The organism is Nitrosomonas sp. Nm51, from assembly GCF_900111165.1.
Classification (GTDB): domain Bacteria; phylum Pseudomonadota; class Gammaproteobacteria; order Burkholderiales; family Nitrosomonadaceae; genus Nitrosomonas.
The window spans coordinates 173,014-215,840 of sequence record NZ_FOGH01000001.1 but is presented as its reverse complement, the minus strand read 5'-3'; the positions used below and the strand labels follow the sequence as shown (position 1 = coordinate 215,840).

42 protein-coding genes, 1 pseudogene and 2 riboswitches (1 of these 45 running past the window's edge) are annotated in these 42,827 nt (G+C 48.9%); of the genes and pseudogenes, 10 read left to right on the top strand and 33 right to left on the bottom strand.

Going from position 1 to position 42,827, the window contains the following annotated elements; genetic code table 11:
- A partial coding sequence (locus tag BMY60_RS01020) for a transposase (RefSeq protein ID WP_177166527.1) occupies window positions 1-462 on the top strand: 462 nt, incomplete at its 5' end.
- A 295-nt stretch (window positions 463-757) separates the two neighbouring features.
- On the opposite strand, the gene BMY60_RS01015 is transcribed toward BMY60_RS01020, so the two are convergent.
- The gene (locus tag BMY60_RS01015) at window positions 758-1,057 is read right to left on the bottom strand and encodes a transposase (RefSeq protein ID WP_090330497.1); all 300 of its coding nucleotides are present in this window, start codon (window positions 1,055-1,057) and stop codon (window positions 758-760) included.
- A 127-nt stretch (window positions 1,058-1,184) separates the two neighbouring features.
- Entirely contained in the window at window positions 1,185-2,270 is a 1,086-nt protein-coding gene (locus BMY60_RS01010; protein ID WP_090330495.1) for an ABC transporter ATP-binding protein, read from the bottom strand.
- Window positions 2,271-2,708: 438 nt separating this feature from the next.
- Between BMY60_RS01010 and BMY60_RS01000 the strand changes: the two genes are divergently transcribed.
- The 3 genes from BMY60_RS01000 (at window position 2,709) to BMY60_RS00990 (ending at window position 4,536) form a co-directional block, all read left to right on the top strand.
- Window positions 2,709-3,410, top strand: a complete 702-nt coding sequence (locus tag BMY60_RS01000) for a spondin domain-containing protein (RefSeq protein ID WP_143057317.1) — start codon at window positions 2,709-2,711, stop codon at window positions 3,408-3,410.
- 411 nt (window positions 3,411-3,821) lie between these two features.
- Window positions 3,822-4,121, top strand: coding sequence for a sll1863 family stress response protein (locus BMY60_RS00995; protein WP_256250606.1), 300 nt, complete (start codon window positions 3,822-3,824; stop codon window positions 4,119-4,121).
- Between the two features lie 247 nt (window positions 4,122-4,368).
- Window positions 4,369-4,536, top strand: a complete 168-nt coding sequence (locus BMY60_RS00990; protein ID WP_090330490.1) for a DUF1328 domain-containing protein — start codon at window positions 4,369-4,371, stop codon at window positions 4,534-4,536.
- 71 nt (window positions 4,537-4,607) lie between these two features.
- Here BMY60_RS00990 and BMY60_RS00985 read toward each other — a convergent pair whose 3' ends face one another.
- The 11 genes from BMY60_RS00985 to gcvT form a co-directional block, all read right to left on the bottom strand.
- A complete protein-coding gene (locus tag BMY60_RS00985) occupies window positions 4,608-5,705 on the bottom strand; it encodes an endonuclease/exonuclease/phosphatase family protein (RefSeq protein WP_090330489.1) in 1,098 nt (365 codons plus the stop codon).
- An 18-nt stretch (window positions 5,706-5,723) separates the two neighbouring features.
- The gene (locus BMY60_RS00980; RefSeq protein WP_090330487.1) at window positions 5,724-7,112 is read right to left on the bottom strand and encodes a mechanosensitive ion channel family protein; all 1,389 of its coding nucleotides are present in this window, start codon (window positions 7,110-7,112) and stop codon (window positions 5,724-5,726) included.
- Window positions 7,113-7,151: 39 nt separating this feature from the next.
- Window positions 7,152-8,483: a DUF2254 domain-containing protein gene (locus BMY60_RS00975; protein ID WP_090330486.1), complete on the bottom strand. Its 1,332-nt coding sequence runs from the start codon at window positions 8,481-8,483 to the stop codon at window positions 7,152-7,154.
- A 219-nt stretch (window positions 8,484-8,702) separates the two neighbouring features.
- The gene (locus tag BMY60_RS00970) at window positions 8,703-9,107 is read right to left on the bottom strand and encodes a hypothetical protein (RefSeq protein ID WP_090330484.1); all 405 of its coding nucleotides are present in this window, start codon (window positions 9,105-9,107) and stop codon (window positions 8,703-8,705) included.
- 127 nt (window positions 9,108-9,234) lie between these two features.
- Complete coding sequence (locus BMY60_RS00965) at window positions 9,235-10,083, bottom strand: endonuclease/exonuclease/phosphatase family protein (RefSeq protein WP_090330483.1); 849 nt, start codon at window positions 10,081-10,083, stop codon at window positions 9,235-9,237.
- A 56-nt stretch (window positions 10,084-10,139) separates the two neighbouring features.
- Window positions 10,140-11,075 carry a carbohydrate kinase family protein gene (locus BMY60_RS00960; RefSeq protein ID WP_090330481.1) on the bottom strand — a complete coding sequence of 312 codons (936 nt, stop codon included), beginning with the start codon at window positions 11,073-11,075 and terminating at the stop codon, window positions 10,140-10,142.
- A 217-nt stretch (window positions 11,076-11,292) separates the two neighbouring features.
- Entirely contained in the window at window positions 11,293-12,744 is a 1,452-nt protein-coding gene (gene gcvPB, locus BMY60_RS00955) for an aminomethyl-transferring glycine dehydrogenase subunit GcvPB (RefSeq protein ID WP_090330480.1), read from the bottom strand.
- 21 nt (window positions 12,745-12,765) lie between these two features.
- Window positions 12,766-13,260, bottom strand: a complete 495-nt coding sequence (gene tpx / locus BMY60_RS00950; RefSeq protein WP_177166526.1) for a thiol peroxidase — start codon at window positions 13,258-13,260, stop codon at window positions 12,766-12,768.
- Between the two features lie 83 nt (window positions 13,261-13,343).
- A complete protein-coding gene (gene gcvPA / locus BMY60_RS00945; RefSeq protein ID WP_090330477.1) occupies window positions 13,344-14,696 on the bottom strand; it encodes an aminomethyl-transferring glycine dehydrogenase subunit GcvPA in 1,353 nt (450 codons plus the stop codon).
- 67 nt (window positions 14,697-14,763) lie between these two features.
- On the bottom strand, window positions 14,764-15,153 hold the full coding sequence (gene gcvH / locus BMY60_RS00940) for a glycine cleavage system protein GcvH (RefSeq protein WP_090330475.1): 390 nt from the start codon (window positions 15,151-15,153) through the stop codon (window positions 14,764-14,766).
- Between the two features lie 40 nt (window positions 15,154-15,193).
- Window positions 15,194-16,285, bottom strand: coding sequence for a glycine cleavage system aminomethyltransferase GcvT (gcvT, locus tag BMY60_RS00935; RefSeq protein ID WP_090330474.1), 1,092 nt, complete (start codon window positions 16,283-16,285; stop codon window positions 15,194-15,196).
- A gap of 56 nt (window positions 16,286-16,341) precedes the next feature.
- Window positions 16,342-16,441, bottom strand: a riboswitch (glycine riboswitch).
- A 22-nt stretch (window positions 16,442-16,463) separates the two neighbouring features.
- Window positions 16,464-16,558, bottom strand: a riboswitch (glycine riboswitch).
- A 281-nt stretch (window positions 16,559-16,839) separates the two neighbouring features.
- Here gcvT and BMY60_RS00930 point away from each other — a divergent pair.
- The 3 genes from BMY60_RS00930 (at window position 16,840) to BMY60_RS00915 (ending at window position 21,468) form a co-directional block, all read left to right on the top strand.
- Window positions 16,840-17,538 carry an SDR family oxidoreductase gene (locus tag BMY60_RS00930; protein ID WP_090330472.1) on the top strand — a complete coding sequence of 233 codons (699 nt, stop codon included), beginning with the start codon at window positions 16,840-16,842 and terminating at the stop codon, window positions 17,536-17,538.
- Window positions 17,539-17,637: 99 nt separating this feature from the next.
- On the top strand, window positions 17,638-18,429 hold the full coding sequence (locus BMY60_RS00925) for an aldolase (protein WP_090330471.1): 792 nt from the start codon (window positions 17,638-17,640) through the stop codon (window positions 18,427-18,429).
- A 738-nt stretch (window positions 18,430-19,167) separates the two neighbouring features.
- Window positions 19,168-21,468, top strand: a complete 2,301-nt coding sequence (locus BMY60_RS00915; RefSeq protein WP_090330468.1) for a bifunctional diguanylate cyclase/phosphodiesterase — start codon at window positions 19,168-19,170, stop codon at window positions 21,466-21,468.
- Window positions 21,469-21,540: 72 nt separating this feature from the next.
- On the opposite strand, the gene BMY60_RS00910 is transcribed toward BMY60_RS00915, so the two are convergent.
- The 9 genes and pseudogenes from BMY60_RS00910 to BMY60_RS00870 all read right to left on the bottom strand — a co-directional run bounded on the left by BMY60_RS00910 (window position 21,541) and on the right by BMY60_RS00870 (window position 30,167).
- The gene (locus BMY60_RS00910; RefSeq protein WP_256250605.1) at window positions 21,541-22,323 is read right to left on the bottom strand and encodes a DUF5995 family protein; all 783 of its coding nucleotides are present in this window, start codon (window positions 22,321-22,323) and stop codon (window positions 21,541-21,543) included.
- Window positions 22,324-22,367: 44 nt separating this feature from the next.
- Window positions 22,368-23,744 carry a phenylacetate--CoA ligase family protein gene (locus tag BMY60_RS00905; RefSeq protein WP_090330466.1) on the bottom strand — a complete coding sequence of 459 codons (1,377 nt, stop codon included), beginning with the start codon at window positions 23,742-23,744 and terminating at the stop codon, window positions 22,368-22,370.
- Window positions 23,745-23,754: 10 nt separating this feature from the next.
- A complete protein-coding gene (locus tag BMY60_RS00900; RefSeq protein ID WP_256250604.1) occupies window positions 23,755-24,894 on the bottom strand; it encodes a glycosyltransferase family 4 protein in 1,140 nt (379 codons plus the stop codon).
- Between the two features lie 66 nt (window positions 24,895-24,960).
- Complete coding sequence (locus tag BMY60_RS00895) at window positions 24,961-25,830, bottom strand: DUF3025 domain-containing protein (protein ID WP_090330463.1); 870 nt, start codon at window positions 25,828-25,830, stop codon at window positions 24,961-24,963.
- Window positions 25,831-25,835: 5 nt separating this feature from the next.
- A complete protein-coding gene (locus BMY60_RS00890) occupies window positions 25,836-27,137 on the bottom strand; it encodes an MFS transporter (RefSeq protein ID WP_090330461.1) in 1,302 nt (433 codons plus the stop codon).
- A gap of 314 nt (window positions 27,138-27,451) precedes the next feature.
- The gene (locus BMY60_RS00880) at window positions 27,452-27,835 is read right to left on the bottom strand and encodes a pilin (protein WP_143057316.1); all 384 of its coding nucleotides are present in this window, start codon (window positions 27,833-27,835) and stop codon (window positions 27,452-27,454) included.
- 3 nt (window positions 27,836-27,838) lie between these two features.
- Window positions 27,839-27,904 (bottom strand): annotated as a pseudogene (locus BMY60_RS16525) (zinc-ribbon domain-containing protein); the annotation flags it as partial.
- 214 nt (window positions 27,905-28,118) lie between these two features.
- Complete coding sequence (locus BMY60_RS00875; RefSeq protein ID WP_090330456.1) at window positions 28,119-29,519, bottom strand: zinc metalloprotease; 1,401 nt, start codon at window positions 29,517-29,519, stop codon at window positions 28,119-28,121.
- Window positions 29,520-29,558: 39 nt separating this feature from the next.
- The gene (locus tag BMY60_RS00870; protein ID WP_090330454.1) at window positions 29,559-30,167 is read right to left on the bottom strand and encodes a hypothetical protein; all 609 of its coding nucleotides are present in this window, start codon (window positions 30,165-30,167) and stop codon (window positions 29,559-29,561) included.
- Window positions 30,168-30,383: 216 nt separating this feature from the next.
- Between BMY60_RS00870 and BMY60_RS00865 the strand changes: the two genes are divergently transcribed.
- Entirely contained in the window at window positions 30,384-30,959 is a 576-nt protein-coding gene (locus BMY60_RS00865) for a hemerythrin domain-containing protein (protein WP_177166524.1), read from the top strand.
- A 512-nt stretch (window positions 30,960-31,471) separates the two neighbouring features.
- On the opposite strand, the gene BMY60_RS00860 is transcribed toward BMY60_RS00865, so the two are convergent.
- Window positions 31,472-31,864, bottom strand: a complete 393-nt coding sequence (locus BMY60_RS00860; RefSeq protein WP_090330451.1) for a hypothetical protein — start codon at window positions 31,862-31,864, stop codon at window positions 31,472-31,474.
- Window positions 31,865-32,277: 413 nt separating this feature from the next.
- Between BMY60_RS00860 and BMY60_RS00855 the strand changes: the two genes are divergently transcribed.
- Window positions 32,278-33,021, top strand: a complete 744-nt coding sequence (locus BMY60_RS00855) for an EI24 domain-containing protein (protein ID WP_090330450.1) — start codon at window positions 32,278-32,280, stop codon at window positions 33,019-33,021.
- 18 nt (window positions 33,022-33,039) lie between these two features.
- Here the strand turns inward: BMY60_RS00855 and BMY60_RS00850 are convergent, their stop codons facing one another.
- On the bottom strand, window positions 33,040-33,561 hold the full coding sequence (locus BMY60_RS00850; protein ID WP_090330448.1) for a GlcG/HbpS family heme-binding protein: 522 nt from the start codon (window positions 33,559-33,561) through the stop codon (window positions 33,040-33,042).
- 173 nt (window positions 33,562-33,734) lie between these two features.
- Between BMY60_RS00850 and zapD the strand changes: the two genes are divergently transcribed.
- Window positions 33,735-34,490: a cell division protein ZapD gene (gene zapD / locus BMY60_RS00845; RefSeq protein WP_090330525.1), complete on the top strand. Its 756-nt coding sequence runs from the start codon at window positions 33,735-33,737 to the stop codon at window positions 34,488-34,490.
- Window positions 34,491-34,522: 32 nt separating this feature from the next.
- On the opposite strand, the gene BMY60_RS00840 is transcribed toward zapD, so the two are convergent.
- From BMY60_RS00840 to BMY60_RS00800, 9 genes are all read right to left on the bottom strand, one after another.
- Window positions 34,523-35,149 carry a hypothetical protein gene (locus BMY60_RS00840; protein WP_090330447.1) on the bottom strand — a complete coding sequence of 209 codons (627 nt, stop codon included), beginning with the start codon at window positions 35,147-35,149 and terminating at the stop codon, window positions 34,523-34,525.
- A 139-nt stretch (window positions 35,150-35,288) separates the two neighbouring features.
- The gene (locus BMY60_RS00835; RefSeq protein WP_090330445.1) at window positions 35,289-36,851 is read right to left on the bottom strand and encodes a GTPase family protein; all 1,563 of its coding nucleotides are present in this window, start codon (window positions 36,849-36,851) and stop codon (window positions 35,289-35,291) included.
- A complete protein-coding gene (locus tag BMY60_RS00830; protein ID WP_090330444.1) occupies window positions 36,852-38,078 on the bottom strand; it encodes a YcjF family protein in 1,227 nt (408 codons plus the stop codon).
- Window positions 38,075-38,626: a DNA-deoxyinosine glycosylase gene (locus tag BMY60_RS00825; RefSeq protein ID WP_090330442.1), complete on the bottom strand. Its 552-nt coding sequence runs from the start codon at window positions 38,624-38,626 to the stop codon at window positions 38,075-38,077. The genes BMY60_RS00830 and BMY60_RS00825 overlap by 4 nt, the downstream gene beginning before the upstream one ends.
- A gap of 33 nt (window positions 38,627-38,659) precedes the next feature.
- The gene (locus tag BMY60_RS00820; protein WP_090330440.1) at window positions 38,660-39,397 is read right to left on the bottom strand and encodes a 2,3-bisphosphoglycerate-dependent phosphoglycerate mutase; all 738 of its coding nucleotides are present in this window, start codon (window positions 39,395-39,397) and stop codon (window positions 38,660-38,662) included.
- On the bottom strand, window positions 39,394-40,509 hold the full coding sequence (locus BMY60_RS00815; protein WP_090330439.1) for a fatty acid desaturase family protein: 1,116 nt from the start codon (window positions 40,507-40,509) through the stop codon (window positions 39,394-39,396). Before BMY60_RS00815 ends, BMY60_RS00820 begins: the two co-directional genes overlap by 4 nt.
- Window positions 40,506-40,949, bottom strand: coding sequence for an HIT family protein (locus tag BMY60_RS00810; RefSeq protein ID WP_090330437.1), 444 nt, complete (start codon window positions 40,947-40,949; stop codon window positions 40,506-40,508). The genes BMY60_RS00815 and BMY60_RS00810 overlap by 4 nt, the downstream gene beginning before the upstream one ends.
- 15 nt (window positions 40,950-40,964) lie before the next feature.
- Complete coding sequence (locus tag BMY60_RS00805; protein ID WP_256250603.1) at window positions 40,965-41,699, bottom strand: phosphocholine cytidylyltransferase family protein; 735 nt, start codon at window positions 41,697-41,699, stop codon at window positions 40,965-40,967.
- 307 nt (window positions 41,700-42,006) lie between these two features.
- Window positions 42,007-42,827, bottom strand: partial view of a cysteine desulfurase family protein gene (locus BMY60_RS00800; RefSeq protein ID WP_090330435.1) — the 3' portion only. Its footprint extends 337 nt past the window's final position; the window shows 821 of its 1,158 coding nt (coding positions 338-1,158); its start codon lies beyond the right edge, outside the window; its stop codon occupies window positions 42,007-42,009.

The window sequence follows — 42,827 nt, the reverse complement described above, 5'->3', positions numbered from 1 at the left end:
TACGATCACATCTGCATGTTGAAAACACTCAAATGTGCCGTGCGTGTCGTCTGGGCCTACCGAAAATCACAATGGGTTGCATTCTTTACCACTGACCTTGATCTCACCGTCGAACAGACCATCGAATACTATGGCGCTCGCTGGAAAATCGAGGCCGGTTTCAAAGAGATCAAGCAGGAAATTGGAAGCATAAAAAGCCAAACCCGAACGCCACATGCCGTCACCAATCATCTCAACTTCTGCATGATGGCCACCACTATCACCTGGATATACGCAGATCGCCTTGATAAAACACCGCACCGTTGTTACGCTGCCAACAATCGCAGCCACTTCGCTTTCTCCGATGTCAGAAAACTGATTACCAGGGACGCACTTGACAAAGATTTTGTTACCTTTTGCCCGAAACCAGGCAAACCCGGACAAAATTCTCTCATCAAAGCATTATTGCGGATGGTCGCATAGGGAAAAAAGGGAAACTTCAGAAAGGAAGTTGAGAGAATGAATATAGAAGAACTGTATCACTTAGCTTCTTGGTTAAAGAAAGAAGCTACGACAGCAAGGGACAAATACGAAGCAGTGCGGGCCAAATTGCAGCACAATGCCCAACAGCAACAAAAACAACCGCTCGAAGGAGAACTGAATGCACTGATAGAATTTTTAGATAATATCCCATTGCACGTTTTATCTAATGAGCAAACAAGATTGCTGGAGTCCTTCGGTGTTGCTAACTACTTTGGCTCTGATGGAGTTTCTTTTGTTAACGCTCGCATTTGCTTTGATAATGCCGGCATCCCTCAGGTATCGCCACCTTCTTGCAACGACCCGGATCGCTCGCCCAATGTTCCGGCAAATACAAGCGCACATCAACCAAACTGGCCATGCTGTTTTGGCACAAACTGGCAAATACACCGACCTGACAATTGTCCACCTTGCCCAGCCGTCCGTTCCATTGCCGGGAAACACCCGCGGATGATTCTCCTTTCTTGGCAAAACCACTCTCGTCAATAATCAGGATGGCCTCAGTTCCACCTAACAGCGCATCCGTTTCAACGCGCATGATGAAAATGACGATAAATGCGCGCTAAGCGCTTCTGGAAGCCCCTGAAGGGCATATTTGAGAGACTGTTTGGTATTTTCACGACATGGTCGTGATTAATAGTTATTAAACAAAGTGTTATTATGTATCAGCTTGATACAATTTTGGGATCATTTGAATCTGACAAGGTAGAATTAAACGCCACAATATGTTTAGCAATGAATTTTATACCGATTTTTTCACCTACACTGTGGTTGTGATGACTGGGTACCAGCGACAACACCTTGCTGCCGCTTTCGAGCTGCAGCGCGTATAAAATTTCGGCACCGCGAAAAGCCTTATGGATCACGACGGCCTGCAGTGAACTCGCTTCCGAATACACTATATCATCAGGGCGGACTAGAACATCGACTTTGCTGCCTGCCGGATAGTTATGCGGCGTTTCACCCTTGAGTACACCCAGTTCAACTTCTATCTGCCGTGCATCGATTACATTGCCCGAAAGAAAGGCACCCTGCCCGATAAAATCAGCGACCTGCCGGCTGACCGGACGGTGATATAAATTATAGGCGCTATCCCACTGCCGTATATCGCCGTCGAACATTACACCGATTTTATCGGCGATTGCAAATGCTTCAGACTGATCATGCGTCACTAAAATTGCGGTGATGCTTTGATTTTTTAGTATTTCGCGCACTTCCAGACTCAAATGTTCCCGCAGGTTAACATCCAGATTGGAAAAAGGCTCGTCAAGTAATAGCAATGCCGGACGTGGCGCCAAAGCACGCGCAAGTGCGACACGCTGTTGCTGACCACCCGAAAGTTCGTGCGGATATTTTCCCGCGACATTTCCCAGCTGCACGATATGCAGCCATTTTTCAATGCGCTGCTTGCGTTCGGTGCGGGATAACTGGTGCAGGCCAAAGCCGATATTTGCCGCAACATCAAGATGCGGGAACAATGCATAGTCCTGGAACACCATACCAATTTGTCTTTTTTCCGGCGGCATACATGTGCTTGCACTGCTGACGCATCGGCCGTTGATCAAAATTTCACCGTCCGAAATCGATTCGAACCCGGCAATGCAGCGCAGCGCGGTGGTTTTACCGCAACCACTGGGACCTAACAGACAACCAATTTCACCTTTGTATAAATTCAGTGACAGTTGGTTAAGAACACGGTGTTCAGCATAGTATTGCTGAATATGGTTAAGCTGCAGTAATGCGGAACTCATTGTGACATGGCATACATTCTGTACGGTAAAAACCTTAATGTTGATGACTCCCTGAAGGCATTGATTATCTGCAATTTTGCTCTCATCTCATTCTGGTTATCCGTAACAGGGCATCCACTGACGGTGGTCAGTCTGTTTTTCATCTTTCATGCGGTTTTCTCCCTTGTAAATTCAGTATCGTGTTGTTCAGGCCAGCACTGGCCATGCTGCCTTGCACGCCGGTTTCAAGTAAATGCCGACATGCTAACCGGTTACGCGCTTATGTACAATTCAGATATAGTGAAATGCAGACACTACATTACTTCACAGGCAACATATATAGATTCTATTTTGCAAATTTTTCATATGGTTGTGGATATCTAAACCAACATTATTATTAAACCGGGTATATAATCAAATCGCGGTTGTTGTTATCTTTTAACCACTGAACGGAGGTGTATGATGTCAGCAATTCATCGAATGATTGCTATACTGGCAATCACATTTGCATGTCAAATCGTTGTGGCCGCAGACTATCGTGTCGAAATAACGAACCTGACGCATAAAATCGATTTTACGCCGCGAATCGTCATAGCGCATGTTCCCGTATCTTTTTTTGCTGCAGGTGACAACTTAAACGATACCGCTGGCGGCTTACTGGACGGGCAGATAAACAGTGCTCTGACAGAAATAGCCGAAGCAGGCAATCTTGATCCAATGATAACTGTTCTCAATCAAGAATCCGTACAAAATTTCGTTTCGTACGTTGTCGGGGCCGATTTACTGGCTGTTGGAAAAAAGCAAACGGTTGAACTTTTGAATGTTGATGAACGATTAAGTCATATATCGTTATTTGCGATGTTGTTACCAACAAACGACGGTTTTATTGCGTTAAACAATGCGGCATTGCCGCAGACGACGGCAAACACTATGCGCTACTACCTGAATGCGTACGATGCCGGCACCGAAACAAATACAGAATCCTGTGCGGACATTCCGGGCCCGTTATGCAGCGGTACAGCGCAATCCCCGGATGATACGGGTGAGGGTTTTGTTCATATTCACAGAGGAGTACGGGGACTGCACCCTGAAGAAATTAATCCGGCAGAATATGACTGGAAAAATCCGGTCGCTGTCGTAACGATTAGCAGAATTCAGTAATTCGATCGGTCTTGAGGCTATGCGCCGTTACGGTGCATCATACAATGCAGTCTCAGACTTACATTCATATGACAATCCGGTGCAGTGCCTTGCTGCATAACACCACAGTCACGCTGTACCTGGCAATAGCATATGGATAGAGTGTTGTTCCCAAGGAACTTGTGGTGATTATTTGCGGTGGTTTTGTACCGGATTTAAAAATGCAGGCATATCCCCCGGGCCACACCGCTTGTAATCAAGGTCAATCGTACGGTTAATAATCCAGGGTTCGGCTTGTTCGCGTTTTACCGCTCAAAACAGCCAAACCTGCAATTTTCGGTGAAACTTTATCAAATGTTAATGCACAAACCGTATAAAAAATATAGGCTTTGAGTGGCGGAAACACCTTACATCAATAATCTTTTACACAACATGGAGAAAGAAATGACCGATAAAGAAGCGTATTTACAGAAACTACAGGCTAAGCTTGATGAATGGGAAGCAAATATAAACGCATTGAAGGCAAAAGCTTCAGGCGCAAATGCTGACGCGCAAATCCAGATGAATAAGCAAATCCGGGAACTGGAGTCAGATAAAAGCGAAATGAAACAGAAATATGAAGAATTGAAAGCGGCCAGCGACGAAGCCTGGAAGGACATAAGCAGCGGCATGGAAGCGGCATGGGACCGCGTTTCGGCTTCTTTCAGAAATGCCGCCGACCGGTTCAAGTAAGCATCACATCAAGCGGCTGAATTTAAACCGGTATCTGCTTTACTTGTGGGCGCTTCCAGGGGGTTAACGAGGAGCAAGTTACTGCTGTTACCCCTGATGGCGCCAGGCAGACATGAGGAGCAAGATTTGGTTTTCCAAAAGAGCGGCAAATAGCATTGTCGTCGATGACGATTGATTCATAAGATTTTTTCGGTTAAAACCATACATGCCGGACCGAAGCGCTGCACATTTTCAAAGGAGGTATCATATGTTAAATCTAGCAGTTACATTTCTGATTATCGCCATCATTGCCGGCGTCCTGGGCTTCGGCGGAATTGCCGGTGCTGCAGTGGAAATGGCAAAAATAGCTTTCTTTGTCGGACTGGTACTCGCACTCGTGTTCTGGTTACTGGGCAGAAAAGGTCCCCGGGCTTGAAAGCATGCTTCCTGCAACCTGAAAAACCGGCAAACATACGCATCACTGCAGACATTGCCCGCATCGACTGGTTATATCGGATGCGCGTGTTGTTCGGGTTGCGGAACATCACTCTTGTTGACACGCTGATTCATCGCTTTCTTTCTCGCCCGGGCTTCGTCATCCTCATCTGCATCCAGTCCATTCTGCTCATCGTCACGATCATGTTCGAATACGAGCTCGGTATATAACGCAAAGTGGTCCGATCCAAAGCTGCGCAGTCTGCCCATGCTATTGAGCGTAAAATGCCGGCTGTGAAACAGGTGATCCAACGGCCATCGCAGATACCAGTAATCCGCGTGAAATGTGTTAAACATGCCACGGCCAACTCGTGGATCAAGCAATCCGCTGATTTTCCTGAACAGCCGTGTTGTTCTCGACCAGGCCACGTCATTCAGGTCGCCGGTCACAATAACCGGCAAATCAGCATCGGTCACACTTCTTGCTACAATAACCAGTTCCGCGTCACGCTCTGAGGATTCATCATTTTCCGTTGGACTGGGTGGCGCCGGATGCAGAAAATGGATACGCACCCTGTGCCCGGATGGCAACATTATCAACGCATGCATTGAGGGTTTGTCAGGTTCAACCAAATATTCGATCTGACGATTCACCATTGGAAGTCTTGAGTAAACGTGCATACCGTAGCGGTTGTCCAGCGGGCATTTGATTGTATAGGGATAATCAGTTTCCAGACAGTCCAGCTGCGCCTGCCACCAGCTATTCGATTCCAATGTCACTAATATATCCGGCGCATATTCACGAACCAATTCAATGAATCCGGCCGCGTTTCTGTTCGACATCAGCACATTGGCAGTTATGATTTTGATGCTGTTTTGCGGATCCGGGGCCTGTGCTGTTTTGACTTCCACAGGGAAAAGAAACGAATAGGGTGTGATCCACCAGGCTTGATAGATAAGACACAACAATAGTACCGAAACAAGTCCCCATGTCAGCGGCAGCGACAAATCCAGCAACAGCAATTCCAGAACAAGCGTAACCAGAATAATCAGGAATAGCTGCAGCCGGGGAAAATCAAGATCACGAATCCACCAGGCCTCATGCCGCGAAACCGGCAATACGGTCAGCAACGTTAAAATGACAGTAATAATCAGAAAAGCCGGTTGCATTAATTGAAAATTACCCTGTCATTCCTGAGCCGCATTCTTATTGAGCAGATTTTCAGCGTCGCCACGCTCATGTTCGTCCTTGACTATCCTTTCGATTGTATCGTCGTTACTGATATCGACCGCTGCATCCGCGATTACTGCAGGTTGCTGGCTGGCGGATGAGTAAGGCGTTTGCTGTGCACCGCCTTCTTTCTGCACAACATCAATATTTGTTTCATTGCCAGTCACTTTGATTTGATAAATAGGCTCCGGCATCACAATATTTTCTTGGTCGAAAGCCAGTTTTATCTGACGGATGGCTTCACTGCGTACTTTCAGAAAGCTGTATTTTTCCTGATTGGTCCAGCCATAAACCCGCAAAACGATATTGGAATCACCCAGTTTCTCAATGGTGACCATCGGTTGTGGCTCTTCCAGTACACCTTCAATGGAATTCAGCGTCTGCAAGGCGAGCGCTTGGACCTTCAGCAAATCTTGATGCGTATCAATACCCATGTCAAATTCAAAACGCCGCTCCATACTGCGTGTATAGTTGATAATAACGGCTTTAAACACACTCGAATTGGGGATACGAATGTGATTACCATCAGGAGAAATCAATATGGTCGCGCGCGCAGTAAGACGCACAACATTGCCCTCAATTCCGTCGATAGTGACAAGATCATTGACTTCGAATGGATTGCGCAGGCTTAGTAAAATGCTGGCAATATAATTTTCAACGGTATCCCTGACGGCAAAACCGACGGCAAGTCCAATAATACCGGCGGCGCCAAGTATTGAACCCAACAAGGCGGTAAGATCAAGCAGCGATAATGCAAGAACCAATCCGAGCAATATGAAAATCAGATGCGTAATTTGCCCAAACAAGTTCGCAATAAAGTAATTGGGTGCGATTTTGCGGTAAAGGCTCTGACGTCGTGAAATCCAGCGGCCAAAAAGCCAAAATAGTGCAAAGACGATAATCGCCAGCAGGAAAACAGGAAAACTTGTCAGTATTTCTTTTGCGACATTTTCTAGTTTCAGCCAAGTGTTTCCCAGGCGTTCTTTCAAATCATGCGTGATCGCCAATTCATTCTTTATTTCAACAACGCCTTTGACCTGCAGGGAAAGTTGTATTGCTTTGTTTTCTGCTGAAGCTGAACTAACATTACCTCGCAGCGTAACAATGCCATTGCTGACCGAAATTGTGATACTTTTTAACGCATCAATTTCAGAAAAAATTTTTTGCAGACGTTTCTGGATTTTTTTGTCGTCTTGCTCGGAAGCATTGACTTCGATTACCTTTTGGGTGGCAGCTTCCTGTGTTGGTTCGGTTTCGCCTGCGATCAAATCTGTAAGTTGATCGGCGCATAGCGGGCTTGTGACAAGCGTTATGCTCAGTATAAATGCCGCGAAAGTTGTGTACATACTTCGATTTTTATTTATGATTCAGGTATTGGTGTCCTGTCAGTCAGCAAATCCGGCTGTTGCTTGCTTGTAAATTGCCTGGCATTTTTCAAATCGTTTGCCAATCTCTCGAGCATCCGTGGGATTTCGAAAACTTTCTTTCGATGATTCCATAATCAATTTTGCATGACCAAATAAAGCATCAGAATACTGGGATTTCCTGGAAACCTGCAGGATTCTTGAGATCGTCTCGAGCAGATGAATCATGACCATTTCATTGTTAGTGACATTCTGCCTTAATGGATGAAACATGGTATCCACTGCATCGGCAAAACCGAACCCGCGTCTTTTTATGCGTATCACGCCATTTGAATCTTCCAGATATTCCAGGGGAAAACTCTTGTTTGCCATACGACCCAGTGATGAACTGAGCCAGTCAATACAGGCAACCGCTGTCAGGGAATCGTTAACACCGGGTGACAGGGCACGCAGCGCAATTTGCAGTAATTGCATAATCGCAAATTCTATATCACTAAATGGCGTTCTTTTCCGGCCAAGCGATATACACAGTCTCAGTTTGTCATTACATGCTTCATCAATTTTTCCATCATGATATATCCGCAAGATTGGAGAATTCTGGATAATAAAATCGCCTGGCCGCAGCAGTAATTCAATATGCAGACGCTCACTTTCCGCGATGGTACTGAGCCTGTCCACATCGACAAACTCCACATAACCACTTCCCGAAGCCAGCATGGTGTGCGACGGCATTGCATGAACAGCGATATCCCACCTTTGTTTTGAAGAATCTACAGTACACAGCTCATCCAAATCAAATAATGATTCTTCGATTGCCTGGTTCAGTTCTTCCCCGATCATGGAAATAATCTGATCCGCCTGGATGGTGGTTGAAATGTAATGTATGAAATAAATCAGGCCGATAATTGACAGTACCGTCAGCAGCAGATTAACGGCAACAGAAATTATGGGTATCTGCTGAGAAGATGCCGCATGCGTATCAATAAATGAAAGCAGCGCGAGACCATATAAAAAACTTCCGATAAGTATTCCCAGTACTATTTTGGTTTTGGTATCACGCAAAAAGTTATACAGGATTTTTGATCCGAACTGGTTTGCTGCCAGCGTCAGCGCAACAATCGAAATTGAAAAAACGACACCGGTAACCGAGATAATGGCGCTGGCCGTGACCGCAAGCAGCTGCCGAATGCCTGAAGCGCCAATCTGCAGCATATTCATCCATGACCAGTTATGTGTGTCTACATACCGGTCAAGACTCAAAAACCCGATAGCCGCGATAACGAGACCCGTTGCTATGATTGCCGGCACAAACCAGATTGTTGTGAGCAGTTTTTCCCAAAATAATCTGAGCATCGTCGTTATTTGTTTATCCGGACCTGTGTTATTCGGGGCTTGTCGGTTAAACCGGACCAGCAACTGGAGGTGGATTCATCAAATGCCGTCAAACCATCACCGCCAAATTAAAAAACCCTCGTCTGTCTCAGACAAGGGTTGCTTGGTTTGGTGAGCTATTGTTTTACTTAACTGCATACGCGCCTGAATGCATGTAACAGAATAAAAATAGATCCAAGACTAAAATATCTTGGTTAAATTCAAAGCGGTGCCAGCAGGAATATCACAATTATCATTGTCATTTGACGGGTCATCATCGCTGTCGCTGCAGGATATGAAAACGGCCGTCCCTGTTGAATTATCACCATTGAACGTTATATCGATCACCAGATTGACGGTACCAAAAATGGAACTCAGCCGAACAATGTTACCATTACGCGTTCCGCGAATCGCCTCCCAGGTTGAATCAAACGGAGAAGGCTCCAGGACAACCGCGATGATCACGCCATTATTTTCATGGACAGAAGCATAACCTGTCAGAACGCCATTAAAATTAAAGGCATAAATTCCATCAAAAGGCCCGGCAGCGTGTGCTGTGCTGGTGGTACAAAAAAGCAGAGCGAGTGCCGTCATAACTCGTTTCATTATGCTCCCTCCTTCTTTAACAGAGTCATTACGGGATCGTACCATATTTATTCTGTTACATGGCCACATTAGACGAATCGATGCGGAAACATGATGAATTTCCTTTTCAGAGCAGTTGAAAAACAGCTCAGGCCAATTCTATCCAGACTGGCTGGTGGTCGGACGCCTGCGTTTCAGCATCCGTATGACACGACTTAAGATGACTCTTTAATCCATCGGTGATAAAAATGTAGTCGAAACATTCAGGCCGGTCAACAAAATTCACGGGATGAATGCCGACAGTCGGCGCATGCGGCAGCCCGGGATATAATAATGTGCGCGTATCGTGAAATGCTGGTATACCGCTTTCAAACGAAGCGAGCAATTGCAGGCGCTCGTTTGATGACGCCGTAAAATTCATATCCCCGCATAAAATCGCTTCAACAGGCCGTGGACAACCATCAAAGGGGCCGTTCTGCTCAGCGGATTTAGGCATACGTTTTGTTGAGGCATACGCTTCGACATGCAGGCAGCGGATTGCCTCGATCTGAATTTCACGTTGATGACGCGAATAGTATTCAAGATGTGTAGCCAGCACACGGACTGGTCCAAAAGCCGTAGTAACGACAGTTTCTATCAGTGTCCGCTGCATGCTGGGTGTTTCAGGTTCGGCTGCCCAGGGTAGTAAATGCCGCCAGATCTGGCCCACCGGCAAGCGGGAAAAAATTGCATTGCCAAACAGGCTGCGATTGCCATGCCCATCCGGAATATCGGTTGCCGGACTATAGATCGCAGTATAGCCCTGCAGACCGGCTGACAGTATCTCGAACTGATTTTCGCCCTCGCTGCCTGGTAATCCTGAAAAATTGACAGCAACTTCCTGCAGACAAATGATATCAAGCTGATCCAGTCGACGAATTGTTTTCAGGATACGCTGCAGATCGACCCTGCCATCTATTCCGCGACCCCACTGAATATTCCAGCTTAGCAGCTTCATATCCGTCTTGTATATGTGTTATGCAACCTAAAACTGATAGACCTTCATCCCGACAGTTAAAAAACCCGGCTCGAAAAGTTTTCGTAATAATATTGATCAATTTCGTCACGCGTGAAATGATGATTCTGCCCGCCACGCTGTGCAATTTTCAGCGCACCCAGGAGTGACCCGAGCCGCCCGGTTATCTGCCAGTCCATGTCATTGGCAATACCGTAAAGCAATCCGGCGCGATATGCGTCGCCACAGCCTGTGGGGTCAACAATTTCAACGGGCTTGACGCAAGGAATTCGAATTTGCCCGCCATCGGCATAGATAATTGAACCTTCGGCGCCGAGTGTCACGATCAGCGCTTTGACTCGTTCTGCCATTGCCTCTACTGTAAGCCCGGTACGCTCCTGCAACAGTTGACCTTCGTAGTCGTTGACTGCAATATAGTCGGCTTTATTGATAAAATCAGTGAGCTCGTCGCCATTATACATGGGCAGCCCCTGGCCCGGATCAAAGATAAACGGAATACCCGCCGCATGAAATTCCTGTGCATGCAATAACATGCCGTCGCGCCCGTCCGGTGCAATAATGCCGAGTTTGATTTGTGGCGCATCATTGACTGAATTCAAATGAGAGAAATTCATCGCGCCTGGATGAAATGCAGTAATCTGATTGTCGTCCAGATCGGTGGTAATAAATGCCTGCGCAGTAAAGGTATCCTTGACATGTAAAATACACGACTGATCAAGACTCAGTGCTTCAAAGCGTTCCATATAGGGTTGAATGTCGTCACCTACTGCGGCCATCATAACGGGCTCTGCGCCCAGCATTTTCAAATTATAGGCAATATTACCGGCGCACCCTCCGAATTCCCGGCGCATCTCCGGTACCAGAAAGGCGACATTCAAGACATGGACTTTTTCAGGCAGGATATGGTTCTTGAACCGATCGGGAAAAACCATAATATTGTCGTAGGCGACAGAACCGCAGATCAGTGTTCGCATAGCATTGAATTTATAGAGTAATTAGAAAGATATTCGATTGTGAGCATCAAAGAAAACCAGTTTAACGGCTGTCCGTCACTGTTGTGGCGGTTGTTGATGATACTTTTTTGCCTATTGAACAACAAAAGGAAAAGGAGATCATCAACAAACTGTTATTTTATTGCCAGCATTCGACGATAAATTAGAACGCAGAAAATTAAATTCAAAAAATACCGGCTTAAGCGTCCGGTCTCCAGCATAAATCGAGCTCGCGCGCCGCTTTAACATCGTCAAGCTTGCGAAGCGGCATGGTATGGGGCGCATTTTTAACCATATCCGGCTGTTCCTGAATTTCGGTGAGAATTTCTTTCATCGCGGTTACAAACGCATCCAGGGTCTGTTTGGACTCGGTTTCTGCCGGCTCGATCAACAGGCATTCAGGAACGAGAATCGGAAAATATGTTGTTGGCGCATGAAAACCTTTATCCAACAATCGCTTGGCAAGATTCATCGCTGTAAGGCCCGTTTTTTCCTTGGCGTCTTTTAAAGTAACGATAAACTCATGGCTGGCACGCCGTGTCGGATAGGCAATCTCAAAACCGGCTTTTTTTAGCTCGGCCATCAAATAATTGGCATTCAACGTGGCAAATTCGGCGACCCGATGCATACCGTCTCTGCCCAGCAGGCGCACATAAATATATGCACGCAGCAGTACACCGGCATTACCCATGTGCGCGGAAAGACGGCCGATGGATTGCGGCATTTCCTTTTCGGCAACCCAACGGTATGCCCCATTCTCAAATACCACAAAGGGGACCGGCAGAAATGGCAACAAACGTTTGGCCACACCAACCGGCGCTGAACCGGGTCCACCACCGCCATGCGGTGTGGAAAAAGTCTTATGCAGATTAATATGAATAACATCAAACCCCATATCACCGGGCTTGACTTTACCCAGCACTGCATTCAGATTTGCGCCGTCGTAATACAATAACCCCCCAGCCTCATGGACAACACGGCTCATTTCAGTAACATTTTCTTCAAAAACGCCCAAGGTGGAAGGATTGGTCAGCATCAACCCTGCAGTTTGCGGACCAACCGCCGCTTTTAGGGCATTGAGATCAACATTGCCCTCCTTGTCAGTAGCGATTTCCACAACTTTAAATCCGCACATAACAGCTGTTGCCGGATTGGTCCCATGCGCCGCATCGGGCACAATAATCTCTGTACGTTCATAATCACCGCGCGATTCATGATAGGCGCGGATCATCATGACACCGATTAATTCACCCTGGGCACCGGCCATTGGCGCCAGACTCATACCGGCCATGCCGGTTACGTCTTTCAGGATTTCCTGCAAATCATACATACAGGCAAGAAAGCCCTGACCCGTATCTTCCGGAGCAAGCGGGTGCCTGCCTAAAAATTGCGGCAGCATGGCCAGTGCATTGCACGCACGCGGATTATATTTCATGGTGCATGAGCCGAGCGGATAAAATTCAGTGTCAATCGAGAAATTTTTTTGTGACAATCGCGTGTAGTGACGGACTGTATCCATTTCGGATACTTCTGGCAGTAAAGGTTGTTTTTTGCGCCGAAACTGCTCGGGAATACCGTCTGCATCTGCAGTTGTTGTCGGCGCTTGCGAATAGTTTCGACGGCCGGGGCGTGCTTGTTCAAATATCAGCATCGTTAGATATCGCGTGTAAAGTTATTTCAATGCAGCCAGCGCAGCATCATAATTGGGTTCATCAGCAATTTCCGAAACGAGCTCGGCATGAACAACCGTATTCGATTCATCGAGAACGACAACAGCGCGCGCGGTAATACCCGCAAACGGTCCCTCTGCGATAGCCACACCATAGTCTGTCATGAAGTTTGCGCCGCGCATGGTCGATAGCGTAACCACTTTATCCAAATTCTCAGTATCGCAAAAACGACTCATGGCAAAAGGCAAATCAGCTGCGATTATAAGCACAACCGTATTATCCATATTGCTGGCTTGTTCGTTGAATTTTCGCGTAGAAAGCGCGCAGACAGGTGTATCCAGACTTGGAACTATGTTCAGCACCTTTTTCTTGCCAGCGAAATGATCCAGCGTGACATCTTCCAGATCCCGGTTAACCAGTGAAAAAGCCGGTGCTTTCTGGCCGACTTTTGGAAAAGCGCCTTCAACGCGAATTGGATTACCTAAGTGTGTGACCATAATCTTTCCCTCATTTTTAATGGTTTATGGATATGACTGTACTAGACGCCTAACCCAGGCGCGATGTGCGCCTGTCTATCTGATTATTGAAGCGCCTGTTCAAATTGCGTGACGTAATTCTGGATATCTCCGGCAGTTTTCGTCTCGGTTGCACAGACCAGCAGGGTATTGTCCATCTCAGGATAAAACGCCTGCAGATTCAAACCGGCCAGAATGCCTTTATCTTTCATCTCAGCCAGAACATCATCAACCGGCTTTGACAGTTTCAACGCAGCTTCATGGAAAAACGGACTACTGAATACGCTCTTGACACCGGAGATTTTTTCAAGTTTCTGAACCAGATTTACCGTGTTGACATGTGAATGCTGAGCGACACGGCGCAAACCGTCCGGTCCGAGCAAAGACATGTAAATGGTCGCTGCGGTAACCATTAGCCCCTGATTGGTGCAAATATTCGAGGTTGCCTTGGATCTGCGAATATGCTGCTCACGGGCCTGCAGCGTCAATACAAAACCCTGTTTGCCATCCAGATCGTTGGTGCGGCCGATGACTCTGCCGGGAAGCTGGCGAATCAGGCTGTTCTTGCATGCCATGAAACCAAAATAAGGACCGCCGCTGGACAGGGGTATGCCTAACGGCTGTCCTTCGCCAACAGCAATATCCGCACCGTCACTGCCCCATTCTCCTGGCGGCGTTAACAAGGCCAGAGATACCGGATTGACAACGCCGATAGCCAATGCCTTTTTACTATGCGCCCAGTCGGTAAGTTCGTCAACCTGCTCCAGCACACCAAAAAAATTCGGCTGAGGTATCACAAGCGCGGCAAACTCTTCGTTGTCAAATTTTTTCAGCGATTCCGGTAAAATACGCCCGGCTTCTGTGCAGAATGGTAACTCGACAATGTCAATTTTCTGGTTACCGACAATGGCGCGCACCACTTTCTTATAGACCGGATGCACTGTTTGCGGCATCAGAATGCGCCGGGACGATCTATGCGACCGTACAGCCATTAACACGGCTTCAGCCAGTGCGGTAGCGCCGTCATACAGACTGGCATTGGAAACATCCATGCCGGTCAACGAAGCCATCATCGTCTGGTACTCATACAATAACTGCAGGGTTCCCTGGCTGGCTTCAGCCTGATAAGGCGTATATGAGGAATAAAATTCACCACGGGTCGTAATTTGCCAGACAGCGGCAGGTATATGATGTTCATAGGCGCCCGCACCGATAAAATTCTGATAAAAACCGTCCTGATTGGCGCGTTCCATCATCAAGCGTGTGATTTCCATTTCGCTCAATCCGGGCGGAACATTGTTTAACCCGCCACTTTTCAGGTTATCCGGGATTTCATCAAAAAGCGTCTCAATTGAATCTGCGCCAATGCTTGTCAGCATTTCAGCAATATCTTCTTGTGTATGTGGAATAAACGGCATGGTGAATTATGAATCAATCTCTAAATAAAATATGAATGAAAGAGCAAGCAGTACTACAGGCCCCGGATTAATGCTCTTCGTTGTCCAGTAAAGCTTGATAGCCGGCTGCATCAAATAAACCCTCCAGTTCTGCCGGATTGCTGGGCTTCAATTTAAAAAGCCAGGAACCAAAGGCATCCTGATTGATATTTTCGGGATTGTCGGCCAGCGCTGAATTAACTTCAGTGACCTCGCCCGAAACCGGGGAATAAACATCCGCCGCCGCTTTAACGGATTCAGCCACAGCGCATTCCTGTTTTTGCGTGAATGTATCGCCGACTTGCGGCAGTTCGACAAAGACCATGTCTCCCAGCAACTCCTGCGCATGATCGGTGATGCCGACGCTGACATTCCCGTCCGCCTCAGTTTTCACCCATTCATGTGACTTGGTGTATTTCAGATCTGTTGGAATACTCATATATTTACTCCGGATTTGATATTGATTGATGACCCCAGATTTAAGTCAGAACTTTCCCGTTCCGTACAAATGGGTATTTTACCACTTTGGCACGCAATTTCTTATCTCTGACCAGCACGTGTACTTCCTCATCCGGAACTATTTCGATAGCAATACGGGCCAGGGCGATAGACTGATTAATGGTTGGCGAGAATCCACCGCTGGTAATTTCTCCTTCAAACTCCCTGCCGTCATGTTGCGCAACAACTTTTTGATGACTTCTGAGAACACCACGGTCCAGCAATAGCAATCCGACCAGATGCTGCGTGACTGTTGAATCGAGCAACGCCTGCTTGCCGATAAAATCCCGCTCGCTTTTTAAATCGACCGTCCATCCGAGTCCCGATTCCAATGGCGATGTCGTTTCATCCATATCCTGTCCATACAGATTCATCCCGGCTTCCAGACGCAGGGTATCACGCGCACCCAGTCCTGCAGGCGCCACGCCTTCACCATGCAGTGCTTTCCAGAATGCCGGTGACTCTTCGGCAGGTAACATAATCTCAAAACCGTCTTCTCCGGTATAGCCGGTTCGCGCGATAAAGAAATGATTCAATGTAACGGATTGAAACAGCTTCAATTCTTCCGTTGCAGCTTTTGCACCCGGAATCACTTGCCAGACCTTGGCGCGTGCATTGGGTCCCTGCACAGCGACCATGGCCAGGTCGCGCCGTGGTGAAATTTCCAGACCGGGGGCAGCAGCATCCCGCTGTTTAAATATCCAGTCTACATCTTTATCGGCCGTGCCGGCATTGACAACGATCCGGAACCAGGTTTCAGATAAGAAGTAAACAATAAGATCATCAATGACACCGCCCTCCGGTGTCAACATACAGGTGTACAGCGCTTTTCCGGGAATAGACAGCTTATCAACATTATTGGCGACCAGTTGCCGCAGGAAACCGCGCGCGTTTGCGCCTTTTATGTCAATGGGCAACATGTGCGAGACATCGAACATGCCTGCATCCTGACGGACTTTGTGATGCTCATCAAGCTGTGATCCATAATGCAGCGGCATATCCCAGCCGCCAAAGTCCACCATTTTGGCATTCATTTCGCGATGCGTCTGATTCAGGGGTGTTTTTCTCAGCACGGACTACTCTCCCGGTATTAAAAATAAGTCATCATACAGACATGATGCACTTAGAAATTCACCCCTCTGTCCTTTTACCTGAGAGATTTGCAGATCAATACCGCGTGCCCCTTCGGTGGTCAGTCTCAATACCTGACACTCTCCAGATTGCCTGTTTCAAGCGGTTCCCAGGGAGAAACTATGTCTGACCATGCCTGAGCGATTCCGGGGAGTTACGCCTTCGGCGGCGCTCGGATCATTCAATTGCCGAGCGCGCTCTCCTGCTTGAACATATGTTTTGGCTGAGCCCGCACTATACCTCAGCAGAGACTGGTTAGACAAGACTTGACAGCTTTTTCATGTTTTTCAGTTCTGTAGCAGATTATATGTTTTGAATTTAATTCATTGATTGATAGAATAAAAAAAATCACTCGCTCTCTGTTAAAGGCGTATATGGATATACTTGAGCCATAAATAGATTCAAATAGGTTCATTGAAAAGGCATTTTTAAAAATCAAACAATATAATAACAATCTTGTATGCTTCACCAATAATTGACAGGAATCACAAATCAAATGAAAACAGTTTTAATTACCGGAGCAAACCGGGGTATCGGTCTGGAGTTTGTACGCCAGTATGCGCATGACGGCTGGCGGGTTCATGCATGCGCGCGCAATCTGTCGACTTCAAACGCGTTGAACCGGTTGGCTGCACAGTATCCTGATGCAATTCAGCTCCATGCGCTCGACTTAGATAACCACCCGCAAATTGAACAACTGTCGCAAGCAATGTCGACAGAAAAAATCGATTTACTGATCAATAACGCGGGCGTCTATCCGGTTGCCCGCGGCGCCAGCTTTCATCAAATTGACTATGATGCATGGGCTTATGCGTTCCGAATCAATACCATGGCGCCTTTAAAGATGGCGGATGCATTTTATGCGCAAGTCGCAAAAAGCGAATTGAAAAAAATCGTGACGGTAACCAGTAAAATGGGGAGCGTTTCCGATAACCGCGGCGGCGGCAGTTATGTGTATCGTTCGAGTAAATCGGCTGTTAATATTGTCATGAAAAGCTTGGCGATCGATCTGGAACCCAAAGGTGTTATCGTTGGATTACTGCATCCCGGCTGGGTCAGGACGGACATGGGTGGCCCGAACGCATTAATTTCAACTGAAAAAAGTGTATCGGGAATGCGTCACGTTATCGAAGAATTGACGCATACAGATTCCGGAAAGTTTTTTTCCTATGATGGTCAAATCATTCCGTGGTGAGATTCTTGGCGGCTTAACTGGCCGCAGATAGCTTTCTAACAACCTGATAACAAATACTATCAGGCAATATTTTATCGATACCAAAGCAACCGGAGACACATGAGCACGGATACCTTTAACCTTGACAAGAACGAATTAATCAAACAATCCTTCGGGCAAATGGATACGCATTTGCAAGGCACGCAATACAGTCCGGCACAGAAACTGGCGTTAGCTTGCCGCATTCTGTTCGATAATGGTCATGACTCCGGCCTCGCCGGCCAGATTACTGCGCGCAGTGAAAAGCCGGGCACTTATCTGACACAACGTTTGGGGCTGGGTTTTGATGAAATCTGCGCCGGCAATCTGCTGCTTGTGAACGAAGATCTGGACGTACTGCAGGGCGACGGTATGGCCAACCCTGCAAATCGTTTTCATTCATGGTTATACCGTGCACGACCGGACGTGCAATGCATCATCCATACGCACGCTGTCCATACCGCCGCGCTGAGCATGCTTGAAATTCCGCTGGAAATCTCTCATATGGATAACTGTGTACTTTATGATGACGTGGCTTTTTTACCGAAATGGCCGGGCGTTCCCGTCGGCAATGAGGAAGGCGAATTGATTGCCAAAGCGATCGGTACAAAACGTGCCATTCTACTTGCGCATCATGGCTTGCTTGTTGCCTGCACCAGCATTGAAGAATCATGTCTGCTGGCAATAGCGTTCGAGCGTGCCGCAAAAATGCAATTACTCGCCAGTGCTGCCGGAACAATTAAGTCTATTGAACCGGCGCTGGGACGCGAAGCGCATGACTGGATACTTCGCGCACAACGCAGTGCTGTGGGTTTCGCCTATTACGCCAGGCGCACGCTCAAGAAAACAAGTCATAGAAATTGTCTTGAATAACGTCTGATCAGAATTGCTGCCACACGTCTGGTGAGATGCGGCAGAGTCTACAAAAATGGCAACGGTCCGCCGCGCACCGCCGCATGAAGAATGATGTCACCGGCTAATAGCCGCCCTCACCCGATTATGCAACAGGCCTCAAAATAACAAAATTACAAAGACTGGCGTATTGATGTAACAGACGCCAAAAATCGGTGGATAGCACTACAAAGCATTTTGCAATAGCAATAAAGCATCGAAAAACCGTTTATTTCCCGGTTTTGAAAACAGGAAATCAAGCTTACCTTATCAGCTTTGTAATCAATCGCGCACAGAAACTGATTTAACAGACTGTTAAAAAAACAGAAAATGTTTCTTGGCAGACAATGCAAGGTAAAAGAACAGATAAAAAGACTGTATTTATACATGAATGCGCACATTACGAACCTGCTTTTGACACTGCAATGCAACACAGATTTTTTAAATTTACTTTTTAACAGGAAAACACTCAACCTGTTAATATGGTTTTCACATAAAGCACGCTTTGAATGTTTATAATGGTAATTTATAAGCATTGTATTCATTTCATTTTGTTATGCATTTCCACAAGCGGACTCGACGCGAAAGAAACGCGTTGCTAAATATACACACAATCGACGCAGTATACTGAGTTAACCCTTTGCAGACCCTTTGCTGATTGAATCAGATTTCGACTATATTGATTGTCAACAGTCCAGCAATATAAATAGTGCGTAATACATGAACAATACCAATCCATCACATTCTCAGCTTCTTCAAGAAAATCAGCAGCTACGTGCAGAGCTTGCTATTGTCAAGCAATTATCTGAAATGCGCACAACCGAGCTACTTAGAAGTGAAGAGCGATTTTCTCTAGCGATGCGCGGCACCAGTGATGGACTGTGGGACTGGAATCTTGAAACGAATAACGTTTATTACTCACTTCGCTGGAAAAACATGTTGGGTTATGGCGAACATGAGCTTGAAGACAATTTAAATACCCTGACTAATCTGATTCATCCCGATGACAGGGGTATGCTATGGGAAAAGGTTCAGGACTACCTGACTGGCAGTGTCGGTTCATTTGAGGTTGAAATGCGCATGCTGCATAAAAATGGGCATGCGATTTTCGTTCTATCCCGTGCATTTCTAGTTACACGCGAGACAGACGGCAAACCTGTCCGTCTGGTAGGAACGCACATTGATATAACAGAACGGAAAAAAGCGGAAGCATTTGATAATAAAAATACCAAAATTCTTGAAATGATTGCAATCGGCCACCCGGCACCGGACATTTATGATGCAATTGCGTTAATGTACGAAGAACGTCACCCGGGAATGCGATGCTCAATGCTGGAATTGGATGACAATAAACTTTTGCATGGTGGCGCGCCAAGCCTGCCAAAGGAATACTGCGACGCAGTTAGCGGCCTGGAAAACGGGCCTAGTGTCGGTTCGTGCGGTACATCCACGTATACCGGAGAACGTGTGCTTGTAGAGAATATTGAAACGGACCCCAAATGGGAAAAAATCAAACATGTGGCGCTCCCTCATGGCATGCGTTGCTGTTGGTCGGAGCCTATAAAAAATTCCTCTGGAAAGGTGCTGGGAGCGTTTGGCATGTATTACAACCACCCCGCTCTCCCAGACAAAGATGAACTGAACGATCTCAAGTCTGCGGCCAGACTTGCCGGAATTGTCATGGAACGGGATCAGGCTCAGAAACGTATACGTACTTTAGCCTATACTGATGAACTGACCGGGCTTGCCAACCGCGCATCGTTCTACCAGCACGTCGAAGAATTCACCAAAGCAGCTAACCGGCACAACCGTCGTTTCGGATTGCTGTTCATCGATCTGGACGGCTTCAAAGGTATCAACGACAGTCTTGGACATAATACCGGTGACATACTGCTCAAGACGCTGGCGACACGCATGAAAAACACCTGTCGCGATGTCGATTTGGTTGCACGCTTGAGTGGCGATGAATTCTGCATTCTGGTTGAAGAAATTGAAGATGATTATGCTGCCAAAGTTGCACGGCGCTGCCTTGATGCGATATCTCAAACCATCGAGCTTGCCGCCAGAAAAATCACGCCTTCATGCAGCATTGGCATCGCGCACTATCCCGATGACGGGAAAAACTTGTCAACCTTATTAAAAGCGGCAGATACCTCGCTTTATACGGCAAAGGAAAATGGGAAAAACCAGTACGCTTTTTATAAACCAGAGCTTACTTACAAAGCCGAGTATCGTTTTCAGATTGAACAAAATCTAAGGGAAGCTATCGAAAAAAAGCAGCTATCACTCGCTTATCAGCCTCAAATCAATGTAAATTCCGGGGAAATTACTGGAATTGAGGCATTGGCACGTTGGCATCATCCGCAACTTGGACAGGTGCCGCCCGCTGATTTCATCGCTACGGCCGAAAAAATCGGCATGATTCAGCCACTGACTGAATGGATACTAAAAACAGCTTGCAGCCAATTAATTACCTGGAAGATAGCGGGTTATCGTACACTTCGTATGGCGGTAAATATTTCTTCAAGCCTGTTTCTCGATAAGGATTTTGTGTCACTGGTCAAACGAGTAATCGACGAAACAGGCATCATGCCGGATGAACTGGAACTAGAAGTGACCGAAAGCATTGCACAGACTGATTCACGGAATCTGTCAATTTTCCAGAAACTCAAGGATATGGGCGTGTTCCTGGCAATTGACGGCTTCGGAACCGGTCATTCGTCGTTTGCTTCACTTAGACACCTCAATGCAGACCGCCTTAAAATCGGCAAATACTTTGTCGACGACATGCTTGACGATAACAAAACACTAACCTTGGTCAGTTCCATGATTGAAATGGGACACAAACTTGGTTATGGAATTATTGCAGAGGGTATTGAAACAACAAACCAACTAAACATGCTAAAAAAACTGGGCTGCGAAACAGTACAGGGTTATCTGTTCAGCAAATCCGTCCATGCAGATACAATCTCAACGCTATTGAGCGGCAATTGCTGGCGCAGCCGGAAAGGCTCCAGATGAACGCTCAAGAAGCTGCACAACCTTCCTCTCATTAAAACATATGTTATGAAATCCGCGGAACCGGCCTGGTAACTATTCCAGTATCTCAATCCGTTCTCGAATTGTTCCTTGCTCTCCCAGCCGGATAATTCTCAGCGCTGTCGAAAGTGTGAATCCCGGATGCATAATAACATCGGAAAATGCGGCGAAGATGGCGTCTTTTTCTTGGATCATCGCTTGACGCTGCACACTGGACTGCGGTGAAAGTTGTTCGGCAAAAGACCAGGCCGCATCGCGCGCTTTCTCCATACTGAAATTAATAATGCCGGTTTCAACATTACCGAGAAAACGATTCATGATACCAAAAACCGGCCAGATTTCAGCAAGCTCTTTGCGCACACTGCCGACGAGTCCTGCAAGCACTTGATTGATCTTATCAAAATCGCCCCTTAGGCTCTGTAGTTCTTCGGGCGGTACGGTTTCTGTGGCAGCGATACCAAGATCGAGATTGATATGCGCGTTCATGCCCATCAGCAGATGCTGCAAAACGATGGGCCACCAGCGCTCTGTTGCATCAAATGCGCGCACCCAGGATTGAGTCGGCGCCTGTCCGGTGTGATATTGATAGCAGGCGTGAATGTACCGATTGGCGAAAATAACATCAAACCGCCCCATACGCTGACCGTCATCAAAAAAACCCGCTTCAATACCCTTTTTAACTTGTATCGTCACTTTGCGGTACAACGCAGCAAAATAGCCTGTGCGTGAATTATTCTGCCCGGACCATACCACAATCGCGGTCAGTTGATTGATTACCTCATCAATTGATTGCGCAGGCGTTGCAATTGAAGCGGGAAAATCCTGATCTGACATCATTTTTCTTCTCCTCCTGTTGTCAAGGACGCCATCTTGAGAAAATATTACCGGCCGGCAATTTTGCTTACAACATAACGAAATTTACCCGATTTTTCTGCGGGAATTTGTGTTACCTGTTCGATCAAAATATTTACCGCCTGCCCGAGTCTTGTTTTAAAAGCATGCTCGATACGCAGCAGCAGCGCCTTATCCAACGCTTCCCTGCACACGAGGAAGATATGTGTCTGATCCAGACTTTCCTGCACGATTTTAAACGCTTCAATCTGCGGCAGATCGCGCAGAATGTATATCAACGCAAGTCCGTGCATGACAGTACCATCCTGCGCCACGACGAAATCAGTACTACGGCCCTGCACCTCACGGATCAATGGCAACCCGCGTCCACAGGTGCAGGTCTGATCATGCAAAATGGCTATATCGCCGGTACGGTAACGGATAAACGGAAAATCATGCGTGGCCATATGCGTTACCACAATTTCCCCGGATTTGCCCGGCGGCAAGGCCTTACCCTGCGCATCAATAATTTCGACGATGATATCCTCCGCGCTGATATGCATACCGCCATCCGGGCATTCATGCGCGATAAAACCGGCGTCACGGCCGCCATAGCCATTGGCGACAGGACAATTAAATGTTTCACTGATCTGCTTGCGCTGGTCGTCATACAATCGTTCAGAAGTCACAAACGCGGCCTGTATGCCAAGATCATCCATACGCATGTCATGCATTTTTGCATGGCGCGCGATATGCGATAACGCAGAGGGATAACCAAACAGCATTTTGGGGCGCATCGCGCGTATCTCGGCTAAAAAGCCGTCAATTCTTTGTTCGGACATTTCAAATGCCGGCAACAGTTTGGTACGTAAAATCCAATCGCGCAGATTGCGCAGGCGATCCTGTGCGCCAAGTTCTATCGGCGAGCCCCAGATCACAATTTCGGGATCGCCGATATCCACGCCCCACCAGCGCGTCGCGCGCCACTTCGCCGCAATATCGTGACTGGTACGGTCTTTACCGATGTAAAACACCAGTGGTTCACCACTGGAACCGCCGGTATTATAGCGTGCCAGACTGCCGGCAATATCCGACTTCAGCGCATCGGTATTGTCTCTGATCACAGACTTGGTCAAAAACGGCAGGCGTGCAAGATCGGATATTGACTGCAAATCGGCGGGATTGAACGCAATCTCTGCGAACAAACGCCGGTAATAGACGACATGGCGCTGTACCTGTATTAAGAAATTCCGCAGTTTCTTCAGCTGCAATTCCTGCAAGCGTTCCCTGTCCCACCACTGCGCTACTTCAAGTTGCCTGCGCAAAGCAACACTTGTATGTTTTTTAAGCTTTTCATGCAATGGAAAGAAACAACCCGATACCCAGGCTGTATAAAGACTTTCTGATCCCGCCGGTATTTTCCTCATTGTCGCTCCATCAGTGCTGCCCGTGAACCAGCGCCTGTTGATAAACGGTAAACAGATGTCGTTTAACCGAATTCCAGGTATAACGCTCCAGTGACGCCAAACCGCATGACCTTAAACTGTCTGCCAGCTGCGGACTTCGTAAAAGCTTCAGCATGGCGTTAGCCATTGCGTCAGGGTCTTTTTTCGGTACCAGCAATGCTGTTTTGTTATGTTCGACAAGGTAAGGAATCCCGCCCGCGTCGGTACTGACGACTGGCACTCCGCTAGCCAGCGCTTCCAGTATCGAGATCGGCATATTATCAATGAGGCTTGCATTGATCATCATGTCCGCACTTTGATAAAGCGCCGCAATCGCATCGTTGTCAATACGCCCTGTGAACCGGATCGAATCTTGCAATCCCAGTTCGGTGACGAAATGTTCCAGCATCGTTTTCTCCGGCCCCGCGCCGGCAACAGTCAATCGCGCGCGCGGAACTGATTGCTTGACGATTTGAAAAGCGCGTATCGCAGTCGCGTTATCATAAATCGCTTCCAGATTGCGCGTAACCACAATATGCGGCGCATCTGTCCAATCCGTTCCATCCCCATCCGTCTGCGGCCTGACGCTGAACCGGCTCAAATCGATAATATTGGGCACGATCCCGGCAGCGTATCCGTATTGACCAAATACCGCTTCAAGAAAACCGGATGGCACGATGATAGCGTGCGTCCTGTCAAGACTAGGCTTGATCCAGCGCCATGATTTTTGAAAAAACAGCCGCGCTTCGCCGCCCCGGTAATTCACAATAACAGGTGTGTTCCTTAAGCGGGCAATCCAAATGGCTGGCGCGGCAAACAGGTGCCATGCCAGGCCGGAATTGGCCATAATATGAAACAGCTGCACCTGTCCGGCTGCGCGCCATAGCCGCAACAAATAAGGTATCAGCCTGAAAACCGCTCTCAATCCCCGGATTTTTCCCGCCCAGGCGGGCTGGTAAGGAGCATTCACCTGAATCACTTCAACCCGAACACCCTCCTGTTGCAACAAACCCGCCAACTGCCGGGTCTGGTTGGCCATGCCGCCGTAAGGCGGCGGCAGCGGCCCTACCAGTCCGATATGCAACACCGGTCCGTTCAAAGCCATCGTTTCCGGACCGCAAATATGACGCACAGCATCGGCTTTCTCATTCTCCCTCCAACCAAACACTTCGTTAAGTTAAATTTTATTATAAGCCATTCATCGACATCCGGCATCATCGCTGCGCCAATCACGGCCAGGCCGGTTTTGTTTCTTGCGGGTAAGCGGCCGGAAATACTGCCGGTTATCGTAATAACCCTCAGCCATATTATCCTTAGACCACCCAGGATAACCCAGTACCGGAATAGGTGACATATCCGCATTACAAGTCAACCGCCGCATAACGAAATCCGCCAACCAGCGATCTATCATTTTCAATTGTTCCGTCAGCGGTTGCCGCAAGAAATTTTCCTCTATTTGAAAAAAAACGCCTTTCCCGGTCATACCGGTGTAAGGATTCAACGCTTTTTCAAATAACGCATGCCCAAAAACAATAAAGCGCATTGATGACAGCACTGCATTTCTCTGCTGCCAAAAAACCGTTTTCCATTCATGCCGCCTCAATGATTCGATCAGCAAAGGCTGACTGCTTAATACAACGACGCCTGACTCATCAAAAAGCGTTGCCGCATCTCTTAATGAGCCGCGCCGATCTTTTTTCTCCGGCATCATTGCTGTTAAAGCGTGATAATGAATCCGGTTGAGCGCAGCTTTGGTATGCGGAAACGTCATCCATACCAGCGCATTAAATAAATCATGCCAGCTTTCCGGCCGTGTCGATACTTCACCAGTCAGATAAATTCTGGCTTCATAATATTGCTGCAAATCATCCCCGCTTGTTGTTCCTGGCGGCACAAAACGTACCGGCAAACCAGGACCAGCAGTAATATGAACACCTGCTTTCCGCTGCAGATTTTCAATGTCATGATACGCCGGCCATCTGTTGTATTGTCGAATAAAACGCGCAACAGGTTTGAGAGGGCTAAAAATAGGTGAAAAATCACAAAAATAAGGATTCCATCCGGTCATTCAAGCTATCCATCCAGTTCTTCAACCGTTTTTATTTGCGTTGCCAATATAATACCGATAACAGTAATCACCGCCGCAACAATCCCCACTGTATCGTAATGCATAATTCTTCCGTGTGCGGTCACATCCATTATGGAGCCGGCCAGCAATGAACCCAGACCTGCCGATAGTTGTTGCATGGACATGTGAAATGTCATAAAACTGCCGCGCAAATGCGGCCTGACTGCCGCTGTAATCAATGCCATCAATGGAATAACCCGTCCTGTAACCAGTATCATGAATAATGTCGACGCTGCCAGCGCCACAAACAATGACGCTTCTGATATATGCGTAACCCATAAAACCGGCGCCAGCGATAGCATGGCCAGGATGCCGAACATAACCCGCTTGCCAAAACGGTCAGTAAACCGGCCAAACAGATTGGCTGTAAAAAAGCTGAACAAACCGCCAAAAAAATAGAGATAGGGCAGCTCATTTACATGCATGCCAACATTGGTCACCATGTACGTACTGATAAAGGGGATTACCAGGTAACCCGAAAACATCAGCATACCGATCAATAAAAAAGCGACCATATGATTCCGAACCAGAAAAATTTTTTTTAACTGATTGATGGGATTGAGCTGATGAACCTGAATATGCGCTTTAACCGGGGGCAACAACCGACGGGCGGCGAATATGATGAGCAAACTTAAAGCGGCCAGCACAACGAAGGGTGCGCGCCAGTTCAACCAGCTGGCGAGAAACAGGCCAGCGGGCATGCCGGCAACTGCGGCAAACGAAAAAGACGACATTACAGTACCGGTCGCCTTGCCGCGCCGGGTTTGCGGAATCAGATCGGCGATAATGGAAAAAACTGTCGCGCTTATCAAACCGCCAAACATGCCGGCAATCGCACGGCTGCATAACAGCATTTGATAATTGATCGACAAAGCGCATAGCAGCATTGCCAGCGTGAAACCCGCACATAAACCGATCAGCGTATGCTTGCGGTCAAAGCGATCAACGAAAAATGCCGCCATGAAACCGCATGCCGCTGCACTGAGCGTATACACCGTTACCAGCAAACCGAATTGCTGCGGCGTTATGTCATACAGTCTGAAAAACACCGGTCCCAGCGGCATTATCATCATGAAATCGAGAATATGCACAAACTGCACCGCAGCAAGCACAAGTAACACAGGCCATTCATGAATTGTTTCGGTATCAGGTACTGCGCCGCAATCGATTATTTCAGAGCCGGCCCCAGTTCCGGGTACGGTTGCAGCCGCATCTGGGAATAAGGATGTTTTACCGGATTCAGGCATTGCGTATCATGATTTTCGTCAGCAGTTAAATCAGAAATTGATCCGCATATCTGGCGCAATGTTTAACACGCTGTTGAAAATAGTTTTCGAGACAGTCGGCACATGGTAAAAACAGGCAAAAAAGCAAATTTATGCCTGATAAAATACGCGCTTTGCGCCTGTTTTTAATCTCACAGTGGCAACGCAGCCGTTTTTCAACAGCTTGCCAGTACTCTATATATGATATGCCGGGTACAGGGCCCTGTTTAGTGCACATGGCAAGGCGCGTCTTGCAGGCAATAGTCGTTTCATTGCCAAACGAGAATAAATAATAATCAGATAATTGTCAGAAGAACTAAAATTGCAAATGTTATTATTCCCCAGATTAGCCAGATTTTGCCTGCTTTTTTAGCATCGGGGTGTGACTTTCTTAAATACGTGTACCCCATGGCCATACCAATCGGAGGAATAGGAATCGAGAGCAAAATAATAGCAATATACATCCCCATTGGAACAACCGGCTTTTCATTTGCTTTATCCGACTGAAAATCGAGGTTGGTGACGCGCTGTTTCGAACGGTTTTCCGTCAGGCTGTTTTCTGATGAACCTGTTAATTCCTCTGCTGAAGCACGCTCCCGGGGATGATTCGTCACTTCATCGGCATTCGAAGCTGCCGCACTGTTATCAGATCGAGCGGCATGTCCGGGGTCAGTTTTCAATGTTGCGGCGCATTGCGTACAGTATTCGGCCTGTTCAGTATTTTCTGTTCCACAATTAGGGCAAAGCATATCAATATCCTCAAAAAATTGTTATTTCTTGTTTCATGAAGCACTGCTCTCAAAAATACATCGCGACGTACTTTAACCTATTTAGGTGATGCCATAAAGACGCCTTTTTACATTTTCATTTCCGCATACCGCTCGCAATGCAGGCAGCCTGCCTCTGCACGCAACACTAAGGAGTCGTTCATAAATAACTGTAACACTTATTTATTCGCGGCTCCTAGCGCGGCAACACCGTAAAAGAGACGGATTGCTGATACGTCTCATCGAAAACCTGATCACGATTATCGTCTACCGCGAAGGTAACCGTGTAAGTGCCCGCGGGCAAACCGGCAGCCGTTCTGTCTAGAATATTGAGACCGGCTAGCGCAGCCATCGGACCGCCATGCGCCCGGACCGGCGTATCAGAACGAGTAAACTGTAACCGGCTGTCCAGCCAGAAATCACCTGCTGGCGTCTTTGCGCGCACCCAGTAATCTGTCTGGTTTCCGCTTTTCATTCCCGGATCAAGCCCTACCGTCAGCACCAGGCGATCGTCAGACTGCAACACAATGGGCGCATCCTGATCGTTAACCAAAATGGACACCACAGGCTGTTCCGGTACAGGCTGGGCTAAAGCAGGATTAAAAAACCATGCAAAACCGGTATTAAACGAAATGCGTCCTTCCTGAATCGCAACATGTTTACCGTCCAGAAAGAATCCTGTAATCCTGCATGCAGCAAATGCGGCTCTGTCATCAAAACTCAAAACAATGTCGGCATTATCAGTTTTGCCGACGTACTGCAGGGTTAGCGTGTAATCGTCTGACGTTCCCTGCAATCTATCCAGCCCGCTCATTGCCAGACGCAACGTTGCCACATCGTCGGCAGCGAGAGTGCGCCGGGCCTCTCCCGATGTAATGCCCTGTTGCATCACAGTCTCGGTATTTTCAAACCCGAGCAGAAGCGAAACAAGACGATCGCCGTTTGCGGCAAAATGATGGCCCGGTGGCAAATCATCCAGCGCCCGGCTGTAAGTCGTCTGATCAATAATCTCGGGCAGCAAGAACGGATTGTTGTTTTCTTTGTTGAACCAGTGCAGATTGATATCATCGCCGCGCATATCATCGCCGGAACCGATAATGCCATCTGCACCGCGTCCCAAGTCAAATATATTATTCGCGCCTCTGACAGCATTGGTATAATTTTTATTCTCACCGTCCAGCCCCGATTCGGTGGCCAGATTAGGATGCGCCAGACCGATACAGTGTCCGAGCTCATGCAATGCGACCGATTCAAAGTCAAACATCCGGCGCGGCACAATATTGTCATCTATCTGAATATTGTTGATTGTCGGGACAAGTTGATTCCAGGTGTTGATTGCGTTCTTTACCGGTATTTCCATTTCACCGGCATGTGGCGACAATGGCGTAATTCCGACCGTCACGACCAATTCACCGCCTGCGCCGGTATATCCCGCTGGATGCGTGATAACATCAGCTTCATCGTCATCGCTGATAAACTCGAATACGCCGGTCTCTCCTGCCGGAATCCATAACAACAAGCCCGGGATTAATACGGCCAGCAGCACGTATTTCTTTAGATAATTGCCTTGCCTGTTTTCCTGTAAAACCTGCGTCATGAAACTGTAGCCTTATGAAAATGCCTTTTGCTGCATGCCTCACGGATCGACCGGCTGCAGATCGTCACGATCGAAAATCATCAACAGTTCATGCTGTATTTCTGACAGCAATCGAATGGACTCAATGTGCGGATACTGCTCAGCATCCCATCTGAGACCGCTCCACGCAATACGCCGGATAACGTCCCGATCCTCGCCCGCAAGTCCCTGTGGCTGGTACCGGTTCGGATAGAATTCAATCATAATATCCGCCGTATCGGATACACTGGTCACCACCGCGCCCGATTCCTTCAATAGCCGCCGTTCTTTGCGCAGCATCTCGCGTACATGTTGCGCATCAAATGCCAGTATTTTTTTGTCGGTCAACAAACTCCACAATGCATCCAGCTTTTCCTGTTCCAGCACCGTATGATAGTAACCGCCGCCTCTCATGATCTCCGGCAAAGCAACCAGCACGTAGCCATCCTGGTAAATATCAATTTTCAACTCCTGACCGGGTGGCCGTACATGTTTGTTTTTTTCTATGTAACTGATCAGCAAGTCTTCGGAATTCATGGCATCACGGTCCTGAAAAGCCTGCAATGACTGGTTGAGAAGCAGCATCAGAACTACGTAAATACAGATTTGAAACCGGGAAAAAACTTTCATGAAAAAAAATCTGTCCAAGGTTAGTGGAATTTTGTTAGAGTTGGTTTATATTTCCGGCGAATACATTTACGTATTATACGCAAATGACGGATGCAGGCAGCTGGATTGTAGAAAAGAGCGGTATATTTGACACGCCGCAACAAATTCGACTGCATGCTCTATCTATCTGATATGGTCATGTTCAGCCATTAAACGGCAATCTAAATGGAGGTTGTTATGCATAAAATACAACGCCAGCTTCACACCGATCATTATCACTTGCAAAGATTGCTCGATTGTTTCAGTTATGAAATTGACTGTTACGATTTCGACAGCAAACGCAGCGCGGATTTAGATATCATTCTCAGTGCGTTAGACTATATTCAGACCTATCCTGACAAATGGCATCATCCAACCGAAGATATCATATTCAGCAAGCTTTTGAAAAAAAAGGTCAAACAAAGCCAGCTCATTGAGCAGCTCCAGGACGAACATCAGGAGATTATTCAAGCAACAGAGAAAATTCGGGAACTGTTCGACAACGTTGCTGAAGACTGCATTGTATCGGCGGATGAGCTGCTGACACGATCAAGAGACTACGTTATGCTGCAAAGGCGGCATCTCGAAAAGGAAAACGAGCATGTCTATCCACTTATGGATAGCGCATTCAATGAGGACGAGTGGCGCGAGATCGAAAAAGAAATTCAGACGCAGAACGATCCTTTGTTCAACAATCGGTCAAAAAAAGAATACGATCATTTGTACCGGTATATCCTGGATCTGGAAAAAAGCAAACATGCCGATACCTCCTAAAACAAACAGCACTCAGGCAAGTCAGTTATATCGTGATTGTGCTGCGAAGACAGCATAGATGGATTTTTACAGTCAGTCCGGTATCCATTCCGGGCAAACGCAATGAACCGCTGGACCACCGATTCGCGTTATAACTATAACAGGTTGTCTGATTAACCTGGCTATTGCATCAGCTGCTGGAATTGAACGCTAAACTGTTCTGAATTGAGCCTGCCCGCAGACGCAGTTATTCTGCGGCACAGGGAGCACGTGCGCTCAACTCAAGACAGGGCGGGTTAAAAACCGGCAAGTGGATCCGTGGATACAGACTGCATTTCGTCAGGCCCATGAAAACCAACAGGCATCATAATTACAGGTCAAAATCCAGCGTACTGGTGCAATATCCAGGTGAACTAACACCATAACAAAAAACAGGCTTGGATCTTCATTGATGATACTCAATTCCGCTTCTTCGCCTGTTTTTACTTTGCATTGCCGGTCCTGGCATGTACTAAAAACTTGTCAAACTGCAATCAGTCAAATAATGCGTACAACTTGCCGAATAACGCATCGACCACAACCTGCAACGGCCCCAGGAAATTATCCAGCTGCAGTATGCCGACAATCAAAATCAATATTCCGCCAGCCACAATGCCGTAGCGGAGACCGGATGTGAAATTTGCAGATGCCGGTGCGCGCGTATAGGTATCATTTGAAAATGACAGAAAAATCCGCAAAATGCCAAGCACAATACCCGCACCGATACAACTCAGGAACAGATGCAGCGAACACAGCACCCGTTCGCCCAGGTCTTCTTCGGCCAGTGCCAAACTGGAAAACCGCAAACAAATGATAATAATCAGCACTATCACCAGCGAATTCCAGAACCCTCCGAACTTCGCCTTAACTTCACTTTCCATACTCATATAAAACACTCCCCTTAACAGTATTTGTCGAACCAGTTAATCCGCTTGAACGGCGAAACAGTAAAATACACATGTTGCCTGATTGCAGCTTTTTTAAACCGTATTTTATGCGGCAGAAAATCAAGTCCAAGCGATGAACTTGCAAAACTCAAGAATTGAGCTGAATTACCGGCCCGAACGGCCAAAAAAATGAAAGTAGCCTGTCCATCAGTGATAAAGCTGAATTGTCAAAAACTCGAAAAAGATCAACAAATGAAAAGGCTGCATGAGACTTTATCACAAACCTGGCGGGACATACAAAGTTCGTTATTTCCCTGGTGCATGCTGTTAACTGCAGATAGTTTTTTAACAGCCTGATACAATAGCTACAGAGCTTATCGGGCCGCACGGGCCTTTATTACCTGCAGGTGTCTATGTCTCAAATTTTAAGTGCGATCGCAAATGCAACACGCGATTTACTGCGACTGAAAATTATCTGGATCATGGTCTGGCCGATTTTAACGGCCAGCTTGCTTTGGATCCTTATCGGCTGGCTGTTCCGGGATTTTTTTGCTGAATTTATTTTTCTGGGTTTTGCCGAACTGGGCATGAGAGACTGGCTGGACAATCAGGCACCCGGCTGGCTGGCTTACAGCCTGCAATGGCTGATACACATCCTTTTTTTTATCCCGCTGGTCATCATCACCACGCTGATTATCACCGCTATTTTTTCAATGCCGGCACTGATCCATCATGTTGCAAAAAGACGTTATCCCCGCCTTAAACGCGAAAGCGGCGGCACCATCACAGGCAGCCTCATCAATGCGCTTTATGCAACGTTGATGTATATTCTGATCTGGGTTATCACGCTGCCACTATGGGCTTTCGGTGCGGGCCTCATGGTACCGTTCATCGCCGCGGCTTTCTTGAATCAACAGCTGTTCCGCTACGATGCCTTATCTGAACATGCCACGCATGCAGAAATCAAGCAACTGCTCGCCTCCAGCCGATTACCGTTATGGACGCTCGGTCTGCTCACCGGCTTTCTGCAATACGTTCCGGTCGTCAATTTTTTTGCGCCAGTGTTAACCGCACTCGCGTTTATTCATTATGAACTGGCGCGCCTGGAAAAAAACCGCTTTGAGGCAGCCAGAAAAACCGTCAATGACGCAGCATAAACAGCTAAAGGCGACTCCTTACTCAAACAGTTCGTCTGCCTGCAAAACCTTCAGGGCCGCACGCGCACACACTTCGTCAAATTTTATTCCGGGGGCGCCGCCCACACCGATACCGCCAACCACTTCACCGCCCATTTTGATCGGAAAACCGCCACCGAGCAAAAGAATATGTTCATTCATATGCGCAAGACTATGCAAATCAGGGCTTTTGACAATCAGTTCGGCATATCTTTGCGTCGGACCGCGCAAACTGTTTGCCGTATACGCTTTACGGCGGCTGCTGTCCAGCGTATGCGGACCCGCGCCATCGGCTTTTAGCTGCGCTTTAAGCAGGCCGGCATGATCGACGATAGCGGCACTGACCTTGAAACCATCGCTTTCGCACTGTTTGATCGCCGCCATTGCCGCCCTGGCGGATAATTCGGTTGTCAAAACAGGATCTGCAGACTGTTCCTCCGAAAGGGAACTACCGGAAAACAGGCTGAAAAACAGCGCCGTAGCCGCCAACGCCATCCGTTGAATTTTTTTGGTCGTCATCATCGTATTCCTCTTAAGTTTCTGATTCACCGTCAACGCCTATTGTAAAGACTCATGAAACGAATACAACCCTGAAGTGCCGCACTTGTTTCAAGTACCGACGGCAATTTTCATTTGTATATTTTCACAGTATAAGGCAAGATTCAAACTTCATCGTGATTAACTCCAAACCCATTGTGATCAGCTACGAACACCCGCTTAACGAACGCATCCGCACCCTGCTGAAACTTGAAGACCTGTTCAAAAAAATGGACTTTTTTTCCGCCAAGGACTCGCCGATGCAGCATCAGGCTTCGTTAATGACACTGTTTGAAATACTGGAAATTATTAGCCGCGCGGACATCAAAACCGATTTGCTGCAGGAGCTTGAACGTCAAAAACAAATGCTGGAAGCACTGCGCAGAAATCCGGATATTTCGGAATCAGCGCTGGATAACGTGCTGGACAATATCCAAACCACTTTTCGGTCGATGCTGGAAATATCCGGCAAAGTCGGCGAACATCTGCGCGATAATGAATGGCTGATGACCATCAAGCAGCGCACAAGTATTCCCGGCGGCGTATGCGAATTTGACCTGCCGTCTTACCACTACTGGCTGAACCTCGACCCGTCGCTGCGCCGCAAGGACTTTAACGAATGGCTGGCGCCGCTACTGCCGGTACGCAATGCCTTCGGCATCGTACTCTACCTGCTGAGAAGCAGCGGAAAAACGACGCAGAATATTGCACGCCAGGGTATATTCCAGCAGCCCGGCTCTGACTATCACGCCCATATGCTGCGCGTCAGCGTCAACGAAGACTTCCCATGCGTGCCTGAAATCAGCGCCAATAAATATGCGCTGAATATCCGCTTCATCCCTTCACAATCCGGACAGCGCGTCAAAGTGTATGAAAAAGATGTCGCGTTTGAGCTGACGTTCTGCAATTTGTAACGTAATATTGTTAAAAGCCGCCAGCCATTCATTCACGGACCGGAAGCAATCAAACTACACCTGCTACCGGCCGGATCGATCGCTCCGCCACACTCATCGTCGAACACATTGTCTTTCACCAGGCTGAATGTACCCGGATTGCCGCCATTGACGCTGTATTGATATACACCGGCATTCAAGCGATAGACATTCAGCGGAATGATTCTGACAAACTCCTTGATGTCCGCAGTGCACCCAATCTCAGGCCCCAATTGAATTTCACTGATTTGAACTTCAAAAAGATTGCCACTGCGCCGCACGTTGATTTGACCTAGCCCTCCGCAACCATGGTCTCCGGTTACTTGAAGAAAAACCTGTATTGGAAAAGCGTCGTCAATAACACGCACGTCAACCGACCAGATTCTCGGCGCATTATATCGCGCCGATGTAACATGCTGCAAAACCCAGGTATTTGACTGCGGATCAAACTGAAAGATTGCATCCTGATACCGGCCAACCTGCTCAAGCGTATCTACGCGGGGGATTATCAAAACACCGTTCTCATAGCTGGGCGCGGTTGTGCCCAGAACATCCGCGAGTTCAACCCCATTCTTCGCGATGACCGCACTACTGCAACCATACAACACTAATAAAACAACCCAGGTTCGTAATTTAAGCATGACGGTCTCCAGAACAGGGAATTGTACTAAACAGAATGGATTTCAATCCGGCCAACATTTTCCAGCAATGCAATCAGCGCTCTTTCAATTTGATAATGCCATTTTTAGCTGCATTGTTAACTGAACGCCGATTAACCTGCTAGTCACCCCGGCGTCTGTCCAACATATCAGGCAGATGTTTGAGAAAACGGCCGGCATTGATCATCTGGCGGCGCAGTAACACCCAGTTTTCCGCTTTTTTCTTTTCATCCAGACACCGCAGCAAGCGTACCCGCTGCGCTTCTGCCTGTTGATTCAGAATCGCCGCCCATAGCGTATCGTCTACATTATAAACATGATTCTCCAGCAGGCAGGCCGGTATGACCTGTTCAACCGGAACGGCAAGATCGCTGGCAACAGCGCGTACGGCCGCGCCAATACTCGCCGCCTTGGCATTCTTTGGCTGCGCCAGATCGTAAGGCGGATTCCATTCAGCTGCCGGGCGCAGCCGGTCCACCTGACTGGCAACGATCAGCAGCGGCGGCGGACGGCGTGTCTCTTGTCTGGAAAAAAATGCGCGCAAAGCGTCCAGGCATTCGCGTTCGATCTGCCGGTCGGGCCGGTTGGCCGGACTGACCCACAAAATCAGATCGGCGTCTCCGGCAGCACTGTGCAGCTTGTTGCTATCAAAATATTCGCTGTCGCATCCCGGGCTGTCAAAAATTAAAGCCTGTGTCAGACCTTCGCGCGCTAGTACAAACGGCCTTAGCATATCGGTACTGTCGGGAAGAACGTCGGCAGCGGTTGTCAGTCTACCAAACAGTGCGTTGATCAAACTCGATTTGCCGGCGTTCGAGCGGCCCAGCACCAGAATGCGCAGCGGCTCTTCCGCTATCTCTGCCGTATCCGCCGTTTCATCCATACGGCGCATGTCGGCACTGGTGCGTACGGTTCGTGATGTCACTGGTTCCTCATCGGTCAACACAAGGCGGCCACTGTACAGGTCGATCGCGTAATAACCGACTTTGCGGATATAGGTACGCAAGAACCAGCGGTGCAATTCATCGCGCGCCTGCATGAAGCTGCGCTCGCGCAAATGGCGCCACGCTTCGCCAAGCAACGCGTCGACCGGATTGACAATCATCCGTCCGGCCCGGTAAACCTCAAAAACCTGTCCCGCTCTGTCTTTCCAGCGCTGCACGCGAAACAGATCGCCAACGGTGAGACGATTACTGAACGGTATGTTTCCCGCCACATCGCGCCGCAGATCGCGGCTGGCGCGCTCGATCACCAGCAATGTATGCGGCACGGTCAGCTCAAGCAGAGGTTTGTCCACTTGCGGATGATAACAACGCGCAACGGTTTCCAGCGCATGCCGGCCCAATGCCAGAATCCAGTCTCCTTTTTCCAGCGGCCAGTCTTCCGGTTTACAATCCTGTGCCAGCGTCTGAACCTGGTCCCATGCTGCATCCGCGCTGAGCGGCCATTCCGGATTCGGTTCCGTTACCGCTTCGGCAAGCAGTCTGCGGTCACGCCGCACCAGCAACTGCTGCAGACCGTAGCCAAGCACGGTGCATATCAGCATCACCAGCGCCCAGAACAGCAGATAGCCATGCTGCCACAGCCACACCGTGCCCAGACCCAGCAACGCAAGAAACGGCAGTATAAATAAAAAAAAACCCAGCAGCCTGAGCGGGTCTATGCCATAAAACAATATTTTCATTCAGGGCTTACCCCGCAACCGGTCCCGCAGCATGGCCGCGCCGCGCTCAAGCTCTTCAGCATAAATACGGCGTATTGTTTTCGCATCTACGTTCAGGTTATTCCGATTTCTGGCAAAAAAATACACTGAGGCCTTTCCCAATGCGTAAGTAGCAGCGCCACTGGCGCTTGCACCCCATAACGCGCCCGCTGTCTGCCCCAGAAACGGAATCACTTTGGTTACCGTACGTCCCGCCCAGCGTGCCAGATAACCGGTTGCAACACCTGCGCCCATCAATCCGAGAAATTCAGTAATCGTACGCTTGTCCCAGGTCTGGCCATATAAAACCGCGAGGCTGTGCAGCAGCTTTGCCTGTACCGCCGAGACAGCCACCAGATCGACCACCGGCAAAGCACCGAGTCCCGCCGCCGTTGTCGAATAACCGACGATATGCTGGTGCGCGGTGCGTTCAAACAAATCATGCACGCCTTCATCACCGGTCAGCAGATTTTCCAGTCCCAGCGATGACAGCGCTTCAATCGCCTGCCACAGGGCTTCGAGACCATAATCGGGCGGGTCGAACCCGTCTTCCGGCAGCGTCAGATCGACTGCGACCCAGCGAACCGGCGCATGGCCGGGCAACTCCGCAGCCGCCCGGCGTTGCGCCAGTAAAGCACGTTTCAGATCGGAAGGCACCGTATCCGGCAATGGCTCCTGATCATACGGCCACGGCCGAATATGCCGCCCGCCAATGGGATAACATTCATGCAATCCCGTCTGCACGATCAACAGCGGCCATTCTGGATGACGTGCGCGCACGGTACGCAGCACATCAAACACCGCCTGCTGACTGACATCCGCCACTTTCATCACGGCGATCAGCAAATGCGCCTTGGATTCGCAATAACGGATATCATCGGCCGGATCGTAAGCCACTTCACCGAGACCGCGTGTGTCGAGAAACCGCACCACCGGCATCTCGGCAGGAAAATCGTAAAAACGCGACTGCCGCGTGCACGGCTGAAAACCGTTGCCGATTTCAGCCGTTTCGCTGCCGGTCATCGCCCGGATAATCGACGTCTTGCCCGCCTGCGTCTTGCCGATCAGCCATAACACCGGCACCGGTATTTTCTCCCGGGCTTCCTGCAGCGATTTTTCCAGCAACGCCTCATCGACTTTGGGATCGAGCAATGTTTTACGCAATTGCGCCCAGTAGGCCGGCCAGTTTTTTAAATTATCCCATTTCATTGGATTATCGCACTACCGGATACGTGTCTCATAATTCTACCCGCAATATTGTTTACCCACTGCGCACGTTTTTCCTCGAATGACAACGCGGCATGCGCCGGGCTCGTGGATGGCAAACGCGAGAACTGCATCTGTTGCTGCAAGCCGGGCATGTGTTTTTTCAGCACATAACGCCTGAAACAGTCTTCCGCCTTGGCGCCGTTGAAAAAAACGGCGCGAATCCGTGGATATGCTGCGAAGAAAGCCGGAAAATCATTGATTGTCTGCGAACGGGTTTCAATACTGGAATCCAGGCTGCCTTTGCGTTTGCACGATTGCAATACATCCCAGAGCGCAATACGCGCTGATTTCAGAGCACGCGTTTTTTCCAAATAGGCCGTTCGCCGGGAATCGAAGCCGAGTAATTCGCCCATGATGCGCCAGAAAACATTGTGCGGATGCGCGTAATACTGATTCGCTTCAAGCGACGCCTGCCCCGGCATGCTCCCCAGTATCAGAATTTCGGCATTCGGCTGCGCGATCGGTGCAAAGCTGTAGAGTGTGTTCATACACTGATATAGCGTAAAGGATACTGCAAACGGTCAAGGCATTTTATCCATATAGTAATGCCGGACAGGCTCTAATGCCCGATCCAGTTCATAGACCAGCGGTCTGCCGGTCGCCAGTTTCAGTTTCATCATTTGCCGCGCCGGCAAATGATCGAGCCGTCCCATTAGCGTGCGCAGCAGATTTTTGTGCGATACGATCAGAACGTTTCTGCCGCGCGCCAATTCCGGCCGGATAACACGCTGCCAGTAAGGCTGCAGGCGCTGTGCCGCCAGCTTCAGACTCTCACCCTGCGGCAGCTCATTGACATCGATGCCCGCGTAACCAGACTGATTACCCGGAAAACGCGCGTCATCCATTTTCAGTCGTGGCGGTTCGCCATCGTAGCGTATTTGCGTGCGCAACACCGGCCAAAGCCCGAATTTTCCAACCGCAGCCAGACGCCCCATGCCTTCCAGCGCACCATAATGCCGTTCATTCAGACGCCAGCATTTTTGCACAGGCAATTCAAGCGCCATCGCGGACAGCACCGTTTTCGCTGTGCCGGATGCGCGCTGCAGTGTCGATGAGAAACAGCAATCCAGGGTAAAACCGGCCTGTTGCAACAAATAACCTGCGTGCGCCGCCTCCCGCTCTCCCTCAGGGCTTAAGGCAACATCGCTCCAGCCGGTGAATATCTTGTCACGATTCCAGATACTCTGACCATGACGCAGCAGTACCAGCCGTGTTATGCCGGGAGCGGCCCGCACTCCAAAAGAAGAATCCGCCGTCATTCGGTGTGACGCGCCTTTTCCCGGGATTCCGTTGCCTGCGCAGACTCCTGCCAGATACGCCTCAATGCATCCCACAGACTGTTGCGCATGGTTGTCAGATAAAGCGAATTGTCGCCGAGTCCGTTGACCAGACGGCGCTGCGCTTTGCCCAGATTATGATAAGGCATGCTCATGAACAGATGGTGCGTGGCATGAAAACGCAGTCCGACGGGTGCCCACAACGGCGTTATCAGCGGATTGCCGGGCACGTTGACGGAATCCAGGAACTGTTCGGCGTGGCTCATGGATTTTTCGCCCGGATTGCGGTAGGCATGCGCCGCCAGCGTACGCAGTGAATTCAGGATAAAAACCATCGCCGCGACCAGATACCAGAGCACCAGCACCGAATACGGAATCACATCCAGCAGCGCCAGCGTAACAATGACGAAAGCAAACAGAAATGCCGCAAGTTCCTGCTGCCGCCAGTTGTGATCGTTACGGATGGCATCCGCCGCGCGCCTGTAATTCGGATCGATGGTCAGCGACGAAGCGCGTTCCCAGACAATTTTACGCAACGGTGGAAACAGATAGGACAGCGGTGTCAGCAGCAAAAAACGCAGCAGCAGCAACAACGGCAGGATAAACGACAGCAGTACATACCCCGCCATTTCAACAGGCCTGCGGGTTGCAAACGGCAGGTATTCGCCGTCCTCCCGGGTGCCGTAGACATCGCGCCTGTGGTGATCGTTATGCACACCATCATACGTAAACGACGGAATCATGAAAGGTATGCCGCACAAACAGTTCCAAACGATCCGGAATGTTTTGAACGTGCCCTTCTTCAAATGCGCCAGCTCATGCACAAAAATGGCCGCACGGTACAAAGCCAGTACAGCAACCACATAAGCGACGATCTGCCACAGTGAAAACAGGGGCGACACCAGCGCGGTAAAAAACGCTGCCCACCCGACAACAATATTCAACAAAAAATCCGTCCAGTAAATCCAGGGGTTCGGCGTCATCAGATCACTCACCAGATTGTGCGCTTCGCGTAACGGAAATGCCTCACCGTTCTCCGGCCCGGCAGCGGATGCCGCTGTTTCACCGGCTACGGTTGTTTCAGTTTCTCTCATACCCAGCAGGTTTTAATATGTTCGATAATCAGTTGGTTTGTCTGTTCGCCGGTTTCATTGACATGGCCCAGATTCGGTGCGGCCGGCCAGCCGGCATCGATGAATTGTGCATCCGCAAACTGTTTTGGTTGCGCATAGCGCGGAATAACATGAAAATGCACATCCGGATCGACCATCATCAGCATCAGGTAATTAATTCTGTCATACTGGAATGCCCTGGCCAGTGTGTCTTCAATTTTATTGACAGCATCGTGCAATTCAACAAAACTGGCCGTACCGAGCTGCGAAAACGCTCTGGCCGGTTCATGCGCAACCAGCACCAGCGCGCCAAGCGTGGCCTGTGCGGGGCGCAGCATAACGCTCCAGTACTGGAACGCATGAATAACTGTCTGCGGCGCACCGAATTTGCGCATGGTGTCATTTAAAACAGGCATATTCATTTTCGCTCCTTGCAATTACTTCGTAAAAAGCATTCCCGCTTTGGCCAGGTCTTCGATGAAATCGATTTCACACCAGCGAAACCCTTTTACAGAACACGAATTGACCAGATGCGTGCGGGCAAGCCGATCAATAATGGTAAGATACCAGGATTTCAGTTCGGCAGGATGGCGCAGCGCATCCGCGACCGCCTCACTGAAATAAACCGGACCCTGCTCGCGGAAAAAAACCAGACCGATCGACTCGGCATCGATTTCTTTGGGCGGCACAATCTTGCTGACCTGTTTGACCCAGCCATCCGCATCGAGCTGCACTTTCATGTCGTCGGCATCATAGCTTTCCTTGAAATCCACGCTCAGTGTAATCGGGGCTGACGGTGAATTCAATACTTGCAACAGCAGCGCAGGCTCAATGACCGTATCGCCGTTCAACAGCAAAAAATCACCGTCCATGGCGCTGCGCGCCAGCCAGCAACTGGCCAGATTATCCGCCACTTCATAAAATGGATTGAACACGACTTTGATGCTATCAACGTCGGCGTAACGCGCCTGCAACAGCGCTTCTATCTGCCCCACCTGAAAACCCGCCACGATGGCTATGTCATCGATGCCAGCGGCGAGCAGCGCGTCGATTTGCCACGCCAGCACAGGCTTGTCGGCAACGGATAACAGGCATTTCGGAGAATTTTCGGTCAGCGGTAGCAAGCGCCGGCCCTGGCCGGCGCTCAGAATAATCGCTTTGACAACATTCACGTATTTGATTTCGGGTCGTTAATTACAAAGCATGTGATTTTACCCCGAATAGCGTGCAGATTGCTGAAAAATAAAGGTCAACAACAGCAACGGCCAGCCTGAATTATGATGCCTGTTGGTTTTCATGGATTCTAGCGAAAGTACGGTTTGTACCCACGGACTCGCTTGCCGGTTGTTAACTTGCCCCGTCTTGAATTGAACGCACATGCTCCCTGTGCCGCAGAATAACTGCGCCTGCGGTCGCGGGCACGCGCAATTCAAAACAGTTCAGCGTTTAAATTACAGCAACTGATGTAATAATATCCGGCTAAAAAGCCAGGCTGCTCATACGCCTGAGCTCCGCGACAATTTCCTGCGTCGCTTTCAGAAACGCCTCGATTTGCGCCGGCGTATTATCGCGCCCGAGACTGACGCGCACCGCGCAGCGCGCAAGCAGCGGGTCGACCTGCATTGCTTCCAGCACATGGCTTTGCCCCGGATTCACGCTGGAGCAGGCCGCGCCGCTGGCAACGGCAAAGCCCGCCTTATCCAGTTTCACAACCAGCGTATCGCCTTCCACATCCGGCAGCGCAAAATAAGTGGTGTTCGGGATGCGCGCAGCGCCTGCGCCAAAAATCACCGCGCCCATTTCAACCAGACCCTGTTCCAGCGTTTCGCGCAGCTGCGCGACATGCTGCGCCGTTTCGGCCATGCGCGCCCGGGCCAGTTCGCAGGCAACGCCAAATCCGACGATGGCGGGGACATTCTCGGTACCGGAGCGCAGCCCGTTCTCATGACCGCCGCCGTAAATCAACGGTTTTAACAGCAAACGTTTGTCGACAATCAGCGCGGCCGCGCCCTTCGGCCCGTATATTTTGTGCGACGACAGCGTCATGGCATGCACATTGAGCGCTGTAAAGTCGACGGGTATCTTGCCAAGCCCCTGTACCGCGTCGGTATGCACATACGCATCCTGTGAGCGCGCAGTCTCTGCAATCGCGGCCACATCCTGAATCACGCCGGTTTCGTTATTCGCCAGCATCACGGAAACCAGCGCAGGCTTTTGCTGCGCCATCGCATCCCGGGCCGCTGCCGGTTCCACCTGCCCGTGCTGATTGACCGCCAGCCGCTGCAACGTCCAGCGCGCGG

Excerpts from the sequence above, each read along its gene's own strand:
- BMY60_RS01015 (WP_090330497.1), bottom strand. The coding sequence starts at position 1,057 with ATGCGCGTTGAAACGGATGCGCTGTTAGGTGGAACTGAGGCCATCCTG.
- gcvH (WP_090330475.1), bottom strand. The coding sequence starts at position 15,153 with ATGAGTATTCCAACAGATCTGAAATACACCAAGTCACATGAATGGGTG.
- BMY60_RS00970 (WP_090330484.1), bottom strand. The coding sequence starts at position 9,107 with ATGAAACGAGTTATGACGGCACTCGCTCTGCTTTTTTGTACCACCAGC.
- BMY60_RS00930 (WP_090330472.1), top strand. The coding sequence starts at position 16,840 with ATGAAAACAGTTTTAATTACCGGAGCAAACCGGGGTATCGGTCTGGAG.
- BMY60_RS00890 (WP_090330461.1), bottom strand. The coding sequence starts at position 27,137 with ATGCCTGAATCCGGTAAAACATCCTTATTCCCAGATGCGGCTGCAACC.
- BMY60_RS00960 (WP_090330481.1), bottom strand. The coding sequence starts at position 11,075 with ATGCGAACACTGATCTGCGGTTCTGTCGCCTACGACAATATTATGGTT.
- BMY60_RS01010 (WP_090330495.1), bottom strand. The coding sequence starts at position 2,270 with ATGAGTTCCGCATTACTGCAGCTTAACCATATTCAGCAATACTATGCT.
- BMY60_RS00995 (WP_256250606.1), top strand. The coding sequence starts at position 3,822 with ATGGAGAAAGAAATGACCGATAAAGAAGCGTATTTACAGAAACTACAG.
- BMY60_RS00910 (WP_256250605.1), bottom strand. The coding sequence starts at position 22,323 with ATGATGTCAGATCAGGATTTTCCCGCTTCAATTGCAACGCCTGCGCAA.
- BMY60_RS00830 (WP_090330444.1), bottom strand. The coding sequence starts at position 38,078 with ATGAAATGGGATAATTTAAAAAACTGGCCGGCCTACTGGGCGCAATTG.
- BMY60_RS00965 (WP_090330483.1), bottom strand. The coding sequence starts at position 10,083 with ATGAAGCTGCTAAGCTGGAATATTCAGTGGGGTCGCGGAATAGATGGC.
- BMY60_RS00975 (WP_090330486.1), bottom strand. The coding sequence starts at position 8,483 with ATGCTCAGATTATTTTGGGAAAAACTGCTCACAACAATCTGGTTTGTG.
- BMY60_RS00850 (WP_090330448.1), bottom strand. The coding sequence starts at position 33,561 with ATGATGACGACCAAAAAAATTCAACGGATGGCGTTGGCGGCTACGGCG.
- BMY60_RS00985 (WP_090330489.1), bottom strand. The coding sequence starts at position 5,705 with ATGCAACCGGCTTTTCTGATTATTACTGTCATTTTAACGTTGCTGACC.
- BMY60_RS00815 (WP_090330439.1), bottom strand. The coding sequence starts at position 40,509 with ATGAGAGAAACTGAAACAACCGTAGCCGGTGAAACAGCGGCATCCGCT.
- BMY60_RS00840 (WP_090330447.1), bottom strand. The coding sequence starts at position 35,149 with ATGCTTAAATTACGAACCTGGGTTGTTTTATTAGTGTTGTATGGTTGC.
- tpx (WP_177166526.1), bottom strand. The coding sequence starts at position 13,260 with ATGGTCACACACTTAGGTAATCCAATTCGCGTTGAAGGCGCTTTTCCA.
- BMY60_RS00870 (WP_090330454.1), bottom strand. The coding sequence starts at position 30,167 with ATGAAAGTTTTTTCCCGGTTTCAAATCTGTATTTACGTAGTTCTGATG.
- BMY60_RS00810 (WP_090330437.1), bottom strand. The coding sequence starts at position 40,949 with ATGAATATGCCTGTTTTAAATGACACCATGCGCAAATTCGGTGCGCCG.
- gcvPB (WP_090330480.1), bottom strand. The coding sequence starts at position 12,744 with ATGCTGATATTTGAACAAGCACGCCCCGGCCGTCGAAACTATTCGCAA.
- BMY60_RS01000 (WP_143057317.1), top strand. The coding sequence starts at position 2,709 with ATGATGTCAGCAATTCATCGAATGATTGCTATACTGGCAATCACATTT.
- gcvPA (WP_090330477.1), bottom strand. The coding sequence starts at position 14,696 with ATGCCGTTTATTCCACATACACAAGAAGATATTGCTGAAATGCTGACA.
- BMY60_RS00855 (WP_090330450.1), top strand. The coding sequence starts at position 32,278 with ATGTCTCAAATTTTAAGTGCGATCGCAAATGCAACACGCGATTTACTG.
- BMY60_RS00990 (WP_090330490.1), top strand. The coding sequence starts at position 4,369 with ATGTTAAATCTAGCAGTTACATTTCTGATTATCGCCATCATTGCCGGC.
- BMY60_RS00905 (WP_090330466.1), bottom strand. The coding sequence starts at position 23,744 with ATGAGGAAAATACCGGCGGGATCAGAAAGTCTTTATACAGCCTGGGTA.
- BMY60_RS00860 (WP_090330451.1), bottom strand. The coding sequence starts at position 31,864 with ATGAGTATGGAAAGTGAAGTTAAGGCGAAGTTCGGAGGGTTCTGGAAT.
- BMY60_RS00825 (WP_090330442.1), bottom strand. The coding sequence starts at position 38,626 with ATGAACACACTCTACAGCTTTGCACCGATCGCGCAGCCGAATGCCGAA.
- BMY60_RS00835 (WP_090330445.1), bottom strand. The coding sequence starts at position 36,851 with ATGAAAATATTGTTTTATGGCATAGACCCGCTCAGGCTGCTGGGTTTT.
- BMY60_RS00865 (WP_177166524.1), top strand. The coding sequence starts at position 30,384 with ATGCATAAAATACAACGCCAGCTTCACACCGATCATTATCACTTGCAA.
- BMY60_RS00820 (WP_090330440.1), bottom strand. The coding sequence starts at position 39,397 with ATGACGGCGGATTCTTCTTTTGGAGTGCGGGCCGCTCCCGGCATAACA.
- BMY60_RS00980 (WP_090330487.1), bottom strand. The coding sequence starts at position 7,112 with ATGTACACAACTTTCGCGGCATTTATACTGAGCATAACGCTTGTCACA.
- BMY60_RS00895 (WP_090330463.1), bottom strand. The coding sequence starts at position 25,830 with ATGACCGGATGGAATCCTTATTTTTGTGATTTTTCACCTATTTTTAGC.
- BMY60_RS00875 (WP_090330456.1), bottom strand. The coding sequence starts at position 29,519 with ATGACGCAGGTTTTACAGGAAAACAGGCAAGGCAATTATCTAAAGAAA.
- BMY60_RS00925 (WP_090330471.1), top strand. The coding sequence starts at position 17,638 with ATGAGCACGGATACCTTTAACCTTGACAAGAACGAATTAATCAAACAA.
- BMY60_RS00915 (WP_090330468.1), top strand. The coding sequence starts at position 19,168 with ATGAACAATACCAATCCATCACATTCTCAGCTTCTTCAAGAAAATCAG.